Below are 57,671 nucleotides of genomic sequence, written 5' to 3' on the forward strand. Positions count from 1 at the left end.
CATCTGAGTGTCCACGGCGTCGGAACGGGTGGTGGTCAGGTGCTCGATGCGGTGCGCCATCATCTCGCTCTCGCTCGGCGCGAGCATGGCGCGGAGGTAACGGGAGTGCCAGTGCACCGAGCGCGGCGCGGTCCACAGCGCGAGGGGGAACATCAGCACACCCAGCACCCCGGCGAGGACGGCGGTGGGCACGTTCTGGACCGGGATGAACAGGAACCAGATGCTGTCCCACTGCTTGGAGAGTTCGGCTCCGAAGACCGCCGTCAGAAGCCCCCAGAACCCACTGAGGACCAGGGCGAAGGGACCGATGGCGATGAGGGGGCCGACGATGGGGTCGAGGGTCGCCCACCGCCAGTCGCGCCAGATCTGGTTGTTCCTGGCGAGCAACTGGGACCGGAGGGCGACGCCGCGGTTGCCGGTCGGCAGGTCCTCGTACACGGCCGGGATCTCGATGCCCGACCACTCCTTCGCCAAGTGCCGCTGCCGGTCGGCCAGTCTGCGGATCATCCGCACCGTACTCGGCAGCAATCCGGCCCCCGGACGGCTGCCGAGGAGCATGGACACCGTCACCATCCACAGCGACAGCCAGAACGATCGCAACGACAGCCACCATAGAACGGCGCAACGCTTCCATGCCGTCAGCCCCCGGGACACCGAGAACCCCTGATCGGCGGTCGGCGGTCGGCTTTCCCTGAACTGTCGTGTGCTGGCCATCTGAACCTGAGCCCTTCTGCTTCCCATGCTGTGGAGGACATGTGAGATGCGGTCCACCCAGTCATTGTGATGCGGTCCGGGGAGAGAAGTCGGTGGTAAAAACCCGCCTCTTTGCGCGTGGTGAACCCACTGCCATGTTCCTCGCGGCCACCCGGCACCGTTGTAGACCTTTTTGCCCATGCAGGGGCGGCCGGAGCTCCGGGGCCACCTCCTGTGGGATGGCACCGCTCAATCCTTTGATGTAGAGGGCTGTTGGTCATCACGGACGATGTCCCGTCGCACCGGTTTCCCGATGATTCTGAGGACGGGGCGGGTTCGTCCCGGCATCCGGCACCGACGGGAGTGGACCATGGCAGAAGTGACGCGGCGAGGTGTTCTGGCGGGGGCGGCGGCGCTCGGCGGGGCGGCCACCGGGCTGGTGTCCCAGGGCTTGACGGCTCACGAGGCGGTCGCGTCGCCCCGAGGTGGCGCGGCGGCGCCACCGGGCTCGATCACGGTCGCGCCCGGCGATCCGCGCTACCGGTCCCTGACGCACCGCGGCTGGAACGCCCGCTTCGTCGGACGGCCCGACTACGTACGTGTGGTGAGCTCCACCGAAGAGGTGGTCAGCGCGGTGCGACTGGCGGTGCGGGAGGGCAAGCGCATCGCCGTGCGCAGTGGCGGGCACTGCTTCGAGGACTTCGTCGACGACCCGGCGGTGAAGGCCCTCATCGACCTGTCCCCGATGGCATCCGTCTCCTACGACGCCCGCCGCAGGGCGTTCGCGGTCGAGCCGGGCGCTCTGCTCGGCGAGGTGTACCGCAAGCTGTTCCTCGGCTGGGGCGTGACCGTCCCGGCGGGCGCGACCCCCGAGGTCGGGGTGGGAGGGCACATCCTCGGCGGCGGATACGGGACGCTGTCGCGCCGGCACGGGCTGTCCGTGGACCACTTGTACGCCATCGAGGTCGTGGTGGTGGACGCGTCCGGCGAGGTGCGCAGTGTGGTGGCCACGCGCGAGCCCTCCGACCCCCACCACGACCTGTGGTGGGCGCACACCGGTGGGGGCGGCGGCAACTTCGGCATCGTCACCTGTTACTGGTTCCGCGACCCGGCCGCGAAGGGCGACGATCCCGCGCGGTTGCTGCCCCGGCCGCCGGAGTCCGTGACGACCTTCTACGCCACGTGGCCCTGGCAGGACCTGGACCAGCGCTCGTTCGCCCGGCTGGTGCGCAACCACGGAAGCTGGCACGAGCGCAACAGCGGGCCGGACTCGTCCTACGCCGGCCTGTTCAGCGTCCTGATGCTCAAAAGCCGCAAGGCGGAAAGTATCACCCTGGCCGGGCAGTTGGACTCCAGCGGCCGCGGCGCGGAGCGACTGCTGGACGACTACCTGGCCGCGGTGGGGCGCGGTGTGACGGCGAAACCGGTGCGCGGGTACGAGAGCCAACCGTGGTTGCAGGCCGCCGGAGCCGTGCAGGAGAGTGCCGCCGCACCGTTCAAGGCGAAGGCGGCCTATCTGCGCCGTCGTTATACGGACACTCAGATCGACGTCATCCACGAGCGGTTGTCCGGCAAGGAGGGGGCCGGTCTCGATGGCGCGCTGTGGCTGGTCTCCTACGGCGGCAAGGTCAACACGGTCCCGGCGGACGCGACCGCCGTCGCACAGCGGGACTCGATCCTCAAGGCGATCTACGTGGCCGAGTGGGAAGCCCAGCAGGACGGCGGCCCACGGCTGGAGTGGGTCCGCGACTTCTACCGGACCGTGTACGCCGACAGCGGTGGCGTGCCCGTACCGGGCGCGGCGAACGACGGCTCCTTCATCAACTACCCGGACACCGACCTTGCCGACACCGCCCTGAACACCTCCGGCACGGCCTGGCACACCCTCTACTACAAGGGACACTATCCGCGGTTGCAGCGGATCAAGGCCCGCTGGGATCCGCGCGACGAGTTCCGCCACGCCCTGGCCGTCCGTCCGCCGAGTGACGCGGAACGGGGTCGTCCATGACGACGCCGGGAGTCGGCCGAAGGCGCGGCAGGCCGAGGGCCACGTCGTCGATTACACCAACCACACGACCCTCACCTGCCACGCCCTGAGTCATGATGCGTCAGAGCCTTGTCGCGGACCTCACCGGGGAGGTCCCGCGGGGCGCAGCACGGGCCGCAGTGCGTCCAGCACCGCCGGGTCCTCGATCGTCGACGGCACCGGTTCGTCGCGTCCGTCGGCGATCCCGCGCATCGTCTTGCGCAGGATCTTTCCCGACCGGGTCTTGGGCAGCGCGTCCACCACCGAGACGGCCCGGAACGCGGCGACCGGGCCGATCTCGCGGCGTACGGCCGCGACCAACTCCTGGTGGAGGTCCTCCTCGTTGATGTCGACGCCCGCCTTGAGCACCACGAAGCCCCGGGGCAGCTGACCCTTGAGCTCGTCGTGCACCCCGATCACCGCGCACTCGGCGACGGCCGGGTGCGCCGCGAGTACCGCTTCCATCGCACCGGTCGACAATCGGTGCCCCGCCACGTTGATCACGTCGTCGGTGCGTCCCATGACGAACAGGTAGCCGTCCGCGTCGCGGTACCCGGAGTCACCGGTCAGGTAGTAGCCCTCGTACTGGGACAGATAGGCCTCGACGAATCGCTGGTCGTCACCCCACAGTGTGGGAAGCGCGCCGGGAGGCAGCGGGAGCCGGATGGCGATCACGCCTTCCTCGCCCGCGGGCAGTTCGGATCCGCCCTGGTCGAGGATGCGCACGTCCCAGCCGGGAACCGGAACCGTTGCCGACCCGGGCTTTGCCGGCATCGGCTCCAGCCCCTGGAGGTTCGCCGCGATCGCCCAGCCGGTCTCGGTCTGCCACCAGTGGTCGACCACCGGTGTACCGAGTTTCTCGTGCGCCCAGTGGTAGGTCTCGGGGTCGAGCCGCTCCCCGGCCATGAAGAGCGTGCGGAACGACGACAGGTCGTACTTCTTCAGCTCGGCGGCCTCCGAGTCGACTCTCTTGATCGCCCTCAGGGCCGTGGGAGCGGTGAACAGCGCCTTCACGCCGTGGTCACTGATCACCCGCCAGAACGCACCGGCGTCCGGTGTGCCGACCGGCTTGCCCTCGTACAGCACGGTGGTCGCACCGGCCAGCAGCGGTGCGTAGACGATGTAGGAGTGACCGACGACCCAGCCGACGTCGGACGCGGTCCACCAGACGTCGCCCGGACCGATGTCATAGAGCGCGGCCATCGACCACAACATGGCGACCGCGTGGCCGCCGTTGTCGCGGACGACGCCTTTGGGCTTGCCGGTGGTACCGGAGGTGTAGAGCACATACAGCGGGTCGGTCGCCGCCACCGGAACGGGATCGACCGGCTCGGCGCCGGCGACGAGCTCCGCCCAGTCCACGTATCGGTCGCCCAGCTCCGCTCGCGCCGCGTCACGCTGGAGGATGACGACCTTCTCCGGCTGATGGGTGGTCAGCTCGAGCGCCGCGTCGACGATGGGCTGGTACTCCACGATCCGCGTCGGCTCGATCCCGCAGGACGCCGCGACGATCACGACCGGTTCGGCGTCCTCGACGCGGGCGGCCAGTTCCTTGGGAGCGAAGCCGCCGAACACCACCGAGTGCACCGCGCCGATCCTGGCGCAGGCCAGCATGGCGATGACCGCTTCGGGCACCATTGGCATGTAGACGATGACCCGGTCGCCCTTGGTGACACCCAGCGAGCGCAGCGATCCGGCGAAGAGCGCGACCTCGTCACGGAGTTCGGTGTAGCTGAAGCGCCGGACCGCACCGGTCACCGGGGAGTCGTAGATCAGCGCGGTCCGGTCGCCGAGTCCGGCTTCCACATGCCGGTCCAGCGCGTTGTACGAGGTGTTGAGCTCGCCGTCGGGGAACCACCGCATCAGCGGTGCACGGGAGTTGTCCAGGGCACGGGTCGGTGGCCGGGTCCAGTCGATCGCCGCGGCCGCATCCAGCCAGAAGCCCTCGGGGTCCTCGAGGCTGCGGTGGTAAGTCTCGTCGTACGCGCCCATCAGGCGTCCTTACGTTGCTGGGTCGTGGAAAGTGTGAGCAGTCTGGCCCATGGGTCGGGCGGCGGCCAGCTCCCCGGGTGTGGTGTCCGTCGCTGCGATGTATCGATGTCCAGAGGGGCATCCGGGGTCGGACCGACCCAGCACCGGGCGCGATCGGTGGGCAGACGTTTGGGTCCGAACCTCGGCTGAACGGGGACGGAGCGTTTCCGCGGCGTGTCACACGGCCGCGGCGAAGGCGATGCAGAACGCGACGAAGAACACCACCAGGACCAGGATGACGAAGATGGGACCCTTGCTCCAGCCCTTCGTGGGGTTGTAGGTCTCCAGCGGGCCCGCGTCGGCCGTGCTTCCCTCCGCGGGAGGCGTCTCGCCGGGGGGAACGCCTCTTGCTGATGCCGCCGGCTCGGAGGTGCGACGGGGCTCCGGTTCGGGGTTTCTGTCACCCATGTCACCATTCTCCCTCTTTGCCGAAAATGCTGTGGACCCTCGTGCTCGCTCCCGGCGGTCACGCAGGGTAACGGACGACTGCACACCGTCAGGGACGCAGATCCACCCACGCGGCGGCGAGCCGGTCCACCAGTTCGGTGAGCCGTTCCTCGGGCAGGGTGAGGGGAATCCTGATGTGGCTGTCGTGCGCCCCGCTGGGATCCGTCACCGCTCCCGGTACCACCTCGACCCCGTGCCGCAGGGCCACTTGGGCGTACACCTGGGCATCGGTGTCATGGGGCAGCCTCGCCCACAGCGCGGAGCCGCCCGGCTGCCGGCTCCACTGCCAGGCGGGCAGCCTCGCGGTGAGGAGTCCTTCCAGATGGTCCAGGCGGTGGCGCAGGGTCAGGGCACGGCGGGCCTTCAGTTCGTCCAGCCGCGGCAGCAGCCGGGCGGCGAGGGCTTGGTCGAGCACCGGACTGCCCAGGTCGGCCAGCGCCTTCAGCCGGGCCAGCCGCCCGACCACCTCGGCCGGACCGCGGACCCAGCCGATCCGCAGCCCGCCCCAGACCGCCTTCGCCAGTGAGCCGACGGTGAGCACCTCGGCGGCCCCGCGCACACCGGCGCCCGCACCCGCCGTGGCGAATGCGGCGATGGGCGCGGGCTCCCGCACACCCTCGTCGATACCGATGTCGTAGGCGAGGTCCTCCACGACGGGTACGCCGTGGTGGGCGCACAGTTCGGCCACGCGGCGGCGCCGCCCCGCGGACATCAGCACACCCGTCGGGTTGTGGTAGGTCGGCGTCACGTACACCAGCTCGGGGCGATGCCGGGCAAGCGCTTGTGCCAGCCCGTCGACCCGGATCCCGTCCTGGTCCAGCGGCACCCCGTGCGGCAGGGCCCCGGCGGCGCGGAACACATCCAGGCAGCCGGGCCAGCTGGGGCACTCCACCACCACCCCCGAGCCCTTGCGCAGATACAACTGGGCCACCAGCCCCAGCGCCTGGGTCGCACCCGTGGTCACCAGCACCTGTTCGGGGGCCGTGGCCAGCCCGGCGGTGGAGAAGTGGTCCGCGAGCGCGTGCCGCAGACCCGGCAGTCCACCGGGGTGGTATCCGGTGTCCGCCATGAGCCCGTCCAGGTCGGTGCGCAGCACGTCGTGCAGCGCCTCCCGCACCTCGGCCACCGCCGGTTCGGCCGCCATGGCCAGCGAGATGGTGTTCTCCCGGCGGTCGACCATCCGTTGCAGCAGGGCGGTCGCCCGGCCGCCGGAGACCCGGCCATCGGTCCCGGCCGGGCGCGGTACCGGGCGCGGGGCCACTCGGGTGCCGCTGCCGCGGCGGCTCTCCACCGCGCCCAGCGCCCGCAGTTCGTCGTAGGCCGCCACCACAGTGGCCCGGCTGACGCCCAGCGCCTTCGCCAGCCCGCGTTCGGAGGGCAGCCGGGCGCTGGCCCCCAGGTCTCCCGCGCGCACGGCGCGGTGCAGCGCCCGTGCCAGCTTGGTGTACAGCGGTCCGGGCCCGGCCATCCAGTCGTCGAGCAGGAGCAACAGCTCCGGTGGATGGGCCGCCCGGTCCGTGCCGAGGTCCGTCATCCGGTCCACTTCCCCCTTCATTGGCCCGGTCGCACATCCTCCCGCACCGTCAGGCTGGAGGGGACCCCACCGGAGGCAGGCTTCGGCCGCCGGTACCGTACAGCGTAGGAGGGCGCATGATCCCGGAGACTTCGCGGCTCCTCGCCTTCGTCGTCGCGTCGTTCGCCCTCGTCGTGATCCCCGGCCCCAATCTGGTCTACGTCCTCACCCGGAGCGTCAGCCAGGGGCGGCGCTCCGGGGTGTGCTCGGCGCTCGGGGTGGAGACCGGCACGCTGGTGCATATCGCGGCGGCCGTGTTCGGGCTCTCCGCCCTGATCGCGCGCTCCGAAGTGGCCTACGCGACGCTGAAGTACGCCGGTGCCGCCTACCTCGTCCACCTCGGTGTGCGGGCCGTGCGGCAGCCCGGTGCGCTGGACCTCTCCGGGACGGCGGCCCGGACACCCCTGGTCACAGTGTTCCGGGACGGGGTCCTGGTGAACGTGCTCAACCCGAAGGTCGCGCTGTTCTTCCTCGCCTTCCTGCCGCAGTTCGTGGGTTCCGGGGCGGACACGGCCGGGGCGCGGGGCCAGATGCTGGTGCTGGGCGCGGTGTTCTTCGTGGTGGCGCTGGCCCTGGACCTGGTCTGGGCCGTGGCGGGCGGTCGCTTGGGCGGATGGCTGCGCGACCGCCCCCGGATCCTTCGGCGCCAGCCGCATGCGGTCGGAGCGGTCTACATCGCGCTGGGACTGTTCGCGGTGGTTCCGGCGCTGTGATCGAGCCAGCCCAGTTCGTGCGCGCGCACCCCCGCCTGGAAGCGGCTGGTGGCGTTGAGCTTGTCCATCAGATCAGCGGTGATCCGGCGCAAGGTACGTATGGATACACCCAGTTCACGGGCGATGGCCTCGTCCTTGAGTCCGGCGTTGAGCATCTGGAGCACCGTGAACTGCTGGGTGTCCAGCGGTGGGGCGGTCTGCTCGCGGCCGGTGTCGGGGCACACCCTGTCGAGCGGTGTCGCCGAGTGCCAGCAGTGCTCGAAGACCCGGCGCAGCAGATGGGTGATGAGCGGGCCGCGGGTGACCAGGGCGGCCGCTTGGTCGGCGTTGCCGGGGGCCGGGGTGAAGGCCATCACGTCGTCGACCACGATCAGCCGGAAGGGGATGGTGGGGGCCAGCCGGATCTCCGCGCCGATGGCCTGGAGTTCGCGCAGATAGCGCAGACCGTGCGGGATGCGGCTGGTGGAGGCCAGGTGGATCGTGCGCATGGCCACCCCGCGCTTGATGACGCGCTGGTTGCGGGCGATACGGTCCCGGGTCCGGCTCTCGATCACCGGACCGGGCTGCATACTCAGGACCTCGTTGACCGCGATCTCGGCGGAGTCCTCCAGTACCTCCGAGATCCTGTCCATCCCGGTGATCAGTTCCGCCGGGGCCAGGCTCCGCTGGTCGTGGTACTGGTCGGCCAGTTCGGTGCACAGCAGCCGGATCGACTTGCGCAGCCGTACGGTGTCGGCCAGCCACATATCGGCCGACTCCTCGGCCAGGAGCGCCAGTCTGGCCAGCGCCTTCTCGGTGGAGACGGTGGCGAGCCGGCCGGAGCCCGCGTCGGTGAGCAGCCCGACCTCACGCAGCAGATCGGTCGCTTCGCGGCAGGTGTCCGGGTCGAGGCTGGTGCGCTCACTTAACTCGCCCAGCTTCAGTGCCGGTTCCTTCAGCATGTTCCGATACAGGTCCGCAAGCACTTTTCGGTCCTCTTCGATATCCACGTGAACCCCCTTGCGGAAAAGTGGAATGAATCATTTTGCTGGCCCATGTGCGTCACGTCCCTTGTCGGCCAGCCTTGGTCACTTTACTGGGCTTTTTTCCGACAGCAGAGTTGTTCCCCAGGCAGCTTCCTCGCGGGATCTCATCGCGGGGGAGCGGATCGGTTGAAAGGAGTGCAGAGGGACATGGCAAGAGGGACTGCATACGGATCCGCCGGTGAGGCGGGACGTATGAAACGGGGGACGGTCAAGAGATCATCGGCCGGAGCGGCGGCGGGCACGCCGTACGCCACGGTCGCGGGGCAGCGGGGGGAAAACGCTTCCTGGGCGCGCCCGGATGGCGGGGACGACTTCGAGTGGGGCTGATCGCGCCGCGCGGCTGAGACCGCGGCAACACCTTTCCGGCCATTGGGGTGCCGGCCCGGATTCAGATAGGCACCCATGTCAATTGTTCGGCGCTCAACATCCTGGCATTCCTTGACGCCGGGTGCTGAATTCGCCTGCCCCTTCCGCCGTTTCCCTTGCACGCGACCGCGTGCCGAGGAGGTCAGCCCCATGTCGAGTTGTCTGCCTGCGCGCATCGTGCGGCACGCGGCACACCACCCTGACGCACCCGCCCTGTTCTGGCACGGGAACACCACCGGTTACGGCGAGCTGACCGCCATGGCCGGCCGGGCGGCCACGTGGATCGCGGCACACCACGGCGGTGCCGCGGCCCCCGGGCCGGGTTCCGGAGAGCGGCCGCGGCCCCTGGCCCTGGTCGCGAAGAAGTCACCCGAGGCCGTGGCGGTGGTGCTCGCCTGTCTGCTGCTGCGCCGTCCCCTCCTCATCGCCTCCGCGGACCTCGGCGCGGAAGCGCTGTCCGCCCTGCTGGTGTCGGCCGGGGCCACGCGGCTGCCGGCCCCCGCGGAGCTCACCGCGAGCCCCGGCGAGGGCGCCCCGCCCGTCCCCTCCGCGCCGTACCCGGCCACGGGCGACCCCGACGACATCGCTCTGCTGCTGACCACGTCGGGCTCCACCGGCATCCCCAAAATCGCACCGGTCACCTTCGGCGCGCTCGACCGCTTCACCGCGTGGGCGGCCGGTCACTTCGGCCTCGACGCGCGGACGACCGTGCTCAACCACGCCCCCCTCAACTTCGACCTGTGCCTCTTCGACATCTGGACGACGCTCGGCAGCGGCGGCTGTGCCGCCCTGGTGGACCAGGACCTCGCCGTCAACCCGGCCCATCTGGAGGGGATCCTGCGCGCACGGCCCGTCCACGTGGTCCAGGGGGTGCCCCTGCTCCACGCTCTGCTCGCCCGGACCGCCGCGGGCGGTGACGCCTCCCACCTCGCCCCGGTCCGGCACGTCCTGATCACCGGTGACGCCATCTCCGGACCGGCCTTCGCCGCCCTGCCGCCGCTCTTCCCGCGGGCGCGCTTCCACAACGTCTACGGCTGCACCGAGACCAACGACAGCTTCGTCCACGAGATCGACCCCCAGGACCCCATGCCGCACGGCGCACTGCCCCTCGGCCGGCCCGTGGCGGGCACCCGCGCGTGGATCCGCACCGAGGACGGCGGGGTGCTGCACGGCCCCGGACGCGGTGAACTCGTGGTGCGCACCCCCTTCCAGACCCCCGGCTACCTCGGCGCCGCCCCCGCCGTCAGCCCCTTCGTCCCGCATCCGCAGGACCAGGACGGCGGTCCCTGCTACCGCACCGGCGACCTGGTGCGCCGGCACCCCGACGGCACGCTGACCCTGGAGGGCCGCCGGGACTTCGTGGTGAAGGTGCGCGGCGTCCGCGTCAACACCGCCGAGGTCGAGGCCGCCCTGTGCGCGCACGACGGGATCGAGGAGGCCGCGGTCCTCGCGCTCCCCGACGACGAGGCCGGGAAGGTGCTGCACGCGGTCGTGCGCCGGGCACCCGCGGCCACTCTCGACAGCCTCACCCTCCGCCACTACCTCGGGCAGCGGCTGCCCCGCGCCGCGCTGCCCCGGACCGTGCGCTGGTCCGGTGAGCCGCTGCCCCGCACCTCCACCGGAAAGCTCGACCGGACCGCGCTGACGGACGTCCTGGGCCCCGGGCCGTCCGTCCCCCGTGCGCCCGCGGCCGTCGGCGCGCCCGCCGCCCGCCTGTCCGCGGACATCCGCCGTATCAGCCAAGGAACCGGAGACTGACCATGGCCCGCACCACGCAGATCAAGAAGTACCTGATCGAGCAGTTCTCGCTCGAGATCCAGCCGGACGAGCTCGCCGACGACTACGACCTGCTGGCCGGCGGTGTCATCGACAGCCTGGGCCTGCTCACCCTGGTGAGCTGGCTGGAGGACACCTACGGACTGAACGTGGACGTGCTCGACGTCGCGCCCGACAACTTCCGCTCCGTGAGGGCGATCGACGCCTTCTGCGACGCCGCGAGCGCGCCCGGCCCGGCCGCGGGGACCACCGGTGCGACGGAGGCTGCCACCACGGGGGCGCGCCGGCCGTGAACGAACTGCTCCCCGCCCTGATCGCCCGTGACCGCCCCGTACCCGTCCATGTCTGGGCGGAGTTCTGGGAGCGGCTGCGGACCGGTGACGGCCCGCCCGGCGAAGCCCTCGCCACGCTGACCGCGATGTCCACGCTGCTCCCCGACGCCGAGACCCTGGACGCCTTCCTCACCTCGCTCGACCAGCGGCGCGACACCGGCCCGCGCGGCGCCGGACCGCTGCCCGCCATCTGGCCGGGCACGGTCAACGTGGTCGGCACCGGCGGCGGTCCGCCCACCGTCAACCTGAGCACCGCCGCCGCCCTGCTCGCCGCGACCCTCGGGGTACGGATCGTCAAGACCGGGTCCCGCGGCTACACCGGCCGCACCGGATCGGTCGACGTGCTGGAGCGGCTGGGCATCCCGCTCGCCGCCTCCTACGCGCAGTGCGAAGACGGCCTGGACCGCCACGGCATCGCCTTCGCGGGCGGATTTGTCTACCCGCCCGAACTCACCACGCTCGCCCGGCGCATCCTGCCCTACGGCCTCAAGCACATCGGCCGGGTGGTCAACATCCTGGGGCCGCTGCTGGCCCGGGTCCCGGTGGCCGCACAGCTCACCGGGGTCTCGGACAGCCATGTGCACACCGTCCTCACCGGTCTCGCCGCCCGGCGCGTACGCCCCGGACACCGGCTGTGGCTGCTCTCCAACGACCTCGGCGTGGATGAGCTCGTCAGCTTCACCGACAACGCCGTCCAGCCGCACGACGCCCCCGCGCTGCGCGTCGGCCCGAGCACCCTGCCCGCGCTGCGCCCCGCCCGGGGCACCCTCGCCGACCTCGCGCCCGCACCCGAGGGCACGCCCCCCGCGACCCGGCTCAGGGAACTCCTCGCCGGCCGGGGACCGGAGGCCGGCTTACACACCATCGCCCTCAACGCGGCCGCGGCCGCCGTCATCGGCGGCGTCCGGCCGGACTGGCCGACCGCCCTGGCCGATGCGCTGGACGCCCTCGCCGACGGTGCCGCGCTCGGTCTCGTCGAGCGGCTGACCGCGCCCCGCGCGGGGGCCGCGGCCGGGGCGGTCGGCCATGGCTGAACTCGCCCTGGAACCCCGCCCGTTCTTCACCGGCCGCGGACCGCACGACCCGGGGCTCGCGGTGTTCCTCAACGCCGGGGACCCGGGCCCGCCGGAGGTGTTCGCCGCACTGCTGCTCGCCCTGGACGACGCCGGGGTGGACTGCGTGGAGCTGGCGGTGCCGTTCCCCGACTCGGTCACCGACGGCCCGGTGATCCGCCGCTCGGCCCGCCGGGCCCTGGACAACGGTGCCGATCTGGCGGCGACCCTGCGGCTGCTGGCCCAAGTCCGCCCGCGGATGCGCCACACCGCGGTGGCCCTGCTCGCCGACTGGCGGCACACCGTGGCCCCGCTCGGGCCGCCGGAGTTCCTGCTGCGTGCCCGGGACAGCGGCGCGGACGCGGTCCTGGTGCACGGGGCGCCGCCCCGGGCCCGGCCACGGTGCTTGGAGGCCGCGGACCGCATCGGCCAGCCGATGGTGACGACCTGCTACGCCCGGTCCGAACCGGCCGTGCTGGAGGAGGCCGCCCGCACCGCGTCGGCCTATCTGTACCTCGTCGCCCACTACGGGCGCACGGGCGCCGCCGCGGTCCAACCGGCGTCCCTGGGCCCGGTCCTGACCCGGCTGAGGAAGCTGACCGACGCACCGCTCGCGGTGGGCTTCGGCGTCCGCGGCGCCGCCGACATCGCCGCGCTCGGCCGCCAGGGGGCGGACGCCGCGGTCGTCGGCACCGCCCTGGTGGCCCGGCTGGAACAGGCAGTTCTGGCCGGTGAGGATCCGGTCGTCGAGGCCCGCGCCTGCGTCGCGGACCTGCTCATCAGCACCTCAGACACATCCAACGGGAGGAAACCATGATCGTCCGTCAGCTTGCGGAGGTGCCGTCCGTCGAGTGGGGCAACGGCCTGAGCCGTCGCTTCCTGCTGGCCTCGGACGGCCTGGGCTACACGGTCACCGACACCGTCGTCTCGGCCGGGAGCAAGTCCCTGCTGGAGTACAAGCACCACCTGGAGGCGTGCTACTGCATCTCCGGCAGCGGCGAGGTCGTGGACATGGCCGGCGACAGCCACTCCATCACCCCCGGCACCCTCTACGCGCTGGACCGGCACGACGCGCACTGGCTGATCGCCCACCCCGCCGAGGACCTGCGGCTGGTCTGCGTCTTCTCCCCGGCGCTGCGCGGCGACGAGAAGCACTCGCTGAGCGACGCCGGCTCCTCCCACTACTGAGCACTACTGAGCACTTACTGAGACACCGGACCGGCACACGACAAGAAGACGCAGGAGCCCCAGTGATCGAATGGTCCGAAGAGCAGACGCGGTTGCGGGACGGACTCACCCCCTGGTTCGAGAAGTTCGCCGCCCAGTACGACCGTTACGACGCCGCGGCCGAGTTCCCGCGCGGCCCCTGGGAGGCCGTACGGGACAGCGGGCTCCTGCGGCTGCCGTTCGGCGAGGAGTGGGGCGGGCTCGGCCAGTCGCTCCTGACCACCATGTACGTACTCGACGCCCTCGGGTACGGCTGCCGCAACGGCGGGCTGAACTTCTCCGTCACCACCCACATGGTCAGTACCGGAGTGCCCCTCCAGCGCTTCGGATCCGCCGCCCTCAAGCGGCGGTACCTGCCGGCCGTGTGCGACGGTTCGCTGATCGGCGCCCACGCCATCAGCGAACCGGACGCCGGGTCGGACATGATGAACATGCGGACCACCGCCGCGCGCGACGGCGACACCTATGTGCTGCGCGGCTCCAAGACGTTCGTCAGCAACGGCCCGGTGGCCGGTCTGGTCGTGGTGTACGCCCGCACCGACGCCGCCGCCGGACCGCTGGGGGTCAGCGCCTTCCTGCTCCGGCGTGACACCCCCGGCCTGGCCTTCGGCAGCCCCATCGCCAAGATGGGGCTGAAGTCCTCGCCGTTCTGCGAGATCTTCCTCGACGACTGCCGGGTCCCGGCCGACGCCCTGATCGGCCGGGAAGGCAGCGGTTTTCTCATCCTGGACCACGTCATGCGCTGGGAGATCCTGTGCTCCTTCGCCGTGACCCTGGGGGAGATGCGGCGGCGCCTGGAGCGCTGCGTGGCCTACGCCAAGGAGCGCCGGGCCTTCGGACAGCCCATCGGCGGTTTCCAGGCCGTCTCGCACAAGATCGTCGACATGAGGATCGGCGTGGAGAGCGCCCACAAGTGGCTCTACGACACCGCCGAGAAGCACACCCGGGGCCAGCACATCACCGCCGACCTGGCCATGGCCAAACGCGTGGTCAGTGAGGCCAACGTGGCCTCCGCGCTCAGCGCCGTCCAGATCTTCGGCGGCAACGGCTACACCGCCGAGTACGGCCTGGAGCAGGAGCTGCGCAACGCGGTGGCCGGGACCATCTACTCGGGCACCTCCGAGATCCAGTCCTCCCGCATCGCCGCCACCCTGGGCCTGTGAGCCCGCCGCCCGACCGCCCACCGAGACGACGAGGCCCCATGGAGACCGACCCCGCACTCGCCCGCACCGCTTTCCTGGACCACGACGCCCCCGACGTAGGGGACTTCGTCCAGCGGGCCCTGCGCGACACCGGCACCGGCGACCGGGAGCGCGCGGTGGCGCTCTACTACGCCGTACGCGACGGGATCCGCTACGAGATCTACGGCGCCGACCTCTCCCGGAACGGTCTGACCGCCTCCCAGGTGGTCCGCTCCGGCAAGGGACTGTGCATCCACAAGTCCGTGCTCTACGTGGCCGCGCTCCGCTCGGTGGGCATCCCCGCCCGGCTGGTGTTCGCCGACGTCCGCAACCACCTCTCCTCGGAGGCGGTGCGCGCCCGCGTCGGCGGCGACGTCTTCCGCTACCACGCCTTCACCTCCCTGCGGCTGGACCGGTGGCTGCGCGCCACCCCGGTCTTCAACCGCCTGCTGTGCCGCCTGTACCGGATCGAGCCCATGGAGTTCGACGGGACCGCCGACAGCGTCTACCACCCGTACGACGAGTCCGGCGAGCACCACATGGAACTCCTGTGGGAGCACGGCGAGTTCGACGACCTCCCCTACGAGGAGGTGCTGGCCGGGCTCCGGGCCGGACACCCGCGCCTCTTCCCGGCCGGAGGCGGTGACCGGTTCGTCGCCGGCTCGCTGGAAGCCGACGCGGCCGGCACCGCCGCGCTCCCCGCCCACTGACCGAGAGGAAAGCCGCAGTGGAATCCGTCAAGTACCAGCTCAGCGACATCCAGATCCCCCGGGCCTGGTACAACATCGCCGCCGATCTGCCCCGGCTCGCACCGCCGCTGCACCCGGCGACCGGCGCCCCCGCCTCGGTCGACGATCTGACCGGCATCATGCCCAAGGAGGTCGCCGAGCAGGAGCTGTCCACCACCCGCGAGATAGAGATCCCGGACCCGGTCCGGCAGCTCTACGCCCAGTGGCGGCCCTCGCCGCTCTTCCGCGCCCGCCGTCTGGAGCGCGCCCTGAACACCCCCGCGCGGATCTACTACAAGTACGAGGGCGGCAGCCCGGCCGGCAGCCACAAGCCCAACACCGCAATCCCGCAGTGCTTCTACAACCAGCAGGCGGGCATCCGGCGGCTGACCACCGAGACCGGCGCCGGACAGTGGGGTTCGGCCCTCGCGTTCGCCGGCGCCCTGTTCGGGATCGACGTCCAGGTGCACATGGTGCGCGTCAGCTACCACCAGAAGCCCCAGCGCCGCGCCCTGATGCACGCCTACGGTGCCACCTGTCTGCCCAGTCCCTCCCGCGCCACCGACGTCGGCAGCCGGATCCTCGACGACGACCCGGACTGTCCGGGAAGCCTGGGCATCGCCACCTCCGAGGCGCTGGAGCTGGCCATGAACGACCCGCACACCAACTACGCGGGCGGCAGCGTGCTCAACAACGTCGTGCTGCACCAGACCCTGATCGGGCAGGAGGCCATGACCCAGCTCGACATGGCCGACGACTACCCCGACCTGGTCGTCGGCTGTGCGGGCGGCGGCAGCAACCTCGGCGGGCTCGCCTTCCCCTTCCTCGGCGCCCAGCTGCGCGGCGGCGACTCGGTCCAGGTCATCGCGGCCGAGCCGGAAGCCTGCCCCTCGCTGACCCGTGGCACGGTCGCCTACGACTTCGGGGACGCCACCGGGCTCACCCCGCTGATGCGGATGCACACCCTCGGCCACTCCTTCGTCCCGCCCTCCATCCACGCCGGCGGCCTGCGCTACCACGGCATCTCCCCGCTCGTCAGCCAGGCGCTGTCGGAGGGGCTGATGGAGGCGCGCGCGGTGCCCCAGACCCGCTGCTTCGAGGCCGGACTGGCCTTCGCGCGCAGCGAGGGCATCGTTCCGGCGCCGGAGTCCACGCACGCCGTGCGCGTGGTCATCGACGAGGCCGTGCGCTGCCGCGAGGAGGGCAGACCGCGGGTGATGCTGTTCGGCCTGTCCGGACACGGCCACTTCGACCTGGGCTCGTACGAGAAGTACCTCGCCGGTGAGCTGAGCGACGAGGCGTTCGACCCCGACGGGGTGGCGCGATCGCTCACCGCCCTCCCGGAGGTCCCCGGTCCCGCCGGAGCGGAGAACTGAGGCGCCGTGCTGCTCAAGGTGTGCGGGGTGACCGATGTCCACCAGCTGCGGCGGATGTCCTGCTTCCCCGTGGAGCTGGCCGGGCTCTGGTACGGCGTGCCCGGCGGACGCTGGGATCTGCCGCTGGAGCGGCTGGCACAACTGGCTGGCGCGGCACGGGAGATGGCCGTCGAACCGGTGCTGGTCACCCTCCTGGACGACCCCGGGCGGCTGCGGGCGGCGGTCGCCGCCTCCGGTGTCCGCTGGGTCCAGCTGCACGGCTACCCGGCACCGGCGGGGGTGCGGCGGATCCGGGCGGCGCTGCCGGACGTCACGCTGGTGAAGGTGATCCATGTGCGTGCGGGGCGAGCCGTCGAGGAGCCGTTCGCCGACGCCTACCGGCGCGCGGGCGCCGATCTCTTCCTCTTCGACTCGGTGGGTGACGACGGCCGGGTCGGCAGCACCGGCACCCCGCTGGACCCCGGGGCCGCGGCCCGGGTGCTGGACCGGGCCGAGCTGCCGTTCCTGCTGGCCGGTGGCCTCAGCGCGGACGGCGCCGACCGTTACGACGGGCTGCTGCGGCACAGCGGATTCCGCGGCCTGGACGTGGACAGCGCGCTGCGCGGCGGAGACGGCTCGCTGCGGCTGAGCCGGGTCGACGCCCTGTGGACCGCCTGGCGCGAGCGGCACGAGTCCGTGCGGTGCGCGTCATGACCGCCGCCGAGGCCGGCACCAGGGCCCCCTTCCGCGACGCGCTGCTCGCCGCGCACACCCCCGTCGTCATGGAGCTGAAGCGGCGCAGCGCCCACGGTGCCGATCTCTTCCGGAACCGCACGGTGGAGCAACTGGTCACCGGATACGAGGCGCTGGGCGCCCCGGCGCTGTCGGTGGTCACCGGCGCCTGGTTCGGCGGCGATCCGGGACTGCTGGCCGAGGTGACAGCCGCCACCCGGCTGCCGGTGCTGGTCAAGGACTTCCTCACCAAGGAGCGCCAACTCGCGGACGCCGCGGCGCACGGCGCCTCCGCCGTGCTGCTCACCGCGGGCCTGCTGCCGCGGACCGTGCTGCCCCGGCTCACCGAGAGCGCGCTCGCCCTGGGGCTGACCCCGTTCGTCGAGGTGACCGAGGAGGAGGAGCTGTCCCGGGTCGTCCACGCCGACCGGTGCGTCATCGCCGTCAACAACAAGGACATCCGGCAGCGGGAACGCGACCCCGGCGACCCCGCCCGCAGCCACGCCCTGCTGCCCGCCGTCCTGGCCACCGGCACCCCGGTGCCGGTCAGCGCCAGTGGTATCCGCACCCCCGAGCAGGCCGCCGGGCTGCTCACCGCCGGATACCGGGCGCTGCTGGTGGGCACCGGACTCCTCCTCCACGACGACCTCCCGGGCTGGTTCGCCCGCCTGGCGCGCGAACGGGAGGGCACCCGGTGACCGGTACCACGACAACGCCTCCGCCGGGTCTGTCCCTGCGGGCGGCCCTGGCCGAACTGTCCGCGGCCGGGCCCGGCGCCGTCCCCGCGCACGAGGGCCCGGAAGACCCCACCCAGGTGGCCGACCACTACGCCCGGCGTTACGCGGGCGTCCCCGCCACCGGCCGCTCCCGCGACGAACCCGCGGTGCTCTACCCGGGGGTGCGCGGCGGCCCGGTCCTGCTGGGCCTGTACGGGGACGAGGAGCGGCTGCGCCGCTGGCTGCCCGGACTGCCTCCGCGCGTCACCCCGGACACCGCGGACCGGCTGATGGCCGAGGCTGCCCGGCCGCAGTGCGCGCCCGTCACGGTGCGCGGTCCCGGCTGTCAGCAGCACCGGCTCACCGGCGGGGCGGTGGACCTGACGGCCCTTCCGGCGCTGACCTGCACCCCGCGCGACGCGGGCCCGTATCTGACCGCCGCGCTGGTGCGCGCCGAGGACCCGGAGACGGGCGAAACCGCGCTGTCCGCCCACCGGATGCTGGTGCTGGACCGCACCCGGCTCACCCTCTGGATGGTGCCGGGGCGTCAGCTGGGGGCACTGTACGAGCGGGTGGTGGGGGACGGCCGCCCGCTGCCGGTCACCGTGAACATCGGGGTGCCGCCCGCCGCCATGGTGGCCTCCGCGCTCGGCTCCCGCTTCCTGCCCGGCGGTCTGGACAAGCTCGCCGTCGCCGGCGCGCTCGCCCGGCAGCCGGTCGCGACGGCCCCCGCGCTCACCCAGCCGGCCTCGGCACTCGCGGAGGCCGAGATCGTCCTGGAGGGGTATCTGGACGGCTCCCTCGCGGACGAGGCGCTGCCCGGTGCCCAACCCGCCGGATCCCTGCCGGAGTTCCTGGGTTACGACGGCGGCGCGCGCACCGGGCTGCCGGTGCTGACCGTCACCGCCGTCACCCACCGGTCCGCACCGCTGTACCAGGCGGTGATCGGGCCGGGACGCGAGCAGTCGCACATCCTGGGCACCGCCGGGGCGCTCTCGGCCGCGCTGTCCCTCCGCGAGGTGCTGCCGCGCGCGCCGGGTGTGCGGGTGTGCGGGACGCACCTGGCCGCGGCGGGCGGCGGCATGCTGCTGCTGACCGTCGCCGTACGGAAGGAGTCGGCCGCGGGCGACCATGTATTGGACGTGCTCGCCCGTGAACTGCTGGACCGGCACCCGTTCGTGAAGACGGTGCTCTTCACGGACGACACCATCGCCATCGGATGCGCCGAGGATCTGCTGTGGGCACTGCTCACCCGCTGCAACCTCGGTGCCGACACCAGGGCCTGGCCGCAGTTCCGGCCCGTCCCCATGGACCCGTCCCAGACCCCGGAGTGGGCCGCGGTCCGCCACGGCGCCGAACGCCCCCCGGGCCGGGTGTCGGTGGACGCCACGACCCCCTACGCGCTGCGCGCCCGCACCGTGCGCAGCTTCGGCCCATGACACCCCGCTGGCCGCTACCGGCCATTGCCGGTAGCGGGCACCCCCGGGCCGGGGGAGGCGCACACCACCCGTCGTTAGATTTTTCGGATTCGCAGGCTCTGGAAGGGCATTGAGGTGAATTGGAATGACACTGCCGTGCCGCTGCCCGGCACGGACAGGACCCTGCCGGAGCTGTTCGCCGCGCAGGTGGCGCGCACACCGGAACGGATCGCACTGATCCACGAGGACGAGCGTTTGACCTACGCGGAGCTGGACGCGCGCGTGGACCGGTTGACCCGGCTGCTCATCGCCCGGGGCGTTGGCCCGGAGACCGTCGTCGCGATCACTGTGCCCCGCTCGGTCGAGCTGATCACCGCGCTGTTCGCGGTGGTCCGGGCCGGCGCCGCCTACCTCCCGGTCGACCCCGACTACCCGGCCGACCGCATCACCTACCTGTTACGGGACTCCGCGCCCGCGCTCGTCCTCAGCCACACCGCCGCCGAGGCCGTGCTACCGCCCGGCGCCCGCCCCGAGGGTCTGGAGACCGTGGTGCTCGACGCCCCGGAGACCCGCGAGCGTCTGGCGGCCCCGCCCGGCGGACCGGCCGCGCCCGCCCGCCCGTTGACCGGCCAGGACGCGGCGTACGTCATCTACACCTCCGGCTCCACCGGACGCCCCAAGGGTGTGGTCGTCCCCCACGAGGGGATCGTCAACCGGCTGCAGTGGATGCAGGCGGAGTACCGGCTGGACGCCGAGGACCGCGTTCTCCAGAAGACACCCTCCGGATTCGACGTCTCCGTCTGGGAGTTCTTCTGGCCGCTGTCCTTCGGCGCCGCCCTGGTGATGGCCCGGCCCGAGGGACACCGCGACCCGGGATACCTCACCGAGGTGATCCGTCGGGAGCGCGTCACCACCCTCCACTTCGTTCCCTCCATGCTCCAGCTGTTCCTGGAGGAACCGGCCGCCGCGCGGTGTCTGTCCCTGCGCAACGTCATCTGTAGCGGTGAGGCGCTCCCCGCCGACCTCGCCGAGCGCTTCCGCGCCACCTTGGGCACCACCGCCGCGCTGCACAACCTGTACGGCCCCACCGAGGCGTCGGTGGACGTCACCTTCTGGGAGTGCGTCGCCGAACCCGGCGCGCACACCGTGCCCATCGGCCACCCGGTGTGGAACACCAGGGTCCATGTCCTCGGCCCGGACCTGACGGAAGTGGCGCCGGGGGAGACCGGTGAGCTGTACCTCGCGGGCGTCCAGCTGGCCCGCGGCTACCTGGGCCGCCCCGCCCTCACCTCCGAGCGCTTCGTGGCCGACCCCGGTGGCCCGCCCGGCTCCCGGATGTACCGCACCGGCGACCTGGCCAGACGCCGCGGGAACGGCGCGATCGAGTACGTCGGACGCGTGGACCACCAGGTCAAGATCCGCGGTGTGCGCATCGAACTCGGCGAGATCGAGGCCGCGTTCGCCACCCTGCCGGGGATCGCCCAGTCCACCGTGATCATCCGTGAGGACCGCCCCGGCGACCGTCGGCTGGTCGGCTACCTGGTGCCCGAGCCCGGGGAACCCGCCGACCCCGTCGCCGTCCGCGCCCGGCTCGCCGGGCTGCTGCCCGAGTACATGGTGCCCTCCGCCGTCGTGGTCCTCGACGCCTTCCCGCTCACCCCCAACGGCAAGCTGGACCGCGCCGCCCTGCCCGCGCCGTCCGGCGCCCGTGCGCCCGAGGCCGTGGGCCGGGACGCCGCGAACTCCCGTGAAGCGCTGCTGTGCGAGCTGTTCGCCGAGGTACTGGGGCTGGACAAGGTCGGTGCCGACGAGGACTTCTTCGCGCTCGGCGGCCACTCCCTGCTGGCCACCCGGCTGGTCGGGCGGATCCGCGCCGCGACCGGCGCGGTGCTCGGCGCGCGCGGCCTGTTCGAGGCCCCCACCCCCGAGGCACTCGCCCGGCGTCTGGAGGATCCGGAGCGCGCCGACGAGGCCCGTCCGCCGCTGCTCCCGGCCGTGCGGCCCACGCGCGTCCCGCTGTCGTACGGGCAGCGGCGGCTGTGGTTCCTCAGCCGTATGGACGACATCCCGCCCGCCACCTATCACATCCCCCTGGCGCAGCGGCTCACCGGACCGCTGGACACCGACGCCCTGCGGCGGGCTCTGGCCGACGTCAGCGACCGTCACGAGGCGCTGCGCACCGTGTTCCCCACCGCCGACGGGGAGCCCCATCAGAGCGTCCTGCCCGGCCACGCCCCCGGACTGCCGATCACCGACGTCCCCGCGGCGGAGCTGTCCCGCGCGCTGACCGACGAGGCCCGGCGTGGCTTCGACCTCGCCACCGAACCTCCGCTGCGCGCCCGGCTGTTCCGCCTGGCGAAGCGCGAGCACGTCCTGCTGCTGACCCTCCACCACATCGCCGCCGACGGCTGGTCGCACCAACCCCTGTTGGACGACCTCTCCCGCGCCTACCGCGCCAGGACCGCCGGGGCCGCCCCCGACTGGGCGCCGCTGCCCGTGCAGTACGCCGACTACGCCCTGTGGCAGCGGGAACTGCTGGGTGCCGAGGACGACGCGGAGAGCCTCCAGGCACGCGAACTCGCCTACTGGAAGGACGCGTTGGCCGGTCTTCCCGACCAGCTCGGCCTGGCCACCGACCACCCCCGCCCCGCCCGTCTGGGTTACCGCGGCCACAGCCTGCCGGTCCGCTTCGACGCCACCTTGCACCAGGCCCTGCGCACCCTCGCCCAGCGCCACCACTGCACCCTGTTCATGGTCCTCCAGGCGGGCCTGGCCGCCCTGCTGACCCGGCTCGGCGCGGGCGAGGACATCCCGCTCGGCGCCCCGGTGGCCGGGCGGGAGGACGAGGCGGCCGAGGGCCTGGCCGGACTCTTCATCAACACCCTGGTGCTGCGCACCGACACCTCCGGCGACCCGGCCTTCGGTGAACTGCTGGCCCGGGTGCGGGAGCGGGACGTGGCCGCCTACGCCCACCAGAACGTGCCCTTCGAGCGGCTGGTCGAGGTGCTCAACCCCGCCCGCTCGATGGCCCGTCACCCCCTGTTCCAGGTACTGCTGGCCCTCCAGGGCGGCCCGCGCCCCCGGCTGCGGCTGCCCGGTGTGACCGCCCAGGCGGAGCCGGTGGCGCTGCCCGTGGCCAAGTTCGACCTCTCGTTCTACCTCGAGGAGGAACACGACGCCGACGGCCACCCGGCCGGGATCGGCGGCGTCCTGGAGTACAGCACCGAGCTGTTCGAGCGGGCCACCGCCGAGCTGCTGACCGAACGGCTGGCCCGGCTGCTCACCGCCGCGGCGGCCGACCCCGAGCGTCCCCTGACCTCGCTCGCCGTCCTCGGCGACGACGAACGGGACCGGATCCTCCACCGCTGGAACGACACCGCCCACACCCCGCCCGCCCACGGGTTCGTCGAACGCTTCCAGGCCCTCGCGCTCGAGAGTCCCGCCGCGCCCGCGCTCGTCACCACCGGCGACACCCTCGACTACGCCACGCTCAACGCCCGCGCCAACCGGCTCGCCCACCACCTCATCGCCCGCGGTGCCGGCCCCGAGGACTTCGTGGCGATCGCCCTGCCCCGCACCCCCGATCTGCTGGTGGCGCTGCTGGCCGTGCTGAAGTCCGGGGCCGCGTACCTGCCGCTGGACCCCGGCTACCCCGCCGACCGCGTGGCCTACATGCTCGACGACGCCCGCCCCGCGCTGGTGCTGGCCACCACCGACACCACCGCCGCGCTCCCCGGCGAGGAGTCCGTGCCACGGCTCCTGCTCGACCTGCCCGCGACCGCGGACACCCTCGCGGGGTATCCGGACACCGACCCGGACACCGCGCACCTCCCGGCCGCCCGCCCCGCGTACGTCATCTACACCTCCGGCTCCACCGGCCGTCCCAAGGGCGTGGTCGTGCCACGCGGCGCCCTGGAGAACTTTCTGGCCGCCATGGGGGAGCGGTTCGCCCCCGGCCCCGGCGACCGGCTCGCCGCCGTCACCACCATCGCCTTCGACATCGCCGCCCTGGAGATGTACCTGCCGCTGCTCGGCGGCGCCGCCGTCGTCCTCGCCGACGAGGACACCGTCCGCGACCCGGCCGCGCTGGCCGCCCTGCTGGAGAACACCGGCGCCACCCTCATGCAGGCCACCCCCTCGCTGTGGCAGACCCTGGTCAGCCACCGCCCCGGGGCGCTGGCCGGGCTGCGTGCCCTCACCGGCGGGGAGGCCCTGCCGGACGCCCTCGCCGCGCGGCTGCGTCACGACTGCCGGAGCGTCACCAACCTCTACGGACCCACCGAGACCACCATCTGGTCCACGGTGGCCGGGCTCGACGGCGAGGACGGTCCGCCCACCATCGGCCGGCCGATGCGCAACACCCAGGTGTACGTGCTGGACGCGGCGCTGCGGCCGGTGGCTCCCGGGGTGGCCGGTGAGCTGTACCTCGCGGGCGACGGACTGGCCCGCGGCTACCGCGGTCGGCCCACGCTCACCGCCGAGCGGTTCGTGGCCTGCCCCTACGGTCCGCCCGGCGCGCGGATGTACCGGACCGGTGACCTGGCGCGCTGGCGGGACGACGGCCAACTGGAGTTCCTGGGCCGGGTCGACCACCAGGTCAAGGTCCGCGGCTTCCGCATCGAACTCGGCGAGATCGAGGCCGTTCTCGCCGATCTGCCCGAGGTGGCCACGGCCGCCGTCGTGGTACGCGAGGACGTCCCCGGCGACCCGCGGCTGACCGGCTACGCGGTACCCGCGCCCGGCGCGGGCCCGCTCAGCGCGGAGGCGCTGCGCACGGCCGCCGCCCGGCGGCTGCCCGCGTACATGGTGCCCGGGGCGATCGTCGTGCTGGACGCACTGCCGCTCACCCCCAACGGCAAGCTCGACCGCGCCGCCCTGCCCGCCCCGGCCGCCGCGGCCGATGGCCGGACCCGCGGCCGCGCCGCCCGCGGCCCCCGCGAGGCGCTGCTGTGCGAGCTGTTCGCCGACGTCCTCGGACTGCCCGCGGTCGGCGCGGACGACGACTTCTTCGCCCTGGGCGGCCACTCCCTGCTCGCCATCCGGCTGATCACCCGCGCCCGTACCCTCCTCGGACGGGAGCTGAAGGTCCGCCACCTGTTCGAGTCGCCCACCCCCGCCTCCCTCGCCCAGCACCTCGACGGCGAGCGCGGCGAGCGGGAACCCCTGGCCCGGACCGCGGACCGCCCCGCCGCCGTACCGCTCTCCTTCCAGCAGCAGCGCCTGTGGTTCCTCAACCGCTTCGAGGACGACGGGGCGCTCTACAACATCCCGTTGGCGCTCCGGCTCGACGGACCCCTGGACCGCGACGCGCTCACCGCGGCCCTCGCCGACCTGACCGCACACCAGGAGTCGCTGCGCTCGGTGTTCCCGGAGGTCGCGGGGGAGCCGCGGCAGCGGGTCCTGGACGGCGACGAGGCGCGGCCCCGGCTGGAGCACCGGCGGTGCGAACGCGCCGCTGTGGACGACACTGTCCGTGAACTGTCCCGGCGCGGTTTCGACCTGACCCGTGAACTCCCGCTGCGTGCCCACCTCCTGGAGCTCGCCCCGGACGTACACGTCCTGCTGCTGGTGCTCCACCACATCGCCGCCGACGGCCCCTCCACCACCCCGCTGACCCGCGACCTGTCCCACGCCTACGCCGCCCGGACCACCGGCGCCGCCCCCCGCTGGGAGCCGCTGCCGGTCAGCTACGCCGACTACGCGCTGTGGCAGCGCCGCACGCTCGGCACCGAGACCGACCCCGACAGCGGGCTCTCGCGCCAGCTCGCCTTCTGGCGGTCCGCCCTCGACGGTCTGCCCGACCAGCTCAACCTGCCCGCCGACCGGCCCCGGCCCGCCATCGCCGGATACCGCGGCGGTACCGTCCCGGTGGACATCGACCCCGGACTGCACCGGCGGCTCGGCGACATGGCCCGCGCCACGGGCGCCACCGTCTTCATGGCGCTCCAGGCCGCCCTGGCCACCGTGCTCACCCGGCTCGGCGCCGGAGAGGACATCCCGCTCGGCAGCCCCGTGGGCGCCCGCACCGACGCCGCCCTGGACGGTCTGGTCGGCTTCTTCGCCAACACCCTCGTGCTGCGCACCGACACCTCCGGCGATCCCACCTTCGCCGAACTCCTCGCCCGGGTACGGGAATCCGACCTGGCCGCCTTCGGCCACCCCGACCTGCCGTTCGAGCGGCTGGTGGAGGTGCTCAACCCGGCCCGCTCGCTCGCCCGGCACCCCCTGTTCCAGGTGCTGCTGGCCTTCCAGGACAGCCTGCGCCCGGAGCTCGCCCTGCCCGGCATCGACGGCACCGTCGAGATCCCGCACCTGGGCACGGCCCGCTTCGACCTTGCCGTGGATCTCACCGAGCGGCGCGCGGCGGACGGAAGCCCCGACGGCATCAGCGGTGTACTGGAGTACAGCGCCGACCTCTTCGAGGAGACCACGGCGCGCCGTATCGCGGGCTATCTGCTGCGGGTGCTGCGCGCCGTCGCCGAGGACCCCGCGCAGCCCCTCAGCCGGATCCCCCTGCTCCCGGACGAGGAGCGCGAGCGGATCCTGCACACCTGGAACGACACCGCCCGCGAGCTGCCCGTCCGTACCCTGCCCCGGCTGTTCGAGGACCAGGTGCGGCGGACACCCGGCCACGACGCCGTGGTCTTCGCCGACCGGACCGTCAGCTACCGGGAGTTGAACGAGCGGGCCAACCGGCTCGCCCACCGACTCATCGCCCGTGGCGTCGGCCCCGAGGACTTCGTCGCCCTGGTCGTGCCGCGTTCGGTCGAGATGGTCGTGGCCCTCCTCGCCACCGTGAAGGCCGGTGCCGCCTATCTGCCCGTCGACCCCGCCTACCCGGCCGAGCGCATCCGCCACATGGTCCACGACGGCCGGCCGGTGCTGGCCCTGACCACCACCGCGGTGGCGGACACGGTCCCCGGCGAGATCCCCGTACTCGTCCTGGACGACCCGGCGACCGCGGACGCCCTGGCCGGACTGCCGTCCCACGACCCGGCCGACGCCGACCGGCGGGCCCCGCTGACCCCCGCCCACCCGGCGTATGTCATCTACACCTCCGGCTCCACCGGGCTGCCCAAGGGCGTCGTGGTCACCCACACCGGCATCGCCGCCGTCGCCGGGGTGCACATCGAGCGTCTCGGGCTGGACGAGACCAGCCGCTTCCTCCTGCTGGTCTCCCTGTCCTTCGACGTGTCGATGGCCGACATCGTCATGACCCTGGTCTGCGGCGCGGCCCTGGTCGTCCCCGAGCCGGGACAGCCGGTCTTCGGCGACGGTCTGGGCGAACTCATCAGCACCCGCGCCATCACCCACACCGACCTCGTGGCGCCCATGCTCGCCTCGCTGCCCGAGGGCGCCCTGCCCACCCTGCGCGGCTTCGTCGTCGGCGGCGAGGCGCTCTCCGCCGAGCTGGTGGAGCGGTGGGCGCCCGGCCGCCGCGTGATGCAGGTCTACGGCCCCACCGAGGCCACCGTGGTGACGACGATGAGCAGCCCGCTGACCCCGGACGGCACCGCCCCGCCCATCGGCCGGCCGGTGTGGAACGCGCGGGTGTATGTGCTGGACGCCGTGCTGCGGCCGGTGCCGCCGGGGGTGGCCGGTGAGCTGTACCTCGCGGGCGACGGACTGGCCCGCGGCTACTGGAGCCGGGCGGTGCTCACCGCCGAGCGGTTCGTGGCCTGCCCCTACGGTCCGCCGGGCGCGCGGATGTACCGGACCGGTGACCTGGCGCGCTGGCGGGACGACGGCCAACTGGAGTTCCTGGGCCGGGTCGACCACCAGGTCAAGATCCGCGGCTTCCGTATCGAACTCGGCGAGATCGACGCGGCGCTGGCCAAGCACCCGGCCGTCGCCTCCGCGGTGACCGTGGCCCGCACCGCCGACGACGGTACCCGTTACCTGGTCGGCTACGCGGTGCCGGGCGACGGCGCCACCCTCGCCTCCGCCGAGGTCCGCTCCTTCCTGGCCGGGGCGCTCCCCGAGCACATGGTGCCCGCGGCCGTCGTCGTCCTGGACGAACTGCCGCTCACCCCCAGCGGGAAACTCGACCGCAAGGCCCTGCCCGAACCCACCCTGGACGTCCAGGTGTCCGAACGCGGCCCGCGCACCGTCCACGAAGAGCTGCTGTGCGAGCTGTTCGCCGAGGTGCTGGGGCTGCCCCGGGTCGGCATCGACGACAACTTCTTCTCCCTGGGCGGCCACTCCCTGCTCGCCACCCGGCTGATCAGCCGCATCCGGTCGGTGCTCGGCACCGAGCTGGGCATCCGCGGCCTGTTCGAGACCCCCACGGTCGCCGGACTCGCCGGCCGCCTCGCGGACCGGCCCACCGGGGGCGCCCCGCGCGACGACTTCGACGTGGTGCTGCCCCTGCGGGCGCAGGGCCACCTCCCGCCGCTGTTCTGCGTCCACCCCGCCGCGGGCATCAGCTGGGTGTACTCCGGGCTGCTGCGCCATGTGGAGCCCGAGCGGCCGGTGTTCGGGCTCCAGTCCCGCGGCCTGACGGACCCGGACGCCGCGCCCGCCGACGTGGCGGAGATGGCCGAGGACTATGTGGCCCGGATCCGGGAGATCCAGCCGCATGGCCCGTACCACCTGCTGGGCTGGTCCTTCGGCGGTGCCGTGGCCCATGAGATGGCCGTCCTGCTGCGCGCGGCCGGGGAGCGCGTGGCGCTGCTCGCGCTGCTCGACAGCGGCGTCGGCGGCGGGACCGGCGCCACCGCGCCGTCCGGCCCCGAGACCCTGACCCAGCTGCTGGAATCGCTGGGCCACCGAGTCCCCGACGATCCCGCCGACCTCACCCCGGCGGGCGTCCTGCGGCTGCTGCGGGCCGAGTTCAGCCCGCTGGCCGCCCTCGGCGAGGACCGCCTCGCCGCCGTCGTCACCACCTTCACCGACAACGCCCGCCTGGCCGACGGATTCACCCCCGGGATCCACGACGGGGACCTGCTCTGCTTCACCGCGGCCGACAGCGCCCCGGCCCACGGCGAAGAACGCCACACGGCCTGGACACCCCATGCCACCGGCCGCGTCCGGCACCACCCGGTGCCCTGCGCGCACGGCGCCATGGTCCAGCCGGCCGCGCTCGCCGTGATCGGGCCGGTGCTGGCCCGGGCGCTGGCCGACACCTGAGATCCGCCCCGACCCGAGCACCACCACCCGTGATCCAGACGAAGGACGACCATGCAGACCAATCCGTTCGAGGACCCGGAAGCCCGCTTCCTCGCCCTGGTGAACGACGAGGGCCAGTACTCCCTGTGGCCCCACGCCCTGGAGGCCCCCGCGGGGTGGCGCACCGCCTTCGGGCCCGCCGCCCGTCAGGATGCCCTCGACCACATCGAGACCCACTGGACCGATATGCGCCCGCTCAGCCTCATCCACAGCACCGACACCGCACGCTCCTAGGAGTCCCCATGACCAACAGCAAGGAGCGGACGGACACCCGCACCACCCCACCCGCCGGGCCGCTCGCCACGGCTCGGGAGCGGCTGCGCAGGCCGTGGTACGCGCTGTTCGCGGTCTGCTTCGCCCAGGCCGTCGTACTGCTCGACACCACCGCGGTCAACGTCGCGGTGCCCGCCATCACCACCGGCCTGGACACCGGGCTCACCCAGGTGCTGTGGGTGATCAACGCGTATCTGCTGTCCTTCGCCGTGCTGTTGGTCACCGGCGGTCGCCTCGGCGACCTCTTCGGCTCCCGCCGTGTCTTCCTGGCCGGTCTGCTGCTGTTCACCCTGGCGTCGGCCGCCTGCGGATTCGCCCAGGACCCCGGCCAGGCCATCGCCGCGCGGGTGCTCCAGGGCGTCGGCGGCGCACTGCTCACCCCGCAGACCCTGGTGATCATCAATCAGATGTTCCCGGCCGAGCGGCGCGGCGCGGCGCTCGGGGTCTGGGGATCCTTCGCGGGCATCGTGGCGGCCGCCGGACCCACCGTCGGCGGACTGCTGGTGGCCTCGCTGGGCTGGCGCTGGATCTTCTACATCAACATCCCGATCGGCCTGATCGGCGGTGCGCTGGTGCTGCTCGCCGTGCCCCGGATGGCCGGCCGCGGCAGACCGCGGATCGACATCGTGGGATCGGTCCTGCTGTCCCTCGCCATGCTCTGCGTCGTCTACGGGCTCCTGGAGGGCGAGTCGCACAACTGGGGGACGGTGTGGGGACCGGTCACCGTCCCGGCCCTGGTCGTCGCCGGACTGCTGGTGCTCGGCGTGTTCTTCCTCGTCGAACGCGGGCGTCAGGAACACGACCCGCTGGTCCCGTTCGCGGTCCTGCGCAACCGCAACTTCACCCTGATGTCCGCCGTGGTGTGCGTCCTGCCCTGCGGGCTCGGCGGGATGCTGCTGCTGACGGGGCTGTATCTCCAGGACGTCCAGCACCTGTCCGCGTTCCGGGCCGGGCTGCTGATCGCCGTCGCCCCTCTGGTGTCGGTGTTCATCGCCCCGTACTCGGGACGGCTCACCGACCGGTTCGGCGGCAAGTACGTGATGATCACCGGCCTGCTCTCGTTCTCCGGCGGTATCGCGCTCATCGCCGCCCTGATCCGGGCCGACTCCGGGGCCTCCGCCACGCTTCCCGGGCTGGCGCTGGTCGGCGTCGGCATGGGCGTGGCCTTCGCTCCCGCCAGCGTCGTCGCCTTCCAGGACATCGACCCCGCGATGGCAGGGGCGGCGTCCGGGCTGTTCAACACCACCCGGCTGTGCGGCAGTCTGCTCGGCAGCGCGGCCGTCGGAGCGCTGCTCCAGACCCAGCTGGACCGCACCGACATGACCACCGCCATCCGCATCACCTATCTGCTGCCCGTCGCCATCATGCTGGCCGGCGCCGCCGCCACCCTCGCCGTCCGCGAGCGGCCGGCCGCGCGGCCCGCGGAGGCGGCCGCCCCGCTGCCCGGCCCGGAGGCGACATCCGAGGCGGCCGGCGGCTGACCGCCGCCGCGCCCCGCCCACCCGGAACGCCTCAGACCTCAGGGAGAAGCATCCGATGGACTTCAGCCTCTTCTACTTCGCGGCCGGCCAGGAGGCCGGTGCCGACGGCTACCGGCTCCTGCTGGACGGCGCGCGGTTCGCCGACCGGCACGGCTTCAGCGCCGTGTGGACGCCCGAGCGCCACTTCCACGAGTTCGGCGGCCCCTACCCCAATCCGGCGGTGACCGGCGCCGCGGTGGCCGCGGTCACGACACGGATCGGCATCCGGGCGGGCAGCGTCGTCGGCCCCCTGCACCACCCGCTCCGCCTGGCCGAGGAGTGGTCGGTCGTGGACAACCTCTCCGCAGGCCGGGTCGGGCTCTCTTTCGCCTCCGGCTGGCACGCCCGGGACTTCACCCTGTGCCCGGAGAACTACGCCGACCGCCGCCGCATCCTCAACGACACCATCGGCACCGTCGAGCGGCTGTGGCAGGGGGAGTCCATATCCCTGCCCGACGGCGAACGGGAACCGGCCGAGGTGCGCACCTTCCCCCGGCCCGTCCAGCCCCGGCTGCCGGTCTGGGTGACCAGCGCGGGCAGCCCGCAGACCTTCCAGGAGGCCGGGCGCCGCGGCTACGGGCTGCTGACGCATCTGCTCGGCCAGGAACTGCCCGACCTGGAGAAGAAGATCGCCGAGTACCGGGCACACCTGCCCGGGGACGAGGCGCAGCGCAACCCCGCGGCCGGCCAGGTGGCCCTGATGCTGCACACCTTCCTCGGCACGGACAAGGACGCGGTCCGCGAGACCGTCCGTGAGCCGTTCACCGCGTACATCCGCAGCTCCCTCGGCCTGATCATGAAGGCGGCCGGGGACATCCTGCCGGGTGTCGATCCGGACGACCTCGACCCCGACGACGAGGAGTTCCTCGTCCAGCGCTCCTTCGACCGCTACTTCTCCACCGGCGGTCTCTTCGGCACCGTGGAGGACACTCTTCCGCTCCTGGCGCGGCTCGACGCCATCGGTGTGGACGAGGTGGCCTGTCTGATCGACTTCGGCATCGCCCCGGATCAGGTGCTGGCCGGACTGGAGCACCTCGGCGAACTGCGCGCCGCCTGGGACCGGCGGCGGGGTGGCGACGACGTCCGGAGCGCCCGATGAAACTGTGTCTTGTCTCCGGCACCACGGCGGCCGTCTCCGGGTGCCACCGGCTCACCGCGCTCATCCGCGACCGCGCGGAGGACGCCGGGTTCGACACCCGGGAGCTGGACCGCGCCCTGCTCGCGCTGCCCGTACTGGCCCCCGAACGCTATGTCTCCGGTGAGCTCTTCGAGGACCTGGACGTCCGCCGGCTGCTCAAGGAGGTGGCGGAGGCCGACGCGGTCGTGCTGACCACCCCTGTACAGCACGGCAGCCTGTCGGGCGCCCTGAAGAACGCGCTGGACCATCTGCCCTCCACCGCGCTGTGCGGCAAACCGGTGCTGCTCGCCTCCGCCGCCGCCAGCCTCTACAACGGCGCCACCGCCTGCGACCATCTACGCTCGGTCGTCCGCGCCCTGGGCGGCTGGTCCGCGCCCACCCAGATCGTGGCCGAGCGCGCGGAGCTGGCCCGCCCCGAGGCGGCCGACGCGCTGCGCGGCCGGATCGACACGGGGCTGGCCGAACTGCTCCCGCTGATCCGGGCATTCCGCGAGGCCCCCGCGTCGCTGGTGTGAGCGCACGGCGTCAGGCGGCGTCAGCGGAGTCGCGCCACACTCATGAAGGGCGGGTTCCCTGGCCAGGGGGCCCGCCCGGCCCGCCCGGAAACATCAACATGCCTCCGCACACGGCCACTTCTTGTCGTATATTGAGCGAATGAGCTCACATGACCAGGAGCCTCGACCTCCGCTGACACTCGTCGGCAAGATAGACAACGCGCTGGCGATATTGCTCATCATCGGTATGGCCTACGGGTTGTTCTGGCTGGCCTCAAGCGTGGCCTCGTCCTACATAGGGTTTTTCTCTTGACGTGTCCGGGCTGGGTCAGCGGTGGTTGCTTCGATTGGTTGAATGCAGTCGCGACGACTTCACCGTAGGAGCCGGCCCCCCATGCCGCCGTCACGCGATCCCCTGCCGCTCGACGCACTCTTCACGGCTGAGCCGCATGCCTCCTACGCCGCCTTGCGCCGCGTCGGCCCGGTCCACCAGGCCATCGACCCGGACGGCACACCACTGGTCCTGGTCACGAGCTATCAGGCGGTCCGCGACGCCGCCATGGACCCGCGGCTGTCGGTGGACAAGCGACATGCGCGGGCCGTGGCCGGCCACCGTCACTCCATGCCGGCCGAGCTGGACGCGCATCTCCTCAACAGTGACCCGCCGGCCCATACCCGGCTGCGCCGCCTGGTGAGTTCGGCGCTCACCCCCCGCCGAACGGAAAACCTGCGGGCCGCCGTGCAGCGGACCACCGACCGGTTGCTGGACGAGATGGCCGTCAAGGATCACGCCGATGTCATGGCCGACCTCGCCCTGCCGCTGTCCCTATCGGTGATCTGCGATCTGCTGGGCATCCCGGCCCACAGCAGGCTGGACTTCCGGCGCTGGACGGACACCCTGCTGAGCTCGGAGCCCGGCGCCCCGGAGCACTCGCGCAAGGCCATGCGCGAGATGCACCGCTTCCTGGCCGAACTCATCGACAGCAAACGCGGTGCGCTGGCCGACGACCTGCTCTCGGCGCTCATCACCGCGCGCGACGCGGGGGACCGGCTCAGCGAGGACGAGTTGATAGCCATGGCCTTTCTGCTGCTGTTCGGTGGCTACCACAACTCGGCAAGCCTGCTCGCCACCACCGTGCTGGCGCTGCTGACACATCCCCACCACCTGGCGGCCGTCCGCACCGGCGAACTGCCCATCGACGCCGTGGCCGAGGAGGCGCTGCGCTGGAATCCCCCGGCCATGCTCGCCGTGCGCCGTTTCGCCACGGAGGACATCCGGATCGGCGGAACAGCGATACCGGCCGGTGAGCGCGTCTGGCTGTCGTGGGCGTCCGCCAATCGCGACCCCGCTCGTTTCCGCGATCCGGCGACGTTCGACCCCCACCGCGCCGATGTCGGCGCGCATCTCGCCTTCGGACACGGGCCCCACTACTGTCCCGGTGCCGCCCTCGCCCGTATGGAGAACAACATCGCGGTTGCCTCGTTGATCCGGCGATTCCCACGCCTTTCCCTGGTCGGCTCCGGCGACGCGTTGGAGTGGGTGGCATCACTGCGGAGCCGGAGCCTGCGAGAGTTGCCCGTGTCTCTGTGAGCTCCGGCATCACGCCCTCGCCGGGGACAGATTCGGGCAGCCGGATACTCACGCGAGTGGGCGGGAAAACCCGTACGGAGGAAACATCCCCGGGCATACTGTCCGTCGTGACAACGTATGAAGGTATCGGTGCCACCTACAGTTGCACCCGGCGGCCGGATCCTCGGATCGCTGCGAGGATCCAAGCGGCGCTTGGTGATGCCACCTCGGTGATCAACGTAGGAGCCGGCACGGGCTCGTACGAGCCACCACAGACGTCAGTGGCCATCGAGCCCAGTCCAGTCATGATCGCCCAACGCCCGCCCGAAGCCGCGCCGGCTGTGCAGGCATCCGCCGAGTCGCTCCCGCTCCGCACCGACTCGGCCGACGCGGTGATGGCCCTCCTGACCGTGCACCACTGGACAGACCTGGAAGCCGGAATCCGGGAACTTCTCCGGGTCGCCCGGCAGCGCGTTGTCATCTTCACCTGGGACCAGAACGTCTTCCGCAGGTTCTGGCTGTTGGACGAGTACCTGCCGGAGGTGGCGGCATTCGACGAGGGGCGAGCCGTGGCGATCGACCGGCTTGCCGCACTGCTGGGGGGCGCTCGTATCGAGACGGTCTCGATCCCGCACGACTGCACCGACGGATTCGGCGCCGCTTTCTGGCGCCGTCCGCAGGCATACCTGGATCCGCGGGTGCGGGCCGGTATGTCGATGCTCGCCCAGAATAATGAAGAGGTCCTCCGCCCGGGCCTGGACCGATTGGCCGCCGATCTGTCGTCCGGCGCATGGCACGAACGCCACGCCGACTTGCTGGACCGCGAAACACACGAAGCCGGATACCGGCTCCTCGTCGCCGACCTGTAACCGGCCGGCCAGGCTTTCCCCGGTCCCCGAGCGCGGGGACGTGGTCACAGCTTTTCGAAGGGGTCGTGCTCGGCGAGCAGCTTCTCCACCCGCGCCTGGTCGACCCGGCTGACGATCTGCCCGGCCTCCTGCCGGTCGCGGATCACCTTGGCCAGGGTGAAGGCCGAGGTCACCAGGTAGAGCACGGCGATGGCCAGGAAGCCGCGGACCCAGGCGTTGGCGTCCAGCCGGAAGATGCCGATGGCGGTGGCCGCCATGGCGACGGAGAAGGAAGCGACCGCCTGACCGTAGAACGCGGCCGTACTTTGTTGTTTGACCGGTGTCTCACTCATGCGGACAAGGATCGGTGGACGCCCCCGACTCCGCATCCGACCGGATACTCAGGTACGTACTCAGAAATCAGGTGCCTTCCACCCTTTCGTGGCTCAGCTGTTCTCCCGTCATACGAGCGCCACCGCCGTAGGGTTGAGGAATGACCGGGGAGACACACAACAGCATGAGCGGGCACGCGGACGTGGTGGTCCAGGCCGGGCACATCGGGGAGTTGCATCACCACCTGCACGCGGCGGCCGCTTCGGAACAGCCGGTGCCGTTCCAAGTGCCGCCCGCCCTGGTGCACTTCGAGAACAGACAGGACGAACAGGACCGCATCGCACGGGCTGCCGAGAGCCACGGGAGCCATGCCGGGCCGCTGGTCGTGGCATTGACCGGTATCGGGGGTATCGGCAAGACGGCGCTGGGATTCCATGTCGCGCGGCAGCACAGCGAGAAGTATCCGCACGGAGTGCTCTACGTCGATCTCGATGATCTCCGCCGGGACGGAGTGGTCGAAGTCGCCGACGCACTCGGCGAACTGCTGACTGCTCTGGACACCTCTCCGGACTGCCTGGCGCGTTCCTTCGCCGACCGGTCGAAGCAGTACTGGACACGTACCCGCGACAAGCGGCTCATCGTGGTCATCGACAACGCCCGTTACGGCGCCGAGGTCGCGCCGCTGCTTCCGGCGTCCGCCGGGAGCCTCGCCATCGTGACGAGTCAGGGTCTGCTCTATGACCTGGGCGGCGTCGCGGCGGTCGAGGTGCCGGTGAACCCGCTGGCGGTGGACGAGGCGGTGCGGTTGCTCGGACACATCGTGGACGATCCGCGGCTTGCCGCCGAACCGGACGCGTTGACACAGCTCGCCCATGGCTGTGGCGGTCTGCCGGCGGCGCTTCAGGTGGCCGGTCAGTGGGTGCGCAAGTACCGCAGGCGCAGCCTGTCCCGGCTGATCGGCGAACTCAGCACTGAGCTGCACGAGAAGGGCATTCCCATGGTCGAGGCGGTGTGGGACGCGGCGTATGCGGGACTGGGGCCCGAAGCCGCTCGGCTCTACCGCCTGCTGCCGCAGCACCCGGCTCCCGTGGTCACGGGCCCGGACGCTGCCGCACTCCTTGGCGGTCGTCTTCAGCCGGCCGAGGACGCGTTGGAGGAACTGGAAGTGGCCGGTCTGCTGGAGAGCAGGCCCGAGGGGTACCGGATGCATGACCTGCTGCGCGGGCACGCGGACCGCCGTGCGGGTCAGGACGACCCGGACGGAACGGACCGGGCCGAGGCACGCCAGGGGCTGATCCGCTGGTACCGGCGTCAGTCGGCGCGGGCGGATCTGCTGGCCGCCGGCCCGCGCATGACGTTCGCGGAGCCTTCAGCGGTGGTACGAGACATCCCCGACGTCGAGTTCACCGATAAGACAGCGGCTCTGAGATGGCTGGAATCGCGGCGTCTGGCTCTGTACGGCTGTGTTCGGGTGGCGTTTGAGACCGGTCTGTACGAGGACGCGTGGGCCCTGTGCGAACCGCTGTGGACGCACTTTCTGGACCACCCGCATTACGCGGACGTCACCGATGCCTTCCGGACCGGCGTGGCGGCCGCTGATCGCCTGGAGCACCTTCCGGCCATGGTCCGGATGCGATGCCAGCTGGCCAGGCCGTTGTGGGAGCAGGAGCGCTATGACGAGGCCGCGGAACACCTGCACACCGCATTGGCCGCCGCCGGGGCTCTGGGGGAGTCCACCCAGGAACGCAAACTCACGGCATCGGCCGTGGAGTTCCAGGGCTTGCTGAAGTCGGCTCAGGGGGACTGGGCGGGCGCGGCCCAGGACTTCACCGCCGCCAAGGAAGCCCACGAGGCCATCGGGAACGCCTACGGTGTGCTGCTCCAGACGTATCTCTTGGGCCGTGCCGCCCTCGGCCAGGGTGAAGCCGGGGCGGCGGTGGCCCTGCTGACCGAGGCGCACAGGATGGCACAAGAGCAGGACAGAGAGCGTATGACGGCCAGGACCGGCTTTGAACTCGGTCGGGCGCTGAGGCGTGCCGGACGTCCGGCGGAAGCGGTCCCCCTGGTACGGGCCGCGCTGGTCGGCGCCCGCGACCGGGGCTCGGACTCCGACGAGGTACGCGTCCTGAAGGAATCGGCCGCTCTTGCTGAGGAGCTCGGTGAAACCGCCGAAGCGGAGCGGTACCGGACCGCGGCGCGGCTGCTGGCCACCCGCTCGGGCAGCCTGCCCGAGGAAGGTCAGAGCTCGTAGCCGAGGTCTTCCTCCGCGGCCGGGGTCAGCTCGGCCCGGACCGTGAGCGGGCCGATATCGCAGAGCAGCGAAACCGGCGCTCTCCACGGGGACGTGGTGCTACCGAGCCAGGCGTGGGCAGCGGACACCACTGCCGCGGGATCGGCGCGCAGAATCCGTCCGCCGGTTCTGCATGGCTCGATGCGGACGCTGAGTACCCCCGCTGAGCGGTGCCGGAGGAGACACCGCTCCGGAGTGAGGAGCGCGGCAGCCGTCCAGCAGCCCGGAGATTCCTCCAGCATCCGTGCCGTCCAGCCGGCCGCCGTCCAGGAGCTCGTATGCGGTGCGGTGGAGGCGGGCCGGGCACGGCGCCACAGCACCGACGCGCTCTGTATCTGTCGCTGTTCGGCTTCCGGTTGCTCGGCCGCCAGATGGTTCACCGTCTCCGAGGTGAACGCGGGAAACCGGGTGATGCCGATCCGGAGCCCGGAGATATCGGCCCGTACGGCAAAGGCCGATGGGCTCTGGGCCGTGGAGACCGGGCGGGGGAGCGGGTGCGGAGTCGCCGGGACGGTCGGCGGATGTATCCCCAGCAGTCGGTAGCACTCGCGGCGCAGCCGCGGCAGGGCCTGGCCCCGCAGGGCGAAGGCCGCGTCGGCGAAGCCCGTGCTGTCCTGGGCCTCGGCTGCCCGCAGAGCCTGGGTCAGGTCGGCAGCCTCGGTCAGATGGGGCACCTTGGCCAGCATCTGTGCCATGGGGCTGCCGGGGATCAGCTCGCTTCCCCCGTCGTACGCTCCGATGACGGGTCGGCCGAGGGCGGCCGCGTACAGAGCGGTCGAGCCGTGATCGGTGACCACCGCATCGCCCGCGACCAGGAGAGCGGCCCACTCCTCGTGAGGTCCGGCCAGTACGAGGCCCGCCGCGAGAGCCGGTGCGAGCTGTCGGGAGAGGTCGAACGAGCCCGTCCGGCTGTACTCGTTGGGATGCAGGACCAGGGCGAGTTGGTAGGCGTCGTGGGGGAGCCGGCTGATGAGTTCCCTCGGCAGCTCTGGCCGTCTGGTCAGCAGCGACTCCGGCCCCCATGTGGAGGTGAGCACAATGAGCCGACGCTCGCCCGTTCCCAGTGCGGAACGGTAGCTCTCGCGGTGGCGGATCGAGTTGAGCAGACGATCGAGGGTCGGGTCACCCACCACGGTCGCACGGTCGGCGGCCGACGGGCAGTACGCGGTGAGACGAGTGAGTTGCTCGTCGTGCGCCAGCGCGTGAAGGGCGGCCCATGGTTCGCCGTCGGTGAGCAAGTAGTGCGGATCGAGTCCGGACGGCAGATGGGGTGAACCCTCGTCGCCGACGGTCTTGTTGAAGCCCGCACCGTGGGGAAGAACCACCCGTGGCCCGGAGAGGACCCGCAGCGCGCCCTTCGGGCTGGCGGTCAGGATCAAGTCGTGCTCGTGCCTGACGGCTTCGTCCCAAGGGACGACACGAGCGTCGGACCGCTCCAGGGCGGCCAGGGTGCCCAGGTCGAACTCCGACCCCGGTACCAGGGTGAACCGGAGGACCACACGCGCGTCACCCTCGAAGACGGGCACCACATCGAGCAGGCGGTGCAGAGCCCCCGCCGAGCGCACAGCAAGCAGCACTGCCCGCTGCCCGCTGCCCGCTGCCCGCTGCCCGCTGCCCGCTGCCCGCTGCCCGGGAAACTGTGCAGTGTATCCGACATGCCGTGGGCGTGAACGCCGGTTGTGCCGGGTGGGGTGAGAGGGTCGGGGGCCTTCTTGGGCATGGTGCTGATCGTACCGGTGGCGATGGGCGCGCTGAATTGGTGAAATCTGTGCGACTCTGTTGAGGGACCGTAGAGGTGGTCCGGGGGTTCGTCAACGGTTTCGGCGGGGCGGATTCCGCCCACCTCCCCGGCGATCAAACATCGGATGTGCCGTGAAGTCTCTTGCGGCGCCCAGCGGGTGAGCTGGCAATATTCATGAGATCTCGTCCTCCCTCTGGACGAGAGGCAGGGCGATGCTCCTTAATACATCCGATGTCACCTCGGCGGTGTGCACACCTCAGTGCGGCTCACACTCCGTGCCCCGCCGTCCACCGATGACCCCGATTCGCCCTGTTCAGCGTCAACGGGACCCTGCACCCTCAAGGAGCCGCACCATGTCAGAACAGCCCCGGCACCGCGACGAACACCGCACCACCTCGAGACGGACATTCCTGGGCCTGAGTACCGGTGTTGGTGCGGGTCTGGCGCTGGGCGGCCTGCCGGTGTTCCGCGCGATGGCGTCCCCGTCGCGGCCATCCGCCCCGTCGCTCGTGGCGGCGGACGAGGCCACCACCCTCTGGTACCCGAAGCCCGGCACCGAGGCCCACATCATCCAGGAGGGTCTGGCCGTCGGAAACGGCCGCTTCGGCGCGCTCGTCACCGGCGACCCCGCCAAGGACGTCCTGTTCCTCACCGACGCGACACTCTGGACCGGTGGTCTGAACGACACACTCGACTCGGGCGGCCAATTCCCGTACGAATCAGAGAAGTTCGGCACCCTGTCCCTGCTCGCGAAGGCCTATGTGTCGGTGCCCGCGCACACCTCGACGGCGATCAGCGGATACCGCCGGCAGCTCGACCTGAGCAACGGATACGTATCGGCGAGCTACCAGCACAGCGGCGCCACCTACACCCGCGAGGTGTACGCCAGCCACCCCGACGACGTGGTCGTGGTGCGGCTGAAGCAGAGCGGCGGCGGAAGCTACACCGGCAGCGTGGCGCTGAACGGTACCCACGGCGAGTCCACCGGCAGCGACAGCGCCCCCGGCTCCGCCTCCTTCGGCGGCACACTCGGCAACGGCCTCGTCTACGGCGCGGTGGTCACCGCGACGGGCACCGGTGGCAAGGTCTCGGTCGACGGTGGTCAGGTCCGCTTCGACGGCTGCTCCGAGGTGCTGATCGTGATCGCGGGGGGTACGAACTACGTCCCCGACCCGAGCAAGGGGTATCAGGACCCGGCCGTCGACCCGAAGAGCGTGGCCCGCGAGAAGGCCACCGCCGCCGCCAAGGAGTCCGGCGACGCACTGCTCGCCACGCACGTCGAGGACTACCGGAAGCTGTACGGGGCGATGACGGTCGATCTCGGTACCTCCACCGAGGAGCAGCGCGGCAAGGACACCGCCGGCCGACTGGCCGCACGCGCCGCCGACGGTGCCGCGCCCGACCCCGAACTGGAGGCGGCCTACCTACAGTTCGCCCGGTACTTGACGATCAGCAGCTCGCGCGGCAGTGTTCCGTCGAATCTCCAGGGGCTGTGGCTGGACCGCAACGACCCCGACTGGATGGCCGACTACCACACCGACATCAATGTCCAGATGAACTACTGGTTCCCGGACCGGGCAGGGCTCGGCGCGTGCTTCGAGCCGTTGGCCGACTATCTGCTCGCCCAGGTGCCGGTCTGGACCAGGACGACCCAGGCGCTGTTCAACGACACCCGCAACCGGTTCCGCAACTCCTCCGGCAAGGTGGCCGGCTGGACCACCGCGATCTCCCACAACATCTCCGGCGGACTGGGCTGGTACTGGCACCCGGCGGGCAACGCCTGGCTGTGCAACTCGGTCTTTGAGCACTACGAGTTCACACAGGACACGGAGTACCTGTCGAAGATCTATCCGCTGTTGAAGGGCGCCTGCCAGTTCTGGGAGGCACGGCTGATCACCACCACGGTGACCGACCCCGACGGCGGAACGAGGGAGGTGCTGATCGACGACAAGGACTGGTCGCCCGAGCACGGCCCCGAAGACGCCAAGGGGATCACCTACGCGCAGGAACTGGTCTGGCAGCTGTTCCAGAACTACCGTGTGGCCGCGCAGGAACTGGGCGTCGATCCCCGATACGCCTCGACCATCGCCGGGTTGCAGCGCCGCCTCCATCTCCCGGTGGTCAGCCCGAAGACCGGGTGGCTGGAGGAGTGGATGAGCCCGGACAACCTGGGCGAGACCACACATCGCCATCTGTCCCCGCTGGTGGGCCTGTTCCCGGGGGACCGGCTGACCTCCCAGGACATGCCCGGTGACATCGCCGACGGGGTGACCAAGCTCCTCACCGCACGCGGTATGAACTCGTTCGGCTGGGGCATGGCCTGGCGCGCCCTGTGCTGGGCGCGGCTGAAGGACGCCGCCAGGGCCTATCAGGGGTTCCTGACCCCGTTGCGCCCGTCGAAGGACAACAGCAACGGCACGGCGATCAACTTCTTCGACATGTACGCCCTCGGCGACCGGGCCACGTTCCAGATCGACGCCAACTTCGGTGTGCCCACCGCCGCGCTGGAGATGCTGCTCTACTCGCGCCCGGGCCTGATCGAGCTGCTTCCCGCACTGCCCTCGGCATGGGCCGCGCGCGGCAATGTCACCGGCATCGGAGCACGCGGCGGCTTCACCATCGACCTGGCGTGGGCCGACGGCCAGGTCACCTCGGCAACCGTGCACAGCGCCCGGGGTGGGAGGACCACGGTGGCGTACGGGAAGTGGACGCGGAAGGTGACCCTTGCCGCCGGTGAGTCCACCACGCTCACACCGCCTCCGAGGGCGGCCCAGTAGTTCATGCCGATCAACCGGCCCTGGATCACCCAGCTGAAGCCCACATTCCTGGAGTCGACATGACCCCCACAGTCCGTCGGCGTCGAGCGCTCCGCCGACGACGTCCAGCGTTGCTCACTTCCCTGGCGCTTCTGATCGGTGCCCTCATCGGCTGGGGCCCACCCCTCGCCCAAGCCGCTCCGAGCACATCGATCACGATCGACGGTACGCGGCCCGGCCGTACCTTCGACGGTGTCGGGGCGATCAGCGGGGGCGGGGGCAACTCACGACTGCTGATCGACTACCCCAGGAAGCAGCGTGGCGAGTTGCTGGACTACCTCTTCAAGCCCGGCTACGGCGCGGCACTCCAGACGCTGAAGCTCGAGGTGGGTGGCGACACCAACTCCACCGACGGCGCCGAGCCCAGCCATATGCACACGCGCGACACCGTGGACTGCGATCAGGGCTATCAGTGGTGGCTTGCCGAGCAGGCCAAGGCCCGCAACCCGGACATCAAGATCGCCGCACTGGCGTGGGGCGCGCCGGGATGGATCGGCGGCGGAAAGTTCTGGTCCCAGGACATGATCGACTACTACATGTCCTGGCTGGGCTGTGCCAAGAAGCACCATCTGAACATCGACTACCTCGGCGGCTGGAACGAGCGCGGCTGGGACGTCGAGTGGTTCAAGAAGCTCAAGTCCACGCTCGTTGAGAAGGGTTACCGGACCAGGGTGGTCGCGGCCGAGAGCTTCGGCTGGGACGCCGCCGACGCCATGGCCGCCGACAGCGGTTTCAAGGACGCGGTCGACATCGTCGGCTCCCACTACCCCTGTGGCTACCTCGGTGACTACACCTCCTGCCCGAGCAGTGACACCGCGAAGAACCTGGGCAAGCCGCTGTGGGCGAGTGAGAACGGCTCACAGGACACCGACACCGGGGCCGCGGCGGTGGCCCGCGCGGTCAACCGGCACTACATCGACGGCAGGATGACCGGCTTCTTCCACTGGCCGGTCATCGCCGCGCTGTATCCGAATCTCCACTTTTCGAGTGATGGCATGTCGATCGCGGCGCAGCCGTGGTCCGGCAACTACCACATCGGCAGAACCACGTGGATCACCGCACACACCACCCAGTTCACCAAGCCCGGCTGGCACTACATCGACTCCGCCGGCGGCTATCTCGGCGGCAACAACGCCAACGGCAGCTATGTGTCCCTGAAGTCGACGAACAACACCGACTACTCCACGGTCATCGAGACGATGGACGCCACGGAGGACCAGACCGCGACCTTCACGGTCGAGGGCGGTCTGTCCGACGGGGTCGTCCACGTGTGGTCCACCGACGTGAAATCGTCGGACGGCAAGGACGACTTCGTCCGGGGCGAGGACATCGTGCCGTCGGAGGGCAGGTACTCCCTGACCCTCAAGCCGGGACACGTCTACTCCCTGACGACGACCACCGGCCAGGGCAAGGGCACCGCCAAGCCCCCGGCCGCAGCCGGACTGAAGCTGCCCTACACCGACCACTTCGACAAGCCGGCGGGCTCCACGAACGCCACGTACTTCTCCGATATGAACGGCGCCTTCAAGACCGTGCGGTGCGGCGGCGACCGTACGGGTACCTGCCTGCGGCAGATGGCCCCGACCACCCCGATCCGCTGGACCGACGAGCCCTACAACGCGCCCTACTCCCTCATGGGTGACGGGTCGTGGGACAACTACACGGTCACCACCGACGCGATGTTCGAGCAGTCCGGCAGTGTGGAACTCCTGGGCCGTGTCGGCCGGCAGGCCAAGAACAACAACGGCCTGGACGCCTATCACTTGAGGGTGAGCGACACTGGCGACTGGTCGATCGACAAGAGTGACCAGACGTGGAAGTTCACCACGCTCGCCAGTGGAAAGACGACGCCCCTGGACCTGAACAGCTGGCACACCGTGTCGTTCACCATGCGGGGCGACAAGCTCACGGCATCCGTCGACGGACAGACCATCGGCGAAGCGACCGACAGCTCGTACACCAAGGGCCTGACGGGCCTCGGTGTCACCGGCTACCAGACGCAGCAGTTCGACAACTTCGAGGTCCGACAGGCGTACCGGAAGGCCGGGTCGTCATCCCCGCGGTGAAACCGTGCCCGGCGCTGTCGGGGCACCGCTGTAGGGTCCGGCCCATGACAACGTCCGGATCACTTCTCGCCCGGCTCAAGGCCGACCGCCAGGCGGCCCTGCTGGCCGATTTCCCCTTCGAGTTCGACACCCTCATGGACTCCATCACCCATGTGGAACCGGTGCGGCTGGCCTCCGGTGCCCCGCTGGAGCCGATCGCGAAGGACCACGGCGGTGGTACGTACTTCCTCTGCGGCGAGGGTGACGGCGAGGACCGCCCGGTGCTCTTCGCCGACTCCGAGGGCTCCGCCGGGGTGGTCGGGACCAACCTCCGGGATGCGCTGCTCCTGCTGATCGGGCTGCCGTGCTCCGGGGAGGCCCTGCACGGGGAGCGGCAGGGGCGGGAGATGGACGAGCGGGCGCTCGAGGCCATGCGCGACGAGGACGACGCGGACTACATCGAGGCCGCGGAGATCGAGGACTTGGCCGGAATGCGCGCCGAACTCCTCGACCGCCTCGACCTGGCTCCGCTCCCGCCCCTGACCTGGCTGCTGGAGCGGGCGCGCGCGGCCGAGGCCCTCGACCCCGGCCATGTGCTCATCAACGAGGAGGGCAACGCCTACCAGCAGGGTTGAAGGCGGTTCCCGGCCAAGTCCACCGGAGGAAGAGCCTCATCACCTACGGCCGTACCCCGGCCGTGGAGGTCACCGTCCAGGACGGTGCCACGGCGATCGATGCCACTCTCGTGGACATCAGCCGGAGGGCAAAGCCCCTCCGGACCTACACGAAGTGCGTCTCCGTCGGCGATTTTCCCCTCTGATCAGCTGAACACGTCGTCGGCAGAACTCCACCTCCGCCAGGGCCAGGTGAGGTCCGGGGCCGCCCGGGTGGGGTGGTCAGCCCGAGACGGCCTTCGCCCAGCCTCGGTCGACGATGTCCCTCGCCTTCTCCAACTGCGCATCCGTGGGGAACTGCGGTGTCCCCTCAACCGTCGGCAGCATCGCGGCGGCGGCCTCGTCGAGGGTGCCGTCCTGCTCCATGGCGGCCAACAGCGCGGGGCGGGCGTAGCCCTGGAGCCGGAGGTTCTGCCCCCCGGGGCTGAAGAGGTACTCCAGCCACAGGCGGGCGGCCGCCGGGTGGGGCGCGTGTCGGTTGACCGCCAGCGCGTAGTACTGGGCGAAAGTTCCGTCGAAGGGGATCGCGACCCGCCACGTCACGCCCTTGCTGCGGAACTGGTCGGCGTATTCGAGGTTGACGTAGTCCCAATCGATACCGATGGCCGTCTGACCGCTCTTGACCGCGGTCGAGGTGGACTCGACGGGGTTGAAGTTGCCTTTCTTCTTCAGTTTGGCGAAGAAGTCGAGGCCGGGCCGGATGTTGCCGAAGGATCCGTTGTTCGCCAGGGCGGCGGCGTACACACCGGCGAAGGCGGTACCGGACCGGGTGGGGTCGCCGTCCAGCGAGACCTTGCCCTTGTACTGGGGTTTCAGCAGATCGGCGAAGGTTCGGGGGCAGGTCTTGACGCGCTTGGCATTGCAGCCGATGGAGATATAGCCCCCGTAGTTGTTGGCCCAGCGGCCCCGCCGGTCCTTCTGATTCCTCGGGATCGCGTCGTACTCGATGACCGTGTAGGGCGCGAGCAGGTTCTCCCGGGCCGCCGCCCGCGCGAAGGTGTCCGCCACATCCAGCACATCGGGGGCATGGTGACTCTTCCCGCCCTTCCGCACGGCGTCGAGCTCGTCCTGGCTGGAGCCCTGCGGATTGGCCACCGTGACCTTGATTCCGTACCTCTTCTCGAAGCCGTCGATCAGACCGCCGTAGTTGGCCCAGTCGCGCGGAAGCGCGATCGCGTTCAGCCTGCCCTCGTGCTTCGCCGCGGCGATCAGCGCGTCCATGCCGCCCATGTCCCGGACGGAGGTGGCGGCCGAAGGCTTCCTGGGCATGGGGGTCGGGGTCTGATCACAGGCGCTCAGGGCCACCAGGAGGGTGAGGCAGCCGCAGACGGCCGCCGTTCGGGCACGAGGTGCGGTCACGATGACTCCAGGAAACGGGACACAGGAACGAGCGCTATCACCGGTGGGCTCCCGGCCGCAGCAGGCACGTCGTGTCACTGGAGTGAACGGCTCAGCGCGGGCGAGGCCGCGCTGCGGCCGGACGCGTCACCACCCTCACCCCGCCGTGTCGTCCCATCGGTCGAGCAGGTCCTCTCCGATGCCTTCCGCCGTCGGCGGGCCACCCTCGTGGAGGGATTGTTCGGCCCAGATGACTTTGCCGGTGGGGGTGTAGCGGGTGCCCCAGCGCTCGGTGAACTGGGCGACCAGGAAGAGACCGCGGCCGCCTTCATCGGTGACCTTGGCCAGCCGCAGACGGGGCGTGGTGCTGCTGCCGTCGGAGACCTCGTAGATCAGGGTGCGCTCACGGAGCAGCCGCACGGTGATGGGCTCCGCGCCGTAGCGGATGGCGTTGGTGATCAATTCGCTGAGGATGAGCTCCGCGGTGAGGGCGAGCTGCTCCAGGCCCCACTCCGTCAGCCGGCGGACACAGGCCGCGCGAACCGGCGCCACCGCCGCGGGGTCACGGGGCACCTCCCATTCGGCGATCTGCGTGCGGTCGAGCCGGCGCGTACGGGCCACCAGCAGCGCGATGTCATCCTTGGGCTGGGTGGGCAGCATGACCTCGATCACCGCGGCACAGGTGGTCTCCGGATCGCGGTCGGGCCCGGTCAGGGCAGTGCGCAGGGACTCCAAACCGGCGTCGAGGTCGCGGTCGGCCATCAGCCCGTCGGTGTAGAGCACCATCCGGGAACCTTCCGGCACCGTCAGCCCGGCGCTCTCGTGGGGCAGGCCGGCGCCCAGGCCCAGCGGTGGGGAGATCGGCACCGAGGGGAAGGCCACGGTGCCGTCGGGGTGGACCATCGCAAGACCCGGATGGCCGGCGGTGGCGACGGCCACCCGTCCGGAGGTGGGGTCGTAGATGGCGTACTGACAGGTGGCCCCGGTGATTCCCGGTCCGTTGCCGGTGTCGGCCTCTTCGGCGTCGATCTGTGCCACCAGCTCGTCCATACGGGCCAGCAACTCGTCCGGAGGCATGTCCAGGACGGAGAAGTTGTGAACGGCGGTGCGCAGCCGGCCCATGGTGGCCGCCGCGTGCAGCCCGTGGCCGACGACATCGCCGACCACCAGGGCCACCCGGGCGCTGGACAGCGGGATGACGTCGAACCAGTCCCCGCCCACACCGGCCCGGGCCGGCAGATAGCGGTAGGCCACCTCGAGGGCCGGCAGTTCGGGCAGCCCGCGGGGCAGCAGGCTGCGCTGGAGGGCGACGGCCATGGCGTGCTCGCGGGTGTACCGGCGGGCGTTGTCGATGCACACCGCTGCCCGGGCGGTCAGTTCCTCCGCGAAGGACACGTCCTCCTCCTCGAACGGAGGGGAGGCGCTCGTCCGCCAGAAGTGCGCCATCCCGAGGAGCACCCCGCGGGCCCGGAGCGGGACCAGGACCAAGGAGTGGATGCCGAAGTCCAGGACCCGCTGGGCACGCTCGGGGTCCTGGGCCCGCCACCCGTCGCAGGCGCTCAGCTCACGGACGAGGACCGCTCGGCCGCTGGCCACCCCGGCGGCGATGGGATGAGTGGCGGCGAACCGGATCAGCTTCCCGACGGGGTAGAGGGGATGGTCACCCTCCAGGCCGACAGCGGCGGTGCGGCGCATCTCGGTGCTCGCACCGGACGGCTCCTCGCCGTGCAGGACCGGGTCCCGGAGCTCGACGGTGACGACGTCGGCGAAGGTGGGGACCGCCGCCTCCGCCAGCTCCTCGGCGGTACGTGTGACATCCAGCGTGGTCCCGATCCGTACCCCCGCCTCGTAGAGCAGTCTCAACCGTTCGCGAGCCAGCTCGGCCTTGCCGGAGAGAGCCCGCAGCTCGGTGGTGTCCCGCAGGGTCACCACGCTGCCGACCGGCCCCCGAGGGGCGGTGAGCCGCTTGTTGACCGCCAGCAGCCGGTCGCCCGCCAGATGCACCTCATCGGTCGCCGGGCGATCGGAGGCCAGCACCTCGGCGAGATCCCCCTCCAGCCCGAGACCGGCGACATGGTGCCGCTCCGCGTCCTGCGGCAGGTCCAGCAGCCGCCGCGCCTCGTCGTTGGCCAGCAGGATCCGGCCGTCGCCCCCGACGATGAGTACCCCCTCCCGCACCGCGTGCAGAACCGCGTCGTGGTGCTCGTACATACGGGTCATCTCGACCGGGCCCAGGCCATGGGTCTGCCGCCGCAACCGCCGGCTCACCAGACCCGCCCCACCCGCGGCGACGGCAAGAGCCCCGACAGCGCCCCCGATGAGGACCGGCAGCTGCCGTCTCACCCCCTGTTGCACCGTCCCGACCGTGACGGGGACGGCGACAACGGCGACAACGGAGCCGTGCGTGTCCTTGACGGGCACCGCGGAGACCACGGAGAGGCCCAGGGATCCTCGAAAGGTTCTGGTGAACGGCTTGCCGGCGGCCGCCTCCGCATAGGGCCCGATGATGTGTTTGCCGATCTGACGCGGGTCGCTGTGCGTGAGGGTGATCCCGTCCAACGTGTACACGATGATGGCATCGACCCCGGCGGCCTTCCGCGCCGCCTCGGCGCGCGGCTGGAGCACTGCGCTCGGATCGCGGCTGTCCAGTGCCTCCAGCATCCCTGGGGAATGCGCGAACGCCTGGGCGGCGGCAAGCGTCCGGTGCTGGGCATCCGCCATGGTGTCGCGTCGGACCTGCACCACGAGAGCGATCAGTGCGGCGGCGACGAGCAGCACCACGACCGCCAATTGCAGAAGGAACACCTGTCCGGCCAGGCTGCGCACGCTCAGCAGGGGGCCCTGGCCCCTGAGCGATTGCCACGGCTGCCCCTGAGGGACCCGGCCGTGCTCCTGGTGTCCTTGACGGCCATCTCCCGCACGGTGAAGCCGACCCGGCACACGAATCCTCCTGGGCGAATGAAGAATTCCGTGCCGGATTTTGCCGAACATTCCGCACATAAACTATTTCTACCGACGGATCGCGGAGTGATCAGGGTCCGCCGGTGTCCGTTGGCCCGTTCGGGTGGCCGCGTCAGCCCTTCACCGCCCCCGAGGTCAGTCCCTGGACGATATGGCGGCTGGCGAAGGCGAACAACAGCATCGTGGGCAGGATGGTGAACACGGCCGCCGCCGACATCGAGCCCCAGTCGATGTTGAAGCTGGAGATGAATCCGTTGAGGGCGGTGGGGACGGTTTTGTTGCTGTCGCTGTTCAACAGGGTCACCGACAGGAAAAGCTCGTTCCAGCAGTTGACGAAGTTGAAGATGAAGGCGGCGATGATGCCCGGCTTCATCACCGGAAGCAGCACCCGGAACAGGGCTCCGAACCGGGACAGCCCGTCGATCATGGCGGCCTCCTCCAAAGCGTCCGGGATGTTCTCGAAGAAACCACGGAGCATCACCGTGCAGAACGGGATGCACACGGCGATGTAGACGAGGATGAGCCCGAGCCGGTTGTCGACCAGCGAGAGGTCGGTCATCAGCAGGTACAGCGGGCCCAGGGCGATGAAGGCGGGGATCATCTGGGTGACCAGGGCGGCCATCAGCAGCGCGGACTTGGTACGGAACTCGAAGCGCGCCAGCACATACGCGGACAGCATCGAGATCGCGGTGGCGGCCGCGCCGGCCACGGTCGCGACGATGAGGCTGTTGGTGATGTAGGTCCCGAAGTCGGCCTTGCCGAACAGTCCTCGGTAGTTCTCCAGCGAGAAGTGCTCGGGCCAATAGGCGATCGGGAAGGCGAAGATGTCGCCGGGCGCCTTGAGCGAGGTGACGATGATCCAGTAGAGCGGGAAGACGGTGAACACCAGCCACAGCCCCAGGAAGGCGAACCGGACGGTCCGGCCGGCCGCGGTCGCTTTGCCGATCATTGCTTCACCCCTCGCTTCTCGCGCGTTGCCAGCAGGAAGAACACCGCGAACACCAGCAGCGTGGCGACCACGAGGAGGCCGAGCGCGGAGGCTCTGCCGTAGTCGCCCTGCTGAGTGATCTTGATCATCCAGGTGGTCACGATCTGTGTCTCGTTGTTGGGTCCGCCGCCGGTCATCCCGAAGATCAGGTCGGGGAAGTTGAAGATCCAGATGATCCGTAGCAGCACGGTGAGCGCCAGCGTGGTGCGGATGTAGGGGATGGTGATCTGGAAGAGGGTGCGCGTCTTGCTCGCGCCGTCCAGGGCCGCCGCCTCGTACAGCTCGTCGGGGATCGACTGGAGTGCGGCCAGGATCATGATGGCGAAGAAGGTGACGCCGTACCAGATGTTGGCGATCAGGACGGCGATCATCGCGGTCTTCGGATCGGCCAGCCACGCGATGGGCTCGTCGATCAGTCCTGCCTTCTCGAGCAGGTCGTTGACGACGCCGAACTCGCTGTTGAACATCCAGCGGAACAGGATGCCGATGAGGAACCCGGAGATCGCCCAGGGAAAGAAGACCAGCGCCTGGTAGAGACCGCGGAAGCGGAACCGGCGGCGCAGCCACAGGGCGAGCGCGAAACCGATCACCAGCTGGGGCACGATCGAGCCGAACACCCAGAGGAAGGAGTTGCCCAGGACCGTGCCCCAGATGGGGTCGCCGAAGACATCACGAAAGTTCTTCAGGCCCACCCAGGAGGTGTCGGTCAGATCCGTCAGCTTCCAGTTGCGAAAGGCCATCTGGCTGCCGGCGATCATGGGGTAGTAGGTGAAGACGGCCACGAAGACAGCGGCCGGTGCCATAAAGGCGGCGATCATCAGGCCGCGGCGGGTGGTGAACTCCCGCCGCCGGCGGCCCGGGACGGGCGGGGCGCCCCTCGTGTGAGAGGGGCGCTTCGCCGTCTTCGTGATTGCGGACGTGGCCGGCATGTCTACTTCTCCCGCTGCCACTTCTTGGTCCAGTACGCGTCCCAGCCGGCCAGCAGTTCCTTGGGCGTCATCTTGCCGAGCACCATCTTCTGCACATCGGCGTCGGCCTTCTGCTCCCACTCGGTCCACCAGGCCACGCCGCGCGGCTGGCTCACATTGAGGTACTTCTCCGGGTGTTCGGTCATGGTGACGTAGCTGGACCAGGGGCCGGTCTTGTAGAACGGGTCGGCGATCGCCGACTTGAGGATCGGGACCAGGCTGTTCTTCTTGGTGAAGGACGTCGACGCCTTGCCCTGGGAGAGGAACTGCACCAGCTTGACGGCTTCGGCCTTGTGCTTGCTGCCGTCGGCGATCCCCCACCCGGCGGTGGCCAGCGGCTGGACGGTCTTGCCGCTGGGCCCGGCCACCAGCGGGGCGGTGTCCCACTGGTCCTTCTTGATCGACTTGGACTCCGAGACAGTGGCGATCACTTCGGGGTCCTGGAGCAGAAAGCCGGTGGAGCCGTTGGAGAAGCCCTCGACCATCTCCGGATAGCCCCAGGAGACGGACGACTTGGGGGACGCCTCCTTGAAGAGCTTCAGATAGGTCTTGAGGGCGTCCTGCGCCTCGGGCGCGGAGAAGATGGGTTTTCCGTTGGTGAGCTTGTAGCCGTTGGCGGTGTCGACCTTGTCGGCGACATACGCCTCGATCACGGCGGTGGCATTGCTGTTGGCGTTGGCGCCGCCGCGGAAGGCGTAGCCGAACCGCCGCTTCGCCGGGTCGTGGATGGCGGAGGCCTGCTCCAGCAGCTCATCCCAGGTGGCAGGCGGCTTGCTGAAACCGGCCTCCTTGATCAGGTCGGTGCGGTAGAAGAGGCTCAGCCCGTAGAAGCCGTACGGAACGAAGTAGGTCCTGCCCTTGGTGTCCTCGGCGGCCTTGACGGCGTTCTCCGTCATGGCCTTCCAGCCCTTCCAGCCCCCCAGGTCCTTCTTCATGTCATAGAGCCAGCCGTTGTTCGACCACGGGCCGACGGTGATGTCCCGCACTTCGAGCACATCGACGCCGCTGCCGGACTGGAGCATCTGCTGGATCTTCTGGTCGGCCTGCTCGGTGGGCGGCGAGATCAGATTGACCTTGATCTTGGGGTTCTGCTGCTCGAAGTCGGCTATGAGGTTCTTGATCAAGTCGCTGCGGGCCGGATTCGTCAGGCTCTCGACCATATTGAGGGTGACCGTTCCGTCCTTACCGGGACTCATGGTGGAACAGCCCGTCAGGACCATCATGGCGGCTGAGCCGAGGGCGAGGGCTGCCGTCCTTCTCTTCATCGTGCCGACCTTTCCGTGGATGACGGCCGCGCTGGCAGCGGCTTCGGGGACAGGGGTGTGGGCATGCTGCGCTCCGCTAGCGCCCGCTGTGGTGCCCGCGGGTCGAAGCGGCCCACTCGCCGAGGACGGGGACGCAGGACTCGGCGAAGTACTCGTAGTCGGCGGCCGTGTTGTAGACATGTGCGGACAGCCGCAGATACCCCACACCGCCGAAACTGGTGAAGGCCGACTCCACGCCCAGCTCCCCGGCGACCCGGTCGCGCAGGGCGTCGGCCTCGACGCGCGTGGCCGCCAGGCCCGCGGGCAGCCGCACCAGCCGCATACCGGGGACCGGCATACCGACGTCCACCGTGCTGCTGACACCGGTCAGCTCGGCGAACGTGGCGCCGACGACCCGCTCGGCATAGCCGGCCAGGTCGTCCATGTACCGGCGGGCGGTCTCCCAGCCCCAGGTGTGCTCGATGAAGTCGAGCGCCGTCGGTGCCGCGAGATAGCCGGTGGCGTCCAGCGTGCCCTGCTGGTCGAAGCGGTCGGGGTACGGATCGGCGGCGCTCCAGGAGTCGATCAGCGGATGGAGCTCCTCGCGCAGCGGGCCACGGGCGACCAGCGCCGCGGTGCCGCGCGGCGCACAGCCCCACTTGTGCAGATTGCCGACCCAGAAGTCGCAGGTCACACCGGAGAGCGGGGCGGCGATCAGCCCAGGGGCGTGCGCACCGTCCACCAGCAGCGGGATGCCGCGCCGCCGGGCCTCGGCGCCCACCCGGTCCACCGGCATCCGGCGTGCGGTCACGGAGGTGATGTGATCGAGCACGATGAGGCCGGTGGCATCGCTCAACTCCGCCACCACCGCCTCGTACGCCTGCTCCTCGTCCGCCTCCAGCGGCACCCTGGCGGTGCGCACCCGGCCGCCCCAGCGGCGTGCCAGCCGCTCGGCCCCCATGGTGACGGCTCCGTAGCCGTGGTCGGTGACGACGATCTCCCCGCCGGGGCGCGGGGCGAGCGCGCCGTAGACGGTGCTGACGCCCGCGCTCGCGTTCGGCACCAGGGCCAGGTCGCCGGGGCTGACCCGCAGGAAGGCCGCGAGTTCGACCCGGGTGTCGGCGACACGTTGCGGCAGCGCCGGGAACCACACCACCGGAGAGCGGTCCATCTCTTCGCGCAGCTGGTTCTGCCGCTCCTGCGCCACGAGGGGAACCGCCCCGAACGAACCGTGGTTGAGATGCCGCAGGGCGGGGTCCAGTGACCAGGCCCGGGCGGCGGGCCGGCCGTCGGCAAGCAGCAGGGGGCGCGGTGCGGTGGTGACCTCGGTCTCGCTCACATGACTCCCCATCCACGGGACCCGTGTCTCGCGAGACACCAGATCGCGACCAGGACATGTATGATGACTCCGGCATGTTGGCACAGGGGTGCAGCTCAAACAAGGGGCATGCACGGCTAGTCATCAGATGAATTTCGGTCGATGCCTGTAGGTCATCTGATGACTTTCGATGACTGACGACGTCCGCTGAATCGCTACAGTGCACCGAGGCCGGTCGGCGAGGCCATCGGCCGTGGCAGGGAGGAATCGGATGTCAGCAGTCGACAAGGCGTTCCACGGCCTACGGCACATGATCGCGTCGGGGCGCCTCGGCGCGGGCGAGCGCATCCCGCCCGAGGCGGACCTCTGCGAGGAACTGGGCGTCTCGCGGGGGCCGTTGCGCGAGGCCGTGCGGATGCTCGCCGCCCTGGGAGTGGTCGAACCGCGCCATGGCTCCGGCACCTATGTCTCCCCGCTCAGGCCGGAGGACATCATCGGCAGCCTCTCGCTGACTCTCGAACTGCTGCCGCTGACCGGCCTGTTGGAGGTCTACGAGATCCGGCGGGTGCTCGAGGCCCATGTCGCGGCGAAGGCAGCCGCCCGTGCCACCCCGGACACGGTGGACACACTCTTCTCCCTCATCGAGGCCATGGAGGCGACCGAGGACGCCACCGAGGCTTCCGAGCTCGACCACCGCTTCCACGCCGAGATCGCCCGGACCGGCGGCAACCCGACTCTTGTCTCCCTGCTCGCCGTCTTCCGCGCCCGATCCCGCAAATACCAGGTCTTCAACCTCCCCGATGGCCCTGACCTGCGGCGCAAGAGCGACGAGGACCACCGTGTGCTGGCCCAGGCCATCGCCGACCGGGACCCCGGCGCCGCGGCGGGCGCGGCCGAGGCCCACGTCGCCCAGACCGAACGGTGGCTGCGCGCCTACATGCCGCCCATCGAGGAGAACAACATCCCCGACTGAGCCACGTCCGGGCCGGTCGGGTCGACCGTTCTCCGCGGCTCGCGGCCGGGTCAATGGGGGCGGAGACGGCCTTCGACGATGGTGTGGGGGATCGGGGGGCGGTCCCGGAGCGCGAGGAGTTCGTTGGCGAGAGCCACGATCGGGAGCGGGTGCCGGCGAGACGTCCCCATGACCACCGGGGGTTGCCTGCACTTCCCGACCGGAAGGACGCGCGGCACGTCGGACGCACCTCCGACGGGGGTAATGCGCGGCGCGGTGACGGGGGCCGCGGCGCCGTGCATGTGAGCCTGAGGGCCGGGTACCCGGGCGGCGGGAGGTGTGTGGACGGTGGCGCGACGGCTGATGGCGGGCGCCGAACTGGTCGGCTGGTGGGGGGCGTTGACCCTCCTGTGGATCGTGTTGATCGGCCCCGTGGACCCCCTGGAGTGGCTGGTCGGCGCCGGGGCCGGACTGGTGTCGGCCGCTGCCGCCCGCGGCGCGCGGCGCGCGGCCGGTGACCGGTGAACGGCTGGATCGCCGCGGGCGCCGCACTGCTGGCCTGCGGAGTGGCACCGGCCGCGGGGTGCGCGGCCACCGGACCGGTCCGTCGCCGGGTGCCCGCACAGAATCTGACCAGCACCTTTCTGAGCCTGGTCTTCCTCCTGCTGGCCCAGGGCTTTCACCGCACGGCCTACACCGATACGGCGCTGGTGCTCTCGGTGCTCGGTCCGGCCGGCACCCTGCTCTATGTGCGTCTGCTCGCCGATGAGTTGGCGGACCGTCCGCCCCGGCCGCGCGTGCTGCGTACGGTGACCACGCTGAGTTACCTGGCGGTCCCGGCGGTGCTGCTGCCTCTGTGCTTCATCACCGGACCCGGCCGTGCCATGGGGAAACTCCTGGTCATCGGCGCCTTGTTGGTATGCGGCAGCTGGAGCGCGGCCCGTGCGGTGACCGCCGCCGCCACTGCCGGACACACGATCGGTGCACCCGTGGAAGGAACGGACGATGGCTGACGACCTGCCGCTGCTGCTCGGTCTGCTGCTGGTGGCAGCGGCCGGGACCGGCACCGTCCTGGTACGCGACCCCGTGCGGCAGTCCTTTGTGATGTCACTGTTCGGCCTGGCCCTCGCCACCCTGTTCCTGCTGCTCCAGGCGCCAGATGTCGCGCTCTCCCAGCTGGCGGTCGGTTCCGCGCTGACACCGCTGATGGTGCTGCTGTCCGTACGCAAGGTGCGTCGCAGGGCCCGCGGCGAGCGACGGGAGGAGCGCGAGTGAGCATGCGGACGCGGCTGTGGGTCCTGGCCGTCGGGAGCCTGGGCACGGCGGTGCTGTACCTGCTGGCCTGCCGCGATCTGCCCGCGTTCGGCGGACTGTGGCACCCCTACGGTGACCGGGCGGTGCACGCCGCCCTCACCCGGCACACCGCCAACACCGTCTCCTCGGTCAACTTCGACCAGCGGTCCCTGGACACCCTCGGCGAGGAATCCATCCTCTTCGGCTCCGTCCTGGGCACCGTCGTGCTGCTGCGGCAGACCCGCGACGAGGACCGGCTGCCCCCGCGGCCGGTCCGGGTGGCCCCGCCGGTGCGCCGTTACGCCCTGCTCGCACTGCCGGTCACCCTGCTGATCGGGCTGTATGTCGTCGCCCACGGCCAGCTCAGCCCCGGCGGCGGGTTCCAGGGCGGCGTAGTGGTGGCGACCGCGCTGCACCTGCTCTACATCGCCGTGGACTACCGGGCGCTGGAGCGGATCCGTCCCGTCGGCTTCTACGAGGTGGCGGACGCCGCGGGCGAGGCCGGGTATCTCCTGCTGGGCGCGGCCGCGCTGCTGACCGGTGCGGCCTTTCTGACCAACTTCCTGCCCTATGGCACCCTCAACACCCTCGCCTCCGGCGGCACCGTCCCACTGCTCAACGCCGCCATCGGCGTGGAGGTCGCGGCCGGTGTTGTCGTCCTGCTGGCCGGTTTCCTGGACCAGGCCGTGGAGATCGAAAGCGAACAACAGGACACCGGAGCGGAGGGCGAGCGATGAGCGTGCTGCCGTATGTGACCGCGGGGTGGCTGTTCCTGATCGGCTGTTACGGGCTGGCCACCAGTCGCAACCTCATCCACGCGGTGGGCTGTCTCTCGGTCTGTCAGTCCTCCACCTATGTGCTGCTGCTTGCCGTCGGGTACCGCAAGGGCGGCACCGCCCCGGTCTTCTCCGACCTCACCCCCGGCTCCCGCCCGGTCGTCGACCCTGTTGTCCAGGCCCTCACCCTCACCGACATCGTCATCGGGGCGACCGTCACCGCACTGCTGCTCTCCCTGGTCGTCCAGATCGCCAAGCGGCACGGAACGGTGGATCCCGACCAGCTCTCGGAGCTGAGGGGATGACCGCCGCGCGGCTCCTGCCACTGATCGTGGCCGTCCCGCTGTTCGGGGCCGCGGTGCTGGTCGGAGCGGGACGGCGGCTGCCGCGGCCCGCCGCCGAGCTGCTGGCCTGCCTGTTCGCTGCGGGCGCCGCCGCGCTCGCCCTGTGGGCCGCGGCGGCCACCCCCTCGGCCGTCGCGCGGCCCGTCGAGTGGGTGGGGGGCTGGCGGCCGCACAACGGGGCGAGCGTCGGCATCGTCCTGGTCGGCGACCGCATCGGCCTCGGGCTCGCCACACTGGTGTCGCTGCTGGTGCTGGCCTCGCTCTGCTACGCCTGGCGGTACTTCGACGAACCCCCGCGCCGCCATGCCGGTTCCTACCCCGGGCTGGTGCTGCTCTTCCAGGCGGGCATGTGCGGCTTCGCCCTGACCGGCGACCTCTTCAACGCCTTCGTCTTCTTCGAGTTGATGAGCGTGGTCGCGTACGCGCTGACCGGCTACCGCGTCGAGGAGGCACGCGCCGTTCAGGGCGGTCTGGTGTTCGGGATCATCAACTCCCTCGGCGGCTATGCCACGTTGTCAGGCATCGGCCTGCTGTACGCCCGCACCGGCGAACTGGGCTTCGCGCAGATCGGGCGGGCACTGGACACACACGCCGACGGCGGCCCGGACGCGCTGGTGATCACCGCCTTTGTCCTCGTCGCCACCGGACTGCTCGTCAAGGCCGCCGCGGTGCCGTTCCACTTCTGGCTCGCCGACGCGCACGCGGTGGCGCCGACTCCCGTGTGCATGCTGCTCTCGGGGGTGATGGTGGAGCTGGGCGTGTACGGGACGGCCCGGGTCTACTGGACCGTCTTCGCCGGGCCTGGCGGCATCCCCGCGCCCGACGCACACCGGGCTCTGCTGGCCCTGGGGGTGCTGACGGCCGTCCTGGGCTCGGTGATGTGCTGGCAGCAGCGCCACCTCAAGCGGTTGCTCGCCTACTCCACGGTGGCGCACACCGGGCTGTTCCTCATCGGCCTGGCGCAGCTCACTCCGGAGGGGACCGGCGGAGTCACGCTGTATGTCCTGGCACACGCCGGGGTCAAGGCGGCGCTGTTCGCGTGCGTGGGGATCCTGCTCGACCGTTACGGCAGTGTCGACGAGCACCAACTGCACGGCAGGGGGCGGGAACTGCCCTGGGTGGGGGCGATGTTCGGGCTCGGGGGGCTCGCCCTCGCCGGGCTGCCCCCGTTCGGCACCGCGCTGGGCA

44 protein-coding genes and 1 pseudogene (2 of these 45 cut by a window edge) are annotated in these 57,671 nt (G+C 71.0%); 32 read left to right on the plus strand and 13 right to left on the minus strand.

Translation table 11 applies throughout. From position 1 onward, the window contains the following. Positions 1-600, minus strand: the start of a protein-coding gene (locus tag JK363_RS42615; protein ID WP_236075992.1) for a sensor histidine kinase. It extends 603 nt beyond the left edge of the window; 600 of the gene's 1,203 nt are visible here — the first part of the coding sequence; the start codon lies at positions 598-600; its stop codon lies off the left edge, out of view. A 463-nt stretch (positions 601-1,063) separates the two neighbouring features. On the opposite strand from JK363_RS42615, the gene JK363_RS21805 reads away from it, so the two are divergent. Continuing rightward, positions 1,064-2,701: an FAD-binding oxidoreductase gene (locus JK363_RS21805; protein WP_201876667.1), complete on the plus strand. Its 1,638-nt coding sequence runs from the start codon at positions 1,064-1,066 to the stop codon at positions 2,699-2,701. A gap of 120 nt (positions 2,702-2,821) precedes the next feature. On the opposite strand, the gene JK363_RS21810 is transcribed toward JK363_RS21805, so the two are convergent. From JK363_RS21810 to JK363_RS21820, 3 genes are all read right to left on the minus strand, one after another. Next, positions 2,822-4,711, minus strand: a complete 1,890-nt coding sequence (locus JK363_RS21810) for a propionyl-CoA synthetase (protein WP_201876668.1) — start codon at positions 4,709-4,711, stop codon at positions 2,822-2,824. Between the two features lie 216 nt (positions 4,712-4,927). Further along, the gene (locus JK363_RS21815; protein WP_201876669.1) at positions 4,928-5,158 is read right to left on the minus strand and encodes a DUF6480 family protein; all 231 of its coding nucleotides are present in this window, start codon (positions 5,156-5,158) and stop codon (positions 4,928-4,930) included. 88 nt (positions 5,159-5,246) lie between these two features. Further along, positions 5,247-6,752 (minus strand): aminotransferase-like domain-containing protein, encoded by a 1,506-nt coding sequence (locus JK363_RS21820; protein WP_201876670.1) that lies wholly within the window; start codon positions 6,750-6,752, stop codon positions 5,247-5,249. 95 nt (positions 6,753-6,847) lie between these two features. Between JK363_RS21820 and JK363_RS21825 the strand changes: the two genes are divergently transcribed. Then, the gene (locus tag JK363_RS21825) at positions 6,848-7,483 is read left to right on the plus strand and encodes a LysE family translocator (protein ID WP_201876671.1); all 636 of its coding nucleotides are present in this window, start codon (positions 6,848-6,850) and stop codon (positions 7,481-7,483) included. On the opposite strand, the gene JK363_RS21830 is transcribed toward JK363_RS21825, so the two are convergent. After that, entirely contained in the window at positions 7,441-8,424 is a 984-nt protein-coding gene (locus JK363_RS21830) for a helix-turn-helix transcriptional regulator (protein WP_201876672.1), read from the minus strand. The genes JK363_RS21825 and JK363_RS21830 overlap by 43 nt on opposite strands. 600 nt (positions 8,425-9,024) lie before the next feature. On the opposite strand from JK363_RS21830, the gene JK363_RS21835 reads away from it, so the two are divergent. From JK363_RS21835 to JK363_RS21930, 19 genes and pseudogenes are all read left to right on the plus strand, one after another. Further along, a complete protein-coding gene (locus JK363_RS21835; RefSeq protein ID WP_201876673.1) occupies positions 9,025-10,632 on the plus strand; it encodes an AMP-binding protein in 1,608 nt (535 codons plus the stop codon). 2 nt (positions 10,633-10,634) lie between these two features. Then, positions 10,635-10,943 (plus strand): acyl carrier protein, encoded by a 309-nt coding sequence (locus tag JK363_RS21840; protein WP_201876674.1) that lies wholly within the window; start codon positions 10,635-10,637, stop codon positions 10,941-10,943. Next, positions 10,940-12,016 carry a hypothetical protein gene (locus JK363_RS21845; RefSeq protein ID WP_201876675.1) on the plus strand — a complete coding sequence of 359 codons (1,077 nt, stop codon included), beginning with the start codon at positions 10,940-10,942 and terminating at the stop codon, positions 12,014-12,016. The genes JK363_RS21840 and JK363_RS21845 overlap by 4 nt, the downstream gene beginning before the upstream one ends. Next, a complete protein-coding gene (gene trpA, locus JK363_RS21850) occupies positions 12,009-12,851 on the plus strand; it encodes a tryptophan synthase subunit alpha (protein ID WP_201876676.1) in 843 nt (280 codons plus the stop codon). Before JK363_RS21845 ends, trpA begins: the two co-directional genes overlap by 8 nt. Continuing rightward, positions 12,848-13,222, plus strand: a complete 375-nt coding sequence (locus tag JK363_RS21855; RefSeq protein ID WP_201876677.1) for an ectoine synthase — start codon at positions 12,848-12,850, stop codon at positions 13,220-13,222. The genes trpA and JK363_RS21855 overlap by 4 nt, the downstream gene beginning before the upstream one ends. A gap of 62 nt (positions 13,223-13,284) precedes the next feature. After that, positions 13,285-14,424: an acyl-CoA dehydrogenase family protein gene (locus tag JK363_RS21860; protein ID WP_201876678.1), complete on the plus strand. Its 1,140-nt coding sequence runs from the start codon at positions 13,285-13,287 to the stop codon at positions 14,422-14,424. Positions 14,425-14,462: 38 nt separating this feature from the next. Then, positions 14,463-15,152 carry a transglutaminase-like domain-containing protein gene (locus tag JK363_RS21865; RefSeq protein WP_201876679.1) on the plus strand — a complete coding sequence of 230 codons (690 nt, stop codon included), beginning with the start codon at positions 14,463-14,465 and terminating at the stop codon, positions 15,150-15,152. 17 nt (positions 15,153-15,169) lie between these two features. Beyond that, positions 15,170-16,546 carry a TrpB-like pyridoxal phosphate-dependent enzyme gene (locus JK363_RS21870; protein ID WP_201876680.1) on the plus strand — a complete coding sequence of 459 codons (1,377 nt, stop codon included), beginning with the start codon at positions 15,170-15,172 and terminating at the stop codon, positions 16,544-16,546. A 27-nt stretch (positions 16,547-16,573) separates the two neighbouring features. Further along, the gene (gene trpF, locus JK363_RS21875) at positions 16,574-17,239 is read left to right on the plus strand and encodes a phosphoribosylanthranilate isomerase (protein WP_201876681.1); all 666 of its coding nucleotides are present in this window, start codon (positions 16,574-16,576) and stop codon (positions 17,237-17,239) included. After that, entirely contained in the window at positions 17,236-17,955 is a 720-nt protein-coding gene (locus JK363_RS21880) for a beta/alpha barrel domain-containing protein (RefSeq protein ID WP_201876682.1), read from the plus strand. The genes trpF and JK363_RS21880 overlap by 4 nt, the downstream gene beginning before the upstream one ends. Continuing rightward, entirely contained in the window at positions 17,952-19,412 is a 1,461-nt protein-coding gene (locus JK363_RS21885) for a UbiD family decarboxylase (RefSeq protein ID WP_201876683.1), read from the plus strand. Before JK363_RS21880 ends, JK363_RS21885 begins: the two co-directional genes overlap by 4 nt. Before the next feature lie 114 nt (positions 19,413-19,526). After that, positions 19,527-28,520, plus strand: a pseudogene (locus JK363_RS21890) (amino acid adenylation domain-containing protein); the annotation flags it as partial. Between the two features lie 51 nt (positions 28,521-28,571). Next, the gene (locus JK363_RS21900) at positions 28,572-28,793 is read left to right on the plus strand and encodes an MbtH family protein (protein WP_201876685.1); all 222 of its coding nucleotides are present in this window, start codon (positions 28,572-28,574) and stop codon (positions 28,791-28,793) included. 8 nt (positions 28,794-28,801) lie between these two features. Beyond that, positions 28,802-30,313, plus strand: coding sequence for an MFS transporter (locus JK363_RS21905; RefSeq protein ID WP_201876686.1), 1,512 nt, complete (start codon positions 28,802-28,804; stop codon positions 30,311-30,313). Positions 30,314-30,368: 55 nt separating this feature from the next. Next, positions 30,369-31,451 carry a MupA/Atu3671 family FMN-dependent luciferase-like monooxygenase gene (locus JK363_RS21910; RefSeq protein ID WP_201876687.1) on the plus strand — a complete coding sequence of 361 codons (1,083 nt, stop codon included), beginning with the start codon at positions 30,369-30,371 and terminating at the stop codon, positions 31,449-31,451. Beyond that, on the plus strand, positions 31,448-32,005 hold the full coding sequence (locus JK363_RS21915) for an NADPH-dependent FMN reductase (RefSeq protein WP_201876688.1): 558 nt from the start codon (positions 31,448-31,450) through the stop codon (positions 32,003-32,005). The genes JK363_RS21910 and JK363_RS21915 overlap by 4 nt, the downstream gene beginning before the upstream one ends. Positions 32,006-32,144: 139 nt before the next feature. Further along, positions 32,145-32,297 carry a hypothetical protein gene (locus JK363_RS21920; protein WP_201876689.1) on the plus strand — a complete coding sequence of 51 codons (153 nt, stop codon included), beginning with the start codon at positions 32,145-32,147 and terminating at the stop codon, positions 32,295-32,297. 81 nt (positions 32,298-32,378) lie between these two features. After that, positions 32,379-33,575, plus strand: coding sequence for a cytochrome P450 family protein (locus tag JK363_RS21925; protein WP_201876690.1), 1,197 nt, complete (start codon positions 32,379-32,381; stop codon positions 33,573-33,575). A gap of 209 nt (positions 33,576-33,784) precedes the next feature. Continuing rightward, entirely contained in the window at positions 33,785-34,423 is a 639-nt protein-coding gene (locus tag JK363_RS21930; RefSeq protein WP_307821819.1) for a class I SAM-dependent methyltransferase, read from the plus strand. A 44-nt stretch (positions 34,424-34,467) separates the two neighbouring features. Here JK363_RS21930 and JK363_RS21935 read toward each other — a convergent pair whose 3' ends face one another. Next, positions 34,468-34,755 (minus strand): YiaA/YiaB family inner membrane protein, encoded by a 288-nt coding sequence (locus JK363_RS21935; protein WP_201876692.1) that lies wholly within the window; start codon positions 34,753-34,755, stop codon positions 34,468-34,470. A gap of 140 nt (positions 34,756-34,895) precedes the next feature. Here JK363_RS21935 and JK363_RS21940 point away from each other — a divergent pair, with 140 nt between their 5' ends. Then, positions 34,896-36,986 (plus strand): NB-ARC domain-containing protein, encoded by a 2,091-nt coding sequence (locus JK363_RS21940; protein WP_201876693.1) that lies wholly within the window; start codon positions 34,896-34,898, stop codon positions 36,984-36,986. Here the strand turns inward: JK363_RS21940 and JK363_RS21945 are convergent. Beyond that, positions 36,974-38,602 (minus strand): CDP-glycerol glycerophosphotransferase family protein, encoded by a 1,629-nt coding sequence (locus JK363_RS21945; protein WP_307821820.1) that lies wholly within the window; start codon positions 38,600-38,602, stop codon positions 36,974-36,976. The genes JK363_RS21940 and JK363_RS21945 overlap by 13 nt on opposite strands. A gap of 517 nt (positions 38,603-39,119) precedes the next feature. Here JK363_RS21945 and JK363_RS21950 point away from each other — a divergent pair. The 3 genes from JK363_RS21950 (at position 39,120) to JK363_RS21960 (ending at position 44,262) form a co-directional block, all read left to right on the plus strand. Beyond that, positions 39,120-41,543: a glycosyl hydrolase family 95 catalytic domain-containing protein gene (locus JK363_RS21950; RefSeq protein WP_201876694.1), complete on the plus strand. Its 2,424-nt coding sequence runs from the start codon at positions 39,120-39,122 to the stop codon at positions 41,541-41,543. Positions 41,544-41,653: 110 nt separating this feature from the next. Further along, positions 41,654-43,648, plus strand: coding sequence for a galactosylceramidase (locus JK363_RS21955; RefSeq protein WP_201876695.1), 1,995 nt, complete (start codon positions 41,654-41,656; stop codon positions 43,646-43,648). A 44-nt stretch (positions 43,649-43,692) separates the two neighbouring features. After that, positions 43,693-44,262: a hypothetical protein gene (locus tag JK363_RS21960; protein ID WP_201876696.1), complete on the plus strand. Its 570-nt coding sequence runs from the start codon at positions 43,693-43,695 to the stop codon at positions 44,260-44,262. Positions 44,263-44,523: 261 nt separating this feature from the next. On the opposite strand, the gene JK363_RS21965 is transcribed toward JK363_RS21960, so the two are convergent. The 6 genes from JK363_RS21965 to JK363_RS21990 form a co-directional block, all read right to left on the minus strand. Continuing rightward, positions 44,524-45,660: an ABC transporter substrate-binding protein gene (locus tag JK363_RS21965; RefSeq protein ID WP_307821821.1), complete on the minus strand. Its 1,137-nt coding sequence runs from the start codon at positions 45,658-45,660 to the stop codon at positions 44,524-44,526. 135 nt (positions 45,661-45,795) lie between these two features. Then, entirely contained in the window at positions 45,796-48,465 is a 2,670-nt protein-coding gene (locus tag JK363_RS21970; RefSeq protein WP_372444822.1) for a SpoIIE family protein phosphatase, read from the minus strand. A 247-nt stretch (positions 48,466-48,712) separates the two neighbouring features. Further along, entirely contained in the window at positions 48,713-49,549 is an 837-nt protein-coding gene (locus tag JK363_RS21975; RefSeq protein ID WP_201876698.1) for a carbohydrate ABC transporter permease, read from the minus strand. Next, on the minus strand, positions 49,546-50,517 hold the full coding sequence (locus JK363_RS21980; protein ID WP_201876699.1) for a carbohydrate ABC transporter permease: 972 nt from the start codon (positions 50,515-50,517) through the stop codon (positions 49,546-49,548). The genes JK363_RS21975 and JK363_RS21980 overlap by 4 nt, the downstream gene beginning before the upstream one ends. Before the next feature lie 2 nt (positions 50,518-50,519). Next, positions 50,520-51,821 (minus strand): ABC transporter substrate-binding protein, encoded by a 1,302-nt coding sequence (locus JK363_RS21985; RefSeq protein ID WP_201876700.1) that lies wholly within the window; start codon positions 51,819-51,821, stop codon positions 50,520-50,522. A gap of 76 nt (positions 51,822-51,897) precedes the next feature. Then, complete coding sequence (locus JK363_RS21990; RefSeq protein WP_201876701.1) at positions 51,898-53,139, minus strand: aminotransferase class V-fold PLP-dependent enzyme; 1,242 nt, start codon at positions 53,137-53,139, stop codon at positions 51,898-51,900. Between the two features lie 250 nt (positions 53,140-53,389). Between JK363_RS21990 and JK363_RS21995 the strand changes: the two genes are divergently transcribed. The 7 genes from JK363_RS21995 to JK363_RS22025 all read left to right on the plus strand — a co-directional run. Next, on the plus strand, positions 53,390-54,091 hold the full coding sequence (locus JK363_RS21995; protein ID WP_201876702.1) for a FadR/GntR family transcriptional regulator: 702 nt from the start codon (positions 53,390-53,392) through the stop codon (positions 54,089-54,091). A gap of 327 nt (positions 54,092-54,418) precedes the next feature. After that, positions 54,419-54,595, plus strand: a complete 177-nt coding sequence (locus JK363_RS22000) for a hypothetical protein (protein ID WP_201876752.1) — start codon at positions 54,419-54,421, stop codon at positions 54,593-54,595. Continuing rightward, positions 54,592-55,083, plus strand: coding sequence for a monovalent cation/H+ antiporter complex subunit F (locus JK363_RS22005; RefSeq protein WP_201876703.1), 492 nt, complete (start codon positions 54,592-54,594; stop codon positions 55,081-55,083). The genes JK363_RS22000 and JK363_RS22005 overlap by 4 nt, the downstream gene beginning before the upstream one ends. Then, the gene (locus JK363_RS22010) at positions 55,076-55,345 is read left to right on the plus strand and encodes a hydrogenase subunit MbhD domain-containing protein (RefSeq protein WP_201876704.1); all 270 of its coding nucleotides are present in this window, start codon (positions 55,076-55,078) and stop codon (positions 55,343-55,345) included. Before JK363_RS22005 ends, JK363_RS22010 begins: the two co-directional genes overlap by 8 nt. Beyond that, positions 55,342-56,100, plus strand: coding sequence for an MnhB domain-containing protein (locus tag JK363_RS22015; protein ID WP_201876705.1), 759 nt, complete (start codon positions 55,342-55,344; stop codon positions 56,098-56,100). The genes JK363_RS22010 and JK363_RS22015 overlap by 4 nt, the downstream gene beginning before the upstream one ends. Beyond that, positions 56,097-56,444, plus strand: coding sequence for a sodium:proton antiporter (locus tag JK363_RS22020; RefSeq protein ID WP_201876706.1), 348 nt, complete (start codon positions 56,097-56,099; stop codon positions 56,442-56,444). The genes JK363_RS22015 and JK363_RS22020 overlap by 4 nt, the downstream gene beginning before the upstream one ends. Beyond that, on the plus strand, positions 56,441-57,671 hold the 5' portion of the coding sequence (locus tag JK363_RS22025; RefSeq protein WP_201876707.1) for a complex I subunit 5 family protein. Its footprint extends 575 nt past the window's final position; only the first 1,231 of its 1,806 coding nucleotides appear in the window; the start codon lies at positions 56,441-56,443; its stop codon lies off the right edge, out of view. The genes JK363_RS22020 and JK363_RS22025 overlap by 4 nt, the downstream gene beginning before the upstream one ends.

This window comes from Streptomyces coffeae, from assembly GCF_016741875.1.
GTDB classification, from domain to species: domain Bacteria; phylum Actinomycetota; class Actinomycetes; order Streptomycetales; family Streptomycetaceae; genus Streptomyces; species Streptomyces coffeae.

Excerpts from the sequence above, each read along its gene's own strand:
- JK363_RS21805 (WP_201876667.1), top strand. The coding sequence starts at position 1,064 with ATGGCAGAAGTGACGCGGCGAGGTGTTCTGGCGGGGGCGGCGGCGCTC.
- JK363_RS21810 (WP_201876668.1), bottom strand. The coding sequence starts at position 4,711 with ATGGGCGCGTACGACGAGACTTACCACCGCAGCCTCGAGGACCCCGAG.
- JK363_RS21815 (WP_201876669.1), bottom strand. The coding sequence starts at position 5,158 with ATGGGTGACAGAAACCCCGAACCGGAGCCCCGTCGCACCTCCGAGCCG.
- JK363_RS21820 (WP_201876670.1), bottom strand. The coding sequence starts at position 6,752 with ATGAAGGGGGAAGTGGACCGGATGACGGACCTCGGCACGGACCGGGCG.
- JK363_RS21825 (WP_201876671.1), top strand. The coding sequence starts at position 6,848 with ATGATCCCGGAGACTTCGCGGCTCCTCGCCTTCGTCGTCGCGTCGTTC.
- JK363_RS21830 (WP_201876672.1), bottom strand. The coding sequence starts at position 8,424 with ATGCTGAAGGAACCGGCACTGAAGCTGGGCGAGTTAAGTGAGCGCACC.
- JK363_RS21835 (WP_201876673.1), top strand. The coding sequence starts at position 9,025 with ATGTCGAGTTGTCTGCCTGCGCGCATCGTGCGGCACGCGGCACACCAC.
- JK363_RS21840 (WP_201876674.1), top strand. The coding sequence starts at position 10,635 with ATGGCCCGCACCACGCAGATCAAGAAGTACCTGATCGAGCAGTTCTCG.
- trpA (WP_201876676.1), top strand. The coding sequence starts at position 12,009 with ATGGCTGAACTCGCCCTGGAACCCCGCCCGTTCTTCACCGGCCGCGGA.
- JK363_RS21855 (WP_201876677.1), top strand. The coding sequence starts at position 12,848 with ATGATCGTCCGTCAGCTTGCGGAGGTGCCGTCCGTCGAGTGGGGCAAC.
- JK363_RS21865 (WP_201876679.1), top strand. The coding sequence starts at position 14,463 with ATGGAGACCGACCCCGCACTCGCCCGCACCGCTTTCCTGGACCACGAC.
- JK363_RS21880 (WP_201876682.1), top strand. The coding sequence starts at position 17,236 with ATGACCGCCGCCGAGGCCGGCACCAGGGCCCCCTTCCGCGACGCGCTG.
- JK363_RS21900 (WP_201876685.1), top strand. The coding sequence starts at position 28,572 with ATGCAGACCAATCCGTTCGAGGACCCGGAAGCCCGCTTCCTCGCCCTG.
- JK363_RS21905 (WP_201876686.1), top strand. The coding sequence starts at position 28,802 with ATGACCAACAGCAAGGAGCGGACGGACACCCGCACCACCCCACCCGCC.
- JK363_RS21910 (WP_201876687.1), top strand. The coding sequence starts at position 30,369 with ATGGACTTCAGCCTCTTCTACTTCGCGGCCGGCCAGGAGGCCGGTGCC.
- JK363_RS21915 (WP_201876688.1), top strand. The coding sequence starts at position 31,448 with ATGAAACTGTGTCTTGTCTCCGGCACCACGGCGGCCGTCTCCGGGTGC.
- JK363_RS21920 (WP_201876689.1), top strand. The coding sequence starts at position 32,145 with ATGAGCTCACATGACCAGGAGCCTCGACCTCCGCTGACACTCGTCGGC.
- JK363_RS21925 (WP_201876690.1), top strand. The coding sequence starts at position 32,379 with ATGCCGCCGTCACGCGATCCCCTGCCGCTCGACGCACTCTTCACGGCT.
- JK363_RS21935 (WP_201876692.1), bottom strand. The coding sequence starts at position 34,755 with ATGAGTGAGACACCGGTCAAACAACAAAGTACGGCCGCGTTCTACGGT.
- JK363_RS21940 (WP_201876693.1), top strand. The coding sequence starts at position 34,896 with ATGACCGGGGAGACACACAACAGCATGAGCGGGCACGCGGACGTGGTG.
- JK363_RS21950 (WP_201876694.1), top strand. The coding sequence starts at position 39,120 with ATGTCAGAACAGCCCCGGCACCGCGACGAACACCGCACCACCTCGAGA.
- JK363_RS21960 (WP_201876696.1), top strand. The coding sequence starts at position 43,693 with ATGACAACGTCCGGATCACTTCTCGCCCGGCTCAAGGCCGACCGCCAG.
- JK363_RS21975 (WP_201876698.1), bottom strand. The coding sequence starts at position 49,549 with ATGATCGGCAAAGCGACCGCGGCCGGCCGGACCGTCCGGTTCGCCTTC.
- JK363_RS21980 (WP_201876699.1), bottom strand. The coding sequence starts at position 50,517 with ATGCCGGCCACGTCCGCAATCACGAAGACGGCGAAGCGCCCCTCTCAC.
- JK363_RS21985 (WP_201876700.1), bottom strand. The coding sequence starts at position 51,821 with ATGAAGAGAAGGACGGCAGCCCTCGCCCTCGGCTCAGCCGCCATGATG.
- JK363_RS21995 (WP_201876702.1), top strand. The coding sequence starts at position 53,390 with ATGTCAGCAGTCGACAAGGCGTTCCACGGCCTACGGCACATGATCGCG.
- JK363_RS22010 (WP_201876704.1), top strand. The coding sequence starts at position 55,076 with ATGGCTGACGACCTGCCGCTGCTGCTCGGTCTGCTGCTGGTGGCAGCG.
- JK363_RS22020 (WP_201876706.1), top strand. The coding sequence starts at position 56,097 with ATGAGCGTGCTGCCGTATGTGACCGCGGGGTGGCTGTTCCTGATCGGC.